Here is a 57,372-nt window from a genome sequence, read left to right on the forward strand (position 1 = left end):
TCGCGGGTGGTCAGGCTCTCCAGCCGTCCGGCGAGGGCGGTGTCGGGCGCGCGCTGCGCCGCGAACCGCTCGATCAGCCGCCGGGTGATCGACGGCGCCAGCAGCGCGCCGCCGTCGGCCACCGTGCGGACGGCGACGACGAGCTGCTCGGGCGGGAGGTCCTTGAGGACGAAGCCGCTCGCTCCTGCGCGCAGCGCCCGGTAGACGTACTCATCCGGCTCGAACGTCGTGAGGACGAGCACCCGCACCGCGTCGCCGAGCTCGGCGACGATGCGCGCCGTGGCCTCCAGGCCGTCCATCTCCGGCATGCGGATGTCCATCAGCACGACGTCGGGCCGGTGCCGGCGGGCGACGTCGATCGCCTGGACGCCGGTGCCGGCCTCCGCGACGACCTCGATGTCCGGCTGGTGGTTCAACACCATCGCGAACGCGCCACGCACGAGCGCCTGGTCGTCGACGACGGCCACCCGGATCGTCATGCCGCCCCGCCGTCGAGCGGCAGTCGGGCCCGGGCGGCGAACCCGCCGTCCGGACGCGGGCCGACGTCGAGGGAGCCGCCGAGCAGCTGCGCGCGCTCGCGCATGCCGAGGATGCCGTGCCCAGCGCCGGGCAGCGTCGTGGCTCCGCTGCCGTCGTCGCGCACCTCGACGACGAGCTCCCGTCCCTCGGTCGTGAGCCGGACGCCGGTGCGCGCGCCGGGACCCGCGTGCTTCACCACGTTCGTCAGGCACTCCTGCACGATGCGGTACGCCGACAGCTCCACCCGCGCGGGCAGCCCGCAGGTCACGCCGTCGATGTCCAGGTCGACGTCCATGCCCGCCTCGCGCATCCGCGCCACCAGCGCGGGGAGGTCGGCCAGACCCGGTTGCGGCTCGGTGTCCCCCGATCCGGTCGAGGGACGCAGCACGCCGAGCAGGTGACGCAGCTCGTCCAGCGCCTGCCGGCCGGCCTCCTCGACCGCGCCCATCGCACGCGCCGCCGCCTCGGGGTCGGCTGACGCGACGGTCTTCGCCGCCCCGGCCTGGACGGTCATCAGGCTCACCCGGTGCGCGACGACGTCGTGCAGCTCGCGCGCGATCCGGGACCGCTCCTCGGCCACGATGCGACGCTCCCGCTCCCTCAGCTCGCGCTCCTGCAGCACGGCGCGCTCAGAGCGCAGCCGCACCCGACGTCCGACGTACCAGACCGCGAAGAAGATGACGACGCCGAACCCGACCCCGCTCCACGGGACGTCGCCGGTGACCCCGTCGAGCACGAGCACGACGAGCGCGACGTCCACCCCGACGTGTCCCCACCGCTCGACCGACCCGTAGCGCCCGAGGGCGTACAGGGCGAAGAGGGCATGGCCGCCGAGGTCGGCGTGGCCGCTGCCGAGGGTCAGCGCCCACGCGGCGAGGACGACGGCGAGGACGACGACAGGTGCGTGGCGGCGCCAGTACAGCGCGCCGCTGCCGACGGCGAACAGCAGCACGACCCAGGGCGGGACGTCGCCGAGGTCGCGCAGCACCCACGAGTCGTCCGGCCCGGTCGTGAAGAACAGCGTGAGCACGAACAGCACCGCGGCCAGGACGGCGTCGGCCGCCCGCGGCCAGCGCGTGAACGGGCCGGGTCGCATGCGCTGAACGTAGGCGCGCCCGGCGCTGCTGTCGCCGGTCGGGAGACGGGCACCGGTCTCCTCCTCCAGGGGGAGACGGCGCCGCTCCGAGCCCGTCCCGCGCCGGGCGACGGCAGCGCGGCTCGCGCGGACAGTCCGAGGTGACCGCCTCCTCCCGACTCCCTGGAGCGACCATGAACGGCTGGATCCGACGGATCGGCACCGCGAGCGCCCGCCGCCCGAAGCGGACGATCTGCGCCTGGGCCCTGCTCGCTGCGCTCGTCGTCGCGCTCTCGAGCACGCTCGGCGGCGCCTACCTCGACGACTTGACCGTGCGTGGCAGCGACAGCGCCGCCGCCACCGAGCTGCTCGAGCAGGGCTTCCCCGAGGCGGCCGTCGGCTCCGCCGTCGCGGTGTTCGCCGCACCCGAGGGCGAGCTCCTCACCGCCTACCGGGACGACGTCGAGGCGACGCTCGTCCAGCTGCGCGCGGTGGAGCGCGTCACCGCGGTGACCGAGCCCTTCGCGAGCGACGCAGTCTCGCCCGACGGGCGGATCGGCTTCGCCGACATCGTCCTGGACGCGCCGTCCGGAGAGCTCGGGCCGGAGCCGGCCGAGGCGCTCGCCGCGGCCCTCGCCCCAGCGCGCGACGCCGGGCTCACCGCTGAGGTCGGCGGTGAGGTGGTGTTCCTCAACACCGAGCCGGAGCCGTCGGGCGCCGAGGCGGTCGGCGTCCTCGTCGCGCTGGTCGTCCTCGTCGTCGCGTTCGGCACGGTGGTGGCCGCGCTCGTGCCGATCGCGTTGGCGCTGGTCGCGGTGGCCGCCGGGCTCAGCGGCATCACCTTGCTCGCCGGAGCGATGGACGTCTCCACATCGGGGCCCGTGATCGCCGCGATGGTCGGGCTCGGCGTCGGCATCGACTACGCGCTGTTCCTGGTGTCCCGCTACCGCGAGAACCGGATCGCCGGCCAGGACAACGCGACGGCCCTGTCCGCCGCGATGGGCACCTCCGGCACCGCGGTGTTCTTCGCCGGCGTCACCGTGGTCCTCGCCATGGCAGCCCTCGTGCTGACCGGCATGGGCGTGCTCGCGTCGATCGGCCTCGCGACATCGCTCGTCGTGCTGTTCGCCGTGGCGACGGCGCTCACTCTGCTCCCCGCGCTGCTGTCGCTGCTCGGCGACCGCATCGACGCCGGTCGGGTGGTCGGACGGCGGCGTCCCGCGCGTTCCGTCGAGGCGACCGTCTGGTGGCGGCTGTCCCACCGCATCTCCGCGCGGCCCTGGCCGTACCTGGTCGTGGCGGCGACGCTGCTCCTGACGCTGGCCGCGCCCGCGCTGTCGATGAAGACCGGGTTCCCCGACGCCGGCGACGCGCCGGTGGGCACCACGCACCGGCAGGCGCACGACCTGCTCGCCGAGGGCTTCGGGCCCGGCATGAACGCGCCGCTGCTCGTCGTCGCCGACCTCTCGGGCTCCGGCCCGGGCGTGGACGACGTCCCGCTGCTCGCCGAGCGCATTGCGGCCGACCCCGGCATCGGCTCGGTCGCCGAGGCTCGGCTCTCCACGGACGGCGACACCGCCGTGCTGACGGCGCTGCCGACCACCGCGCCGGCCGACCCGGCCACAGCGCAGACGCTGGAGCGGATCCGGTCCGGCGCGCCCGACGGCGTGCACGTGACCGGCCCGGCCGCCCTCGCGATCGACCTGGACACCTCGCTCAGCTCGACCCTGCCGCTGCTCCTGGGGTCGGTCCTGGTCGCGTCCTTCCTGCTGCTGGTCGTGGTGTTCCGGTCGGTCACGGTCGCCCTCAAGGCCGTGGTCATGAACCTGCTGTCGATCGGCGCGGCCTACGGCGTCGTGGTCGCGGTCTTCCAGTGGGGCTGGCTCGGCGGCCTGATCGGGCTCGAGGGCACCTACCTCATCGCCTCACCGCTGCCGGCCATCTTCTTCGCCGTGCTGTTCGGCCTGTCGATGGACTACGAGGTCTTCCTCGTCTCGCGCATCCGCGAGGCCTACGACGCCACCGGGGACAACGTCGAGGCGGTCGCGCGCGGGCTGGCGTCCAGCGCCCGCGTCATCACCTGCGGGGCGCTGATCATGACGGCGGTGTTCCTGTCGTTCGTCGCGACCCCGGAACCCTTCGTCAAGATGATCGGCCTGGGGCTGGCCGTCGCCATCGCGCTCGACGCGACGCTGGTGCGCATGGTGCTCGTGCCGGCGACGATGGCGCTGCTGGGCAAGGCCAACTGGTGGTTGCCGGGGTGGCTCGACCGGCTGCTCCCCGTGGTGCGGGTGGAGGGCGAGGTCGAGGCGACTCCCGCGCGCGTGGTCCAGCGCGGTGTCGACGATCATGTGCACCTGGCCACCGACCAGTCCCGGCCGACCTCGACGCACGCGTGACCGATTCGAGGTGCGACCCAGCGGAGTGAGGACGGCCGGCGGGCCGTGAGTTCGCGCAGGCCCGCGTGACCGACCCACCGACGACCCAGTCCTGGGGATCTGGCGAGGGGCTCGCTGCCTCCATGGCCCATAAGCTCCCGGCATGGCTTCCAACCGCAAGCCACTCGACGACCTGCGTGAGACCGTCGGTCGGCTGGGAGATCAACTCCCGCGGTCCGGTAGGCGGGGCGTGGACGACCTGGTGAGCGACCTCTTCGGCGGCCGCCCCGTACCCGCTCGGCCGCTGGTGGCGATCCAGGCGGAGCTCGATGGGCTCATCGGGCTCGACGTGGTGAAGGAGCAGGTGCGGGCGCTCGTCGCCTTCCTGCAGGTGCAGGCGCGCCGCAAGGTGCACGGCCTGCCCGAGGCGGCGACGTCCCAGCACCTGGTCTTCCTCGGGAACCCGGGTACGGGCAAGACCACGGTGGCGCGGCTCCTGGCCGAGACGTATCGGGCGGTCGGCTTGCTGCAGAAGGGCCACCTGGTGGAGGTCGATCGGGCTGCCCTGGTCGGGCAGTACGTCGGAGCGACCGCGATCAAGACCGACCGCGTGGTCCGCCGGGCACTCGACGGTGTCCTCTTCATCGACGAGGCATACTCGCTGGCCCCGGAGGGCGACGGCCGGCTGGACTTCGGGCCGGAGGCGGTCGAGGTGCTGCTCAAGCGCATGGAGGACCACCGCCATCGCCTGGTGGTGATCGTGGCCGGCTATCCCCGGCTCATGGAGTCGTTCCTGCGCTCGAACCCCGGCCTCCGCTCGCGGTTCGCTCGCGAGATCGAGTTCCCCGACTACTCGACGGAGGAACTCGAAGCGATCTTCATCAGCATCGTGGCCCAGCACGAGTACCTGCTGGAGCCCGGTGCTGAGGTGACGCTCCGCCGCACCCTCGCTGGCCTGAGTTCCGATGAGGAGTCCGGCAACGCGCGCTTCGCACGCACGCTGTTCGAGCAGGCGCTCAACCGCCAGGCGCTGCGGCTGACGCGGGACGAGGGCCGGAGCGTGGACGCGCTCGACCGTGCCGACGTGTCGACGCTCACCGCGAGCGACATCGCCGAGGCTGTCCGCACGCTGGGCGAGTAGCCGACGTGTGGAGCCGAACTCTCCGGTGACGACGCTGGCTCGGTGGGCGACACCTCGGCGGTCCCGCCGGTGGCGGCCCGGCTTGCCGGTCGGTGTGCCCCGATGAGGGTTCAGCGCTGGTCGCGGCGCAGCGGGTGGTCGTCGGGGACCTCGACCACGGCGATCCGGACGCCGTCGGGGTCCTCGATCCACATCTCGACCAGTCCCCAGGGTTCTGCTCGAGGCGGTCGCGTGATCGTGACACCGGCGTCCGCCAGCCGCCCGTGTTCCCGGGCGACGTCCCGTACCTGCAACCAGAGGCCCAGCCCCACGGGTGGCTGCTCGGCATGACCGGAGACCTCCAGCAGGCCGTTGCCCAGGAAGTAGACGACGCCGCGATGCTCCGGTGGGCCGAACTCCCGGTAGACGGCCAGGCCGAGGACGTCGCCGTAGAACGCGTGTGACCGCGTCGGCTCGGTCGGTCGCAGCAGGATGCGGCTGCTCAACACCTCCATCGCAACATCCTCCGTCAGGCGTGCGGTCGCTCCGCGGAAGGCCGCGCCGCGGGCCAGCTCACGCATCGGACGAGCAGCCCCGCGGGGTGACGAGCTGACCGGCAGTGCAGCCAGGTCACCGGCGAGCGGCGATGACCTCCCGGCCGCGGTCGGAGGCGGGGAACCGATCGATCATCGCGCGCAGCTGCTCGGCGTCGACGTCGGCGCCGAAGGGCTCGGTTCGCGGCTCGAGGCGCACGCCGTGCGCGAGAGGGCCGGCGACGACCGCGTCGAAACCCAGGTCGGAGACGATCCGAGCAACGGTGTCGAGGTCGGCGATCTCGTCCCCGGCAATCGCGATCGCTTTCCGGCCGGGATCGCCGACGCGGCGGGTCTCGCCTTCCAAGTCGTGGTAACCCATGTGGTTGAACGCCTTCACCACCCGGGACTCCGGCAGGAAGACCTGCACGATCTCGCTGGTGGAGGTGCGCGGATCGGTGAGGTCGTCGCGGACGCCATCGACCTCCCACCAGTAGTTCATCGCGTCGATGACCAGTTTCCCGGCCAGTGCATCGACCGGCAGAGTGCGGTACTTGCCCAGCGGCAGGGCCAGGACGACGACATCCGCCTTGAGTGCGGCATCAGCCGCGGTCGTCGTGGTCGCCCCCGGGGCGAGCACCTCCACGGTCAACGCGATCTTCGCTGGGTCGCCCGAGCCGGCGACCAGCACGTCGTACCCGTTCGCGATCGCGAGACGGGCCAGCACGGTGCCCACCTTGCCGGCGCCGAGGATGCCCAGCGTGGTCATGCCTGCACCTCCGGCGTGGCGGCCGATACGCCGTCGCCAGCGGCGAGGAGCTCGCGCACCCGGGGGAGGAGATGGGTGCCGTAGAGCTGCGTGGTCATGGATGAGCCCTCCTGTCGCCATGAAGTTGAGCGTTCACCTGCTTGCAACGGCTCGACGCTCCCGGTGTTCCAGCCGGCCAAGGCCGGGTGACCGCGCCGGGCCCATCAGGAGTCCGCGAACCGCCGCGCAGGCCCGACGTCGGCTCGTCGAGCAGGTGGAGGGGGTCAGTAGTCCCCGCGAGGGTTCAGGTGGCGACGATGACCGTGCCGCCGTGCGTCACTTGAGCACTCGGTGCTCGAAGCCTTCGCCGTCCTGCCAGATCACGTCGAGACCCAGGTCCATCGACGCGGCGCATGAGAGATCATCTCGGGACGGTTCACCGGGCAGCAGCACGGCCACCCGGTCGACGAGAGTCCGGTCGGCGGCGAGGTTCATGAGGTAGCGGTACCGGTGCACCTGCCCGATTGCCGGGAACAGTCCGTTGACGGTGGCCTTTGCCTCGATGATCAGGCGGCGACGCTCGTCGTAGACGTCCGCGAAGAGGCCGGAGTCCCCGTCCCTCCTGATCGGGTGCTCGAGCCTCGGCTTGTAGCCGAGCGTCGCGACGTAGGCGTCGACGAGGTGGGCCTCGAGCTTCCTCTCGTCGGCGAGCGCCTGCGCGACCGTGGTGGTCGGGTCCGCGAGCCGTGTGGCCGCGAGCGCCAGCTCGCCGCGGGCGCGCCAGCACTTCATGGCGTACAGCTCGAGCTCGCGCCCCTTGAGCCGCTCGTGCATCGCCCGGTAGACATCGGCGTGCCGGTACTCGCCGCGGAGCGCTTTGAAGGTCTGATGGATCGTCCGGTGCCCGCCGTCGGCCTTGGTCGGCCGGCCGAGGGTGAGCACGGCCTCGGCGACCTCGGCGAGCGGCGCCCCCTGCGGGTCGGTCGGTAGAGGCCGCCGGTACCTCTCCGTCGCGAGGTCGTGCGCGAGCGCCCCGGTCGACTCGAGGTCGATCACTGCCCGCAGGACGGGCTCGATGGTGAGCGACGGCGAGATGCCGAGGGTCTTCGCGAGGTGCTCCCGGGTGTCCTCCCAGGTGGCGGTGCCTGCGGTGCCGAGCTGCTGCTCGATGTAGCGGGTCGCACGGCCCACCCGGTGCTCGAGGGTCGGGCCGAGCGGGGACGTCACGGTGCGACCGCCCCGACGGCCTCCAGCAGCGACGGGACCGTGCGGGCGACCTGGGCCTCGGTCGTGACCTGCACGATGTCGGGGCGCGGTGCGGGCCGAGCAGGGGCGCGGGCGGTGAGCGTGGCGCACGGTGGCGCGGCAGGCGACGTCATGACCGCGACCGTGCCATGCACCAGGCGCTACGCGCAGGGCAGGAGCTTCGGGACTGCCCGTCCGCCTGGCGGTCCAGGACGAAGCCGTGACGGGCCCACAGTCAGCGTCGTTCATGCATGCCGCGGACCTGACCTGCGGCGATGCCGTCACGTCGGAGCATCTGGTGAACACGATCTCGGTCCGGGGCCACTGTCTCTCGATCAGGGATCACCCCGCAGGCCGGTGACCTGTGACCATGCGGTGGGCGGGTGGGGCCGGAACCCGCGACCCTCGTAGCCGGGAGGGATTGTTGCCGGGCGGGGGCGGGCCACGCTGTCCGCATGCGTGTCCTCCTGGTGGCGTCGCCGATGATCGGGCACGTCCTTCCCCATGTGCCTGTGGCGCTGGCGCTGCAGGCCGCTGGACATGGCGGGCTCCTGGCCACCGCCGCCGATGGCGTCGGGGCCGCTCGGAGGGCCGGGGTGCCCGCCCATGACGTCGCACCCGGGCTCAGCATGAGCCCGGTCATGATCCGCTCGCTTCTCCGGCATCCCGTCCGGATCGGCCGGATGGTCCGGGGCGACGAGGGGACGGACGGGGTCGGGTTGCTGTTCGCCGCGGTCAGCAAGGCCATGACGCCCGGCACCGTGCAGCTCGCCGAGGAGTGGCAGCCGCATCTGGTCCTGCACGAAGGACTGGCCGCCGCCGGCGCGATCGTCGCAGGCCGGCGAGAGGTGCCGGGTGTCCTGGTCGACGCCCTGTTGTTCGATGCCCGTGACCTCTTCCATGCCGTCGCGAGGAGCCTGGGCAGGACCCCGCTGAGTCACGCCGACGACGCCCTCCCCGAACCTGTCGACGCATTGGTCGCCGTTCCCGCGAGCCTCCACGAGCGTGCCCGGATCGGGCGGCCGATGAGGTACGTGGTCGCTGCTGGACACGGGGACGTACCGGAGCAGTTCACGCGACGTGGCACCCGGCCGATCCTGCTGGTGTCACGCTCGACGGTCGATGACCCGCGACCGGATCGGCTGATGACCCGGGTGGTCGATGCCGCGAGGGACGCGGACCTCGACGTCGTCCTGGTCCGGCCCGATCGGGCGGTCGCCCGCCGGACTCTGCCGCCGAACGTGACGACGACGGACTGGCTGCCCTTCGCAGACGTCCTCCCTCACGTCGCTGGCGTCGTCCACCACGGTGGCGCGGGCACCCTGATGAGCGCGCTGGCCGCTGGGGTGCCCCAGATCGTCGTCCCGGGCGCCGGAGACCGTACGAAGCACTCCCGCCTCGTCGCAGCACGGGGTGCGGGCCTGGCCGTGCCGCTCGACGAGCTGACGTCCGCCACGCTGGAGCGGCTCGCGACGGACCCGGAGCTGCGGGCGACGGCCGGCGAGGGGGCCGCCGAGATCGCCACCATGCCTGATCCGTCGGAGGTCGTCGGTGACCTGGAGGCTCTGGTGCGGTGATGGCGCATGGGTCCACTGGGCGGCATGTGCCCGGACCGTGCGGCACCGTGTCGACCGGTGCAGGATGATCGGCGGCAGGGCGGTTGCTGCTGCGCCGGACCCCGCCGGGGGTGCACGATGCCGCCGGGACACGCTCCGCGGCGGCGCGCGGCGGCCCCGGTCGGCGATGAGGGGGCGGGGTGAACCTCGAGAAGGTCGTGTTCGGGTTCTTCGTCGTGCTCGCCGCCACCCTGAACTTCGGGTTCTTCCTCGGCGACATCGACGACCCGACGATGCACAACCGGTACGAGCTGTTCGCCGCGGTCGTCGTCAACCTCATCGCGACCGTGCTCAAGTTCGGCGACCGCACGCAGCTCGGCGCGGTGCACCTGGCCACGAGTCTCGTCGCCGACCTCCAGCTCATCGCCGCCGCCCTCGTGCTCGGCTACGCGGCCTACGTCTCCACCGCCGGTCTCACCGCCGCCACGACGGCGAGCATCGTGTCGCTGTCCGGTGGCGCGTTGTTGGCGAACCTGGTCTCGGTCGTGCTGCTGGTCGTGGAGACGGCGTCGTTCCACCGCGGGTGATCGGAGGGCGTTGTGGGCAACCCCCTGCTGCTGATGTGGTGGCGCCTGCTCGCGTGGGACGACGACGGCCGGCGGGCCGGCGGACCCCCGCCGCCTGAGGTCGCCGTACCGCACGCCGAGGCGTCGGCCCCGGTGTTCCTCGTGCTGCGGCGGATGCGCGCCCCTTTGATCGTGCTCATCGTCGTGTTCGCGGTGAGCGTGCTGGGGCTGACGCTGGTCCCCGGCGAGGACGCGGCCGGCCGGCCGTGGCGGATGGGCTTCTTCGACGCCTTCTACTTCATGAGCTACACCGCGACGACGATCGGCTTCGGCGAGATCCCGTACCCGTTCACCCCCGCCCAGCGGATGTGGGCGATGGTGTCGATCTACCTGAGCGTGATCGGCTGGGCGTACGCCATCGGGTCGCTGCTGGCCCTGCTGCAGGACCGCGCCTTCCGCGCCGCCCTGGCCCTCCAGCACGTCACCCGCAAGGTCGGCCGGTTGGGGGAGCCGTTCCTGCTGCTGGCGGGCTACGGGCGCGCCGGGGAGCTGCTCGGGCACGCGCTCGACGGGCTCGGTCGCCGTTTCGTGGTGCTCGACCGGGCCAACGAGCGGATCGACGACCTGGAACTGGACTCCTTCCACGCCGACATCCCCGCCCTGGTCGGTGACGCCCGGGACCCCGGCCACCTCGCCGTCATGGGTCTGGGCTCCCCGTCGTGCGAGGCGGTCGTGGCCCTCACCGACGATGACGAGGCCAACCTCGCCGTGGTCATGGCCGCGGCCCTGCTCCGTCCTGAGCTGCCGGTCATCGCCCGGGCCACGACCGTGGCGATGGCCGAGCGGATGCAGGCCTTCGGCTCCCCCTCCGTGGTCAACCCCTTCGACCGCTACGGCGACCACCTGTGCCTGGCCGCGCGCGCACCGGCCACCTATCGACTGCTGACCTGGCTCGAGCGCGGGCCGGGCGCGGAGTTGCCCGCCCTCAGCCACCCACCGCGGGAGGGCCGCTGGGTGGTCTGCGGGTACGGCCGGCTCGGCCGGTCGCTGGCCGCGGACCTGCGCGCGGAGGGCCTCGCGGTGACCGTCGTCGACCCGGGATCGGGCGGGGCCGATGAGGACGCCGGTGACGACCTCGTGGTGGGGGACGGCGTCGACCCGGACGTGCTGGCCCGCGCGGGAGTGGCGACCGCGGTGGGGTTCGTCGCGGGTACGGACAACGACATCACCAACCTCTCCCTCGTGGCCGCCGCCCGCCGGGCCAACCCCGGCCTGTTCGTCGGCGCCCGGCAGAACCGGCCGGCCAACGCCCCGCTGTTCGCGGCGATGGAGATCGACACCCTGCTCGTCCCCGCCGAGGTGGTCGCCCGGGATGTGTACGCCCAGCTGGCCACGCCCCTGCTGTGGCGTTTCATCCAGGAGATGCCCCGGCAGGGCGACGCCTGGGCGGCGGAGCTGGTGGAGCGCCTCACCGCGTTGTGCGGCCGGCACCTGGAGGGGCTGTGGACGCTCCCGCTGACCCCTCGGGCGGCACCGGCGCTCGGGAGCTGGCTCGCCGGCGGTGACGCGCGCCTGGGCGACCTGCTGCGCAACCCCGACGACCGCGACCGGCAGCTGCACGCACTGGTGCTGTTGGTTGTGCGCGAGGGGCAGGCGACGCCGACCCCCGGTGCGGACTTCCTGCTGGCCCCGGGGGACGAGCTGCTGCTGACCGGGTGGGCCGCTGCCCGCCGCGCGCTCGCGACCACGCTGACGGTGGATTCCGTCCGGGAGTACGTGGTCTCCGGGAACTTGGTGCCGGCTGGCTGGGTGTGGCGCCGGCTGAGCCGGGACACCCGCGCGCCGGAGCCGGTCGCCGGGCGCCGGCCGGGCTGAGCTCGCCGGTGAAGGTGGTCTCGGAGCGCCTGGGCCACGCCAGCGCCACCATCGCGCTCAGCGTCCACCAGCACGTGCGCCCGGGCGTGGGCAGCGAGGCAGCCGACCGATTCACTGCGCTGCCCGAGGGCTGACCCGAGGCGCGAAGTACCACGCGGGAATCACATGGTCCTCCCGATTCCTGACACGGCAACGCCCCGGGGCTCCTGAACTGCAGAAGCGCCGGGGCGAAAGAGTGTCCGAGGGGCGACACGGTACTTCCGCACACGCCTTGGAGACGTCGGCTGACGTCCGGTCCTCGCCAGGCGGGACCGACAGTCGTAGGCGTCAGCCGGTGCGAGATGCGCAAGACCCGTACGAGCACTTCGTCGTCGCGGATGGAGTAGACGACGCGGTACTGACGTCTGCGGGCGGGCCAGTGATCGGCGATGCGCCCACGTCTCACGTCCTGGTGCGTCACGTTCTGCACACGCTTCGCCCGCCGATGCCGAGGGGCGGGCAGCCAGTGCCTACTGTGACTCGCGTAACCGGCCGACCGCCTCGGTCGGCCCACGACGTCCGGGCGGCACGGGCACGCCCGGCCGCCCCGGGGGACGCGCGGTCGCCTCGTCGGGGCCGACGTGGTCGTCGTGCTCGACAAGGGAGAGACATGCGCACCAAGCTCCACACCGTTGCCGCGGCCGGCGCCGCGGTCGTCGTCCTCGCCTCCTGCTCCTCCGGCGGCGACGGCGGGGACTCCACCGCCTCCGGGGGGCTGACCGGCGAGGGCAGCGGCGAATCGTGCACCATCGAGGGCGAGGTGCCCATCGGGGCGGTGCTCAGCCTCACCGGCGCAGCGGCCAGCTACGGCGAGTCCCAGCAGCGCGGCCTGGAGCTGGCCGCCGCGGAGCTCGCCGAGCAGGACGGCGTCACCTACGACCTCACGATCGAGGACGACCAGACCGACCCCCGGCAGGCCATCACTCTCTTCGACCAGTTCGTCTCCGACGACTCGAGTCTGATCATCGGGCCGACGCTGTCCAACGCCGCCGTCCAGGCCGACCCGATCGCCCAGGACGCCGGCGTCCCGGTGCTGGGCATCTCCAACACCGCCGCGGGCGTCACCGAGATCGGTGACTACATCTTCCGCGACTCCCTCACCGAGCAAGCGGTCATCCCGCAGACGATCGCCCAGGCGACCGAACAGTTCGGGCTGGAGGACGTCGTCGTCATGTACAGCAACGACGACGCGTTCACCGAGTCCGGGTACGAGGCGTTCACCGCCGCCCTCGAGGACGAGGGCGTGAACGTCAGCGAGACGATCACCTTCTCCAAGTCGGACACCGACTTCCGCGCCCTGCTGACCCAGGCCCAGGAGAGCGACCCGGATGCGCTGGTCGTCTCGGGGCTGATCGAGGCCGCGGTACCGCTGGTGACCCAGGCCCGTGAGCTCGGGATCGATGTGCCGATCATCGGCGGCAACGGGTTCAACAACCCACAGCTGATGGCCGACGCCGGCGAGGCAGCCGAGGGCGTCGTCGTCGGCGCCGCCTGGAACTCCTCGTCCGACAACCCCGAGAACCAGGCGTTCCTCGAGGCCTACGAGGCCGAGTACGGCGCGCAGCCCGACCAGTTCGCCGCTCAGGCCTACACCGGGCTCAAGCTGGTCGACCACGCCGTCCGCGCCAACTGCTCCGCGGAGCGGGACGACATCCAGGAGGCGCTGGGGCAGATCGAGGACCTGCCCACCGTCCTCGGTGAGTTCTCCATCGACGAGAACCGGGACGCCAACCACCCGGCTGTCGTGCAGGTGGTCCAGAACGGCGAGTTCACCGTTCTCGAATGACCCGGCGCGTGGCGCCGGTCGGCTGACCGGCCGGCGCCGCGCTGCGACCCCGCCGGGGCCCCGGTCCTCGGACCGGGGCCCCGGGCGCGCGTGTCGGCTACCGTGCCCGGGCACCCACGACGAGAACAGGCAACGCTGTGCAGCAGCTCCTCAACGGCATCTTCATCGGCTCGATCTACGCGTTGTTCGCCATCGGCTTCACGCTGGTCTTCGGCATCCTCGACCGGCTGAACCTGGCGCACCCCGCGGTCTTCGCCGCTTCCGCCTTCGTCGGCATCGAACTGGTCGAGCGGGGTGGGCTGTCCCTCTGGGCCGCCCTGCCGATCGTGTTCGTCTTCGGTGCCGTGTTGGGCCTGGTCATCGAGCGCGTGGCGTTCCGGCCGCTCAAAGGCCGGGCCGACGCGCACTTCGCCGGGCTGATCTCCTCCATCGCGCTCGCCGGCATGTTGGTCGCGCTGCTGCAGTGGCGCTACGGCCCGGACACCCGCCGCTTCCCGCCGGGCTCTTTCCCCGACACCCGGTTCGAGTTCGCCGGTGCCCAGGTGACCCTCGTGCAGGTGGTGATCCTCGCGATCTCCCTCGCCCTCATGGTGGGCCTCACGTACATGGTCACCCGGACGCGGCTGGGTCGGGGGATGCGCGCGGTCGCGGAGAACCCGACGGCGGCGCGGGTGCTCGGCGTGGACGTCGACCGGGTCACCGCGGTCACCTTCGCGATCTCCTCGGCGCTCGGCGCGGTCGCCGGCGTGCTGTTCGCCATCAACGTGAACACCGCCCAGCTGGGCATGGGCTCGGCGATCGAGCTCAAGGGCCTGGCCGTCATCATCGTCGGCGGCATGGGCTCGCTGCCCGGCGCGCTCATCGGCGGGCTGCTGCTGGGCCTGGCCGAGGTGTTCGCCGTCCAGTACATCGGCTCGTCCTGGAGAGACGTCATCGCCTTCGGCCTGCTGTTCGTGATCCTGCTGCTGCGCCCGCAGGGGCTGCTCGGCGCGCGGAAGGTCCGGGAGGTCTGATGCTTGACCAGTACGCCACCACCCTGACCTTCATCGCGCTGGGCGCGATCTTCGCCTACTCCTTCTACGCCGTCCTCATCGCCGGGCAGCTCAGCCTCGGCCAGGCCGGCTTTGCCTCGCTGGCGGCGTTCTCCGGGGCCTCCCTGGCACCCAGCGGGGCCGACGTCGGCGAGATCCCTGCGCTGCTGATCGCCGTGGTGATCGGCATGTCGGTCGGCGCGCTCGCCGCCGTCGTCCTCGGCCTGCCGACCATGCACCTGCGCGGGGTCTTCCTGGCGATCGCCACCCTCGGGTTCGCCGAGGCGGTGCGGGTGGTGCTGCTCAACCAGGAGTGGACCGGTGGTGCCCAGGGCCTCGGGGTGCCCCGCATCCTCACCGTCGGCATGGCCTGGACGGCGCTCGCGCTGGTGGCCTACTGGTTCTGGCGGATGGGCCGTTCCCGGTACGGCCGTGCCCTGGAGGCCATCCGCGAGGACGAACTGGCCGCCCGCTCCATGGGCATCGACGTGGGTCGCCACCGGCTCGCCGCCTTCGTCACGGCAGGGGCGGTCGCCGGGCTGTACGGCGTCCTCTACGCCTACTACGTCCGGCTCATCGCCCCCGGCGACTTCGACTTCATCGCGGCCGTCGAAGGGCTGGTCACCGCGGTGGTCGGTGGTTCCACGATGTTCCTGGGGCCGCTGCTGGGCAGCGGGTTCCAGACGATGGTCCCGGAGATCCAGCGGGCGGTCGGGGTGGAGGCCGGCTGGATCCGGCCGTTCCTCGCCGGCCTGCTGCTGCTGGTCGTCATCCTGTTCCTGCCCGGTGGTCTGGCGAGCCTCATCCCGCGCCGGACGCGCTTGCCGTCCGAGGACGACGACGCCGCCGGCTTGGCCGGTCGTCGTCACCCGGCGGCCGGCGAACCGGTGGTCACCCTCGCCGGGCTGGGCAAGGAGTACGGCGGGGTGCACGCCGTCCGTGGCGTGGATCTGGAGATCCGGGCCGGGGAGGTGGTCGGCCTGATCGGCCCCAACGGGGCCGGCAAGACGACCCTGGTCAACATGATCAGCGGCTTGGTCCCGCCCAGCACCGGCAGCGCGACGGTGCTCGGGACGGCGATCGGCAGCACGCCGGTGCACCGGATCGCGGCGGCGGGGGTGAGCCGCACGTTCCAGCACTCGAAGCTGTTCAACCGGCTGTCGGCGCTGGAGAACGTGCTGGTCGGCGCCCACCTCGTCAGCCGGCCGACCTTCCTGCGGCGGCTGCTCTGGCTGCCGTCGGCGCGCCGGGACGAGCGGACGGCGCTGCGGCAGGCGGCCCGCTGCCTGGAGCGGGTCGGGCTGACCTCGCTCGCCGCCACCCGCGCCGAGGCCCTGTCCTACGGCGACCAGCGCAGGCTGGAGATCGCCCGCGCGCTGGCCTCCGACCCGTCCCTGCTGATCCTGGACGAGCCGGCCGCCGGGATGAACCACGTCGAGGCTGCCCGGCTGTCGCAGCTGATCAGGTCCCTGGCGCAGGACGGGCTGACCATCCTGTTCATCGAGCACAACGTCGGCATGGTCCTGCAGACCTGCAGCCGGGTCGTCGTCCTCAACTTCGGCGAGGTCATCGCCAGCGGTGCGCCGGAGGCGATCGCTGCCGACCCCGCGGTCATCGAGGCCTATCTGGGCTCGGCCGACGACGACGTGGACGGCGGCCTGCTCGCCGAGGGAAGCCGCGCGGACGGGGCCCCGGCCGAGGATGCGCCACCGGATGCGGTCATGAACCTGCGGACCGGTGACGCCGGCACCCTGGACACACCGGACACCGGCCCGAGGGAGGCGACATGAGCGACCCCATCCTCACCGTGGAGGGCCTGCGGGTGACCTACGGACGGGTGGAGGCGGTCCGGGACGTCTCGTTCCGGGCGCAGCAGGGCTCGCTGGTGACGCTGGTCGGGGCGAACGGGGCGGGCAAGTCCTCGGTCATCAACGCCGTTTCCGGCATGCTGCGGCCGGCGGGCGGGCGGATCACCTTCGAAGGTCAGGACATCACCCGGACGCCGGCCCACAAACTGGTGGGCCGCGGGCTGGTGCAGGTGCCGGAGGGGCGTCAGATCCTCGCCACGCTCACCGTCGAGGAGAACCTCCAGATGGGAACCTGGCACTCAGGGACCGGCGGGGCGCGCTCCGTCGACGCCATGTACGACCGGTTCCCGGTGCTGGCCGACCGGCGGGCGCTGCCGGCCGGTGCCCTGTCCGGTGGCGAACAGCAGATGCTGGCCATCGCCCGCGCCCTGATCGCCGGGCCGAAGGTCATGCTCATGGACGAGCCGTCGATGGGGCTGGCGCCCAAGATCGTCGCCGAGGTTTTCCGTGTCATCGAGGAGATCCGTGCCTCGGGGACCACGGTGGTGCTCGTGGAACAGAATGCCCGCCGGGCGCTCCGCGCCGCCGACCACGGGTACGTGCTGCAGAGCGGGGAGGTCGTGCACTCTGGCCCGGCCGGTGAGCTGCTCGCCGACGAGCGCATCGTGCAGGCGTACCTGGGGGTCGAGAGCGGCGGTTGACGGCCGGCGGCCCGTCGTCCCAGCACGTGCAGCCGCTGTGCTGCGACGCCGCTCGCACGCTGGCGCGGGCGGCGAGGGCCTGCCGCCGGGATCGGTGGAGAACGTCCGATGATCCGAGGAATGCAGGCTGCCCCCGCTCGACCGCCGGCCCCACCCCGCCCATGACCAGCCCGGTCGGCCCGCGCCGTCGCCCCGGTGGCGCGAGCTGCGCCCGATGCTCCCGCCCGTCCCCACCCTGCCGACGACCACCACGAGGCTCGCGCAGGCCGCCGACATCGGCGATCTGCGGCTGCTCGCCCGTCGGCGCGCGCCCCGGATGGTCTTCGACTACGTCGATGTCGCTACCGAGAGCGAGCGCTCATTCCGGGCGTCCGTCGAGGCATTCCACCGGGTCACCTTCCGACCGCGCGTCCTCCGCGACGTCGGCACCGTGTTCACCAGCACGGACGTGCTCGGGCGCAGCATCGCTCTCCCGCTCGTGCTGGGCCCGATGGGCTTCACCCGGATGACGCACCGCGCCGGCGAGTCGGCCGTTGCCTCGCGCCGCTGCAGCGGCCGGAATCCCCTACACGCTGTCGACGATGGGGACCACGACCGCCACCGACGTCCGCTGCGGGCCCGGGCTGCCGTCGCCCCGCCACGCTCTCGGCAGGCCCCTTCAGGAAGCGGCGCTCGCGGCGGCCCAGGCCGAGCGGACCTCAGGGCAGAGGCACGCCGACTGCTCGGGTCACGGTGGTGATGCGATCGTCGATGCCGGTAGCCGCTGGAAGCGTCGCTCCAGCGGCCACCGCGGCTCGCCACTCTCTCTCACGTGCGTCGACTGCCTGCGTCGCCACCAGCACGTCCGCGGCCCGGGTGCGGGGGATCACGATGACGCCACTGGCGTCTGCACGGACGACGTCACCGGGCTGCACTAGAACCCCGCCGCACTGTATCGGCACGTTGATCGACCCAGGTCCCTCATTGGAGCCGGTGGCCGGGTGAGCGTTGCGTCCGAAGACCGGCAGCCCGACCGCGTCGATGCCGTCGATGTCACGGACGGCTCCGTCGACGATGACGCCGCGACAGCCCAGGGAAGCGAGCGCGGAGGCGACGATGTCACCGATGACCGCGGCGTCCTCACGGCCGCCACCATCAATGACGAGAACGTCACCCTCCCGGACCAGATCCGGAGCCTTGAGCACGAACAGGATGTCGCCCGGCTTGGTCCACACGGTGACAGCCGTGCCGCAGACCTCCGGGCCGCCGGCGAGCCGCCGAATCGGAGGAGCCACCACACCAACCGGACCGCCGGAATCGGCGATCTGGGTCGTGGGACATCGGGACAGTTCCGCGACGAGTTCCCGGTCGGCGCGCTCGACGCTCGTCTCGATGGTCCATTGACGGGGATGGGACTTGCTCATCGGATGCCCTTCCTTCTCGGCGGTCACCGGCCGGCGGTCGTGAGCCGCTGCATGGCTCAGTGCGGGGAGATCATCGTGCGTACTCGCGGCGGGCCGCGGAAAGGAGCAGCGGGGCGAAGACGCCGATGGCGATGATGATCAGGATGCCGAGCGACAGTGGTCGGTCGACGAAGACGGTCCAGTCGCCGTCGGCGATCAGCAGCGCGCGGCGGAGGTTGAGCTCCAGCAGCGGTAGGAGCACGGCGGCCAGGATGGCCGGGGTCAAGGGGAAGCCGTTCTCCTGCATGAGGTAGCCGATCAGGCCGATCGCGACCAGCAGCATCAGGGAGAAGAAACTGAACGTCAGGGCGTAGGCGCCGAGCATGACGAAGGCGATCACCCCGCCGTAGAGGAGCGGCGGCGGGACCTTCAGCAGGTTGATGAACAGCCGCACCATCGGCAGGTTCAAGACCAGCAGCATGGCGTTGCCAACGAGCATCGACGCGACGATGGTCCACACCAGCGGGCCGTCGTTCTGGAAGAGCTGCGGGCCGGGCTGGAGCCCGTACATCTGGAACACGACGAGCAGCAGGGCCGTCGTGGCAGAGCCGGGGATGGCGAGGGCCAGCATGGGGACCATCGCACCGCCCACTCCCGCGTTGTTCGCGGTCTCCGGGCCCGCGACGCCCTCGATCGCCCCCCTGCCGAACAGGGCCCGGCGTGCGCCCTTGGCGATGCGGCGCTCCAACGAGTAGGAGGCGAAGGACCCCAAGGTCGGCCCGAGACCGGGCATCACCCCGGCGACAAAGCCGACCACGGAGCCCCGGGCGTAGGGCCCGAGGGACCGACGCAGGTCCTCCTTGTTCATCCACGCCCGCTGCACCTTGATCGCGGCGGCTGTGGTGCGCTCACCCCGCGACAGGTGGCGCAGTGCCTCGGGGACAGCGAACAGCGCCATGGCCAGCAGAGCGATGTCGACGCCGTCGGAGAGCTCGATGGAGCCGAAGGTCCACCGCGGCACGGACTCCTGTGCGTCCAAACCGATGGTGCCGATGCACATGCCGACCAGCACCGCGATCAAGGCCTTGATCTTCGACCCGGTCATCAGGGACGTGGTCAGCGCCAGCGCGCCGGCCAGCAGCACCGCGTACTCCGCGGCTCCGATCGAGGTGGACAGGTCCACGAGGACCGGGGACAGGAAGACCAACCCCAACACGGCGAGCGAGCCGCCGATGAAGGAGCCCACCGCGGCGGTGGCCAGGGCGGGCCCGGCCTGTCCGTTCTTGGCCATCTGGTGACCGTCGAGGGCGGTGACCGCCGAGGCCACCTCGCCGGGGGTGCGGATGAGGATCGAGGTGATCGACCCGCCGTACATGGCCCCGTAGTACACGCCGCTGAGCAGGATCAGCCCAGAGGTGGCCTCGAGGCCGAAGGAGAGCGGGATCAGCAGGGCGATGGCGGTGATCGGCCCGAGCCCGGGCAGCACTCCTACGATGGTGCCGATCAGCACCCCGAGGAAGACGAACACCAGGTTCGTCGGGGTCAGTGCTCCGGCGAGCCCGGTGAGCAGTCCCTCTAGTGCCTCCATACCAGTCCTCCCGGTTCAACCCAGTACGCCGGCCGGCAACTGCACGTTCAGCAGCTCGGTGAACGCGTAGTAGACGACCACGGCGAAGATCACCGCGAAGACCAGGTTGCGTCTCCACCGCGGCCGGTCGATGACCGTGACCATGACGCTCAGGTACAGCGCGGTGGCGAGCATGTAGCCCAGCGGGATGAAGACGAGTGCGTAGCCGATGAAGAGCGCAACCACCACGGCGAGCCGTCGCCAGGACACTGGTGGCTCGCCGGGGAAGGCGAGCGCCTCGATCCCACCGGGCTCGCCGTCGGGCGTCGTGCCGGCGTGCTCGGCCGGCGCGTGCCGGTGCCGCATCCCGGTCAGGGCCAGCGCGAGACCGGAGAGGACCAGCAGGACACTCAGCGCCGTCGGCAGCGTGGCGGCACCCACCTCGGGGACCCTCCCGCTGGCCTGCTCGATGCCCCGGGCGCTGAGCAGCAAGAGCCCCCCAGCCCCGGCGACGACCAGGCCGGCGATCACGTCGGCCCTTCCTGAGCGCCGCACCGGGGCTGGGGTGTCCGTCCGTGGAGACGGACTCACTGCTGGCCGATCTTCTCGAAGGCCGCCGTCACCTGCTCGTTCGTCTCCTCGAGGTAGGTGTCCAGCTCGTCTCCCACCATGAAGGTGGTGACCCACTGGTTCTGCTCAGCTGCCTCGTCCCAGGACTGTGACTCGACGGCCTGCTGGAGGGCGTCCTGCCAGTACGTCACCGCGTCCTCGGGCATGTCGGGCGGGCCGTAGATGCCGCGCCAGTTGGAGATCGTCACGTCGTAGCCCTCCTCCACCGCGGTCGGCACGTCGGGCAGGCCGTCGAGCCGGTCGTCGCCGACGACGGCCAGGGCCCGCAGCTCACCGGACTCGATCAGCGGCAGGAACTCGCTGGCGCCACCGATGGCCACCTTGATGTCCCCGGACAGCAGTGCCGCGCTCTGCTCGCCGCCCCCGTCGTAGGCCACGAACTGGATCTGTGAGGCGTCGCCACCGGCAGCGTCGACCAGCAGGGCGAATGGCAACTGGTCGTCGGATGCTGCGCCGACCGGGACCGCGCCCGGGTCCGCGACGACCGCCTCCAGGACAGACTCCAGGTCCTGGTACGGCGAGTCGGCAGCGGTCACCACGACGTAGTACTCCGACAGCAGCCGAGCGATCATGGTGACGTCGTCGACGTTGAAGTCCGACTGTCCACGGGCGTTGTTCGTCATCATCACCAGTGAGGTGACCGACACCTGGTCCTCGGCTCCGGCGTGCCGCTCGACCATCTGCTCGGTCCAGACCGCCGAGGCCCCGCCCGGGTGGTTCTCGATCGGCATGGCGACGTCGACGATCTCCTCCTTCTTGAGGACGTCGACGAGCGTGCGCATGGTGAGGTCGAAACCGCTTCCCGGGTCGGCCCCGACACTCATGGTGACCGGGCCGCTCGGGTACTCCTCCGAACTCCCGGACTCCGACCCGGCATCGCCGGAACATCCGGCCGCAGACACGCCGACGACGACGGCCATGGCCAGCAAGGGCATTCTCTTCATGAGTTGCTTCCTTCAGCGAGGGGAGGGACAGCTGACGTACGTCTGCGAGGGCGGGCCCGGGGCCGGGTGGATCTGCTCAGCCGTCCCCTCCGCTCCGCTGGTGCCGGCGCACCACGTGGGTGTTCCGCACCCCCTCGACGCGGGTCCTGGGCAACCCCGTCACGTCCCCGCCGGTTGCGGCAGCACTTGCTGGGCGGGCGGGTCGTGCAGCACCCAAGACGGGTCGGCCTTGCCGAACGAGGACTCCAGCGGGTGGCCAACGGCTGCCCGGACCGGCCCGCGCGCGATTCGGATGAGTGCGTCGAGGTCGACGCCGGTGTCGACCCCCAGCAGGGACAGCAGGTGCACCAGTTCCTCGGTGGCGATGTTGCCGGTGGCGCCCGGGGCATAGGGGCAGCCGCCGAGGCCGCCGATCGAGGAGTCGTAGTGGGTGACGCCTGCTGCGAGGCCCGCTAGCACGTTGGCCATTCCCAGGCCGCGGGTGTTGTGCAGGTGCAAGGTGATCGTGGTCTGCGGGAACGCGTCCGCCAGGCGGCGGCACATGTCGTAGACGTAGGCCGGGTCGGCCAACCCGGCCGTGTCGGCGAGGGTGACGTGCCCGACCCCGGCGTCGGCGTAGAGCCCGGTCACCCAAGCGACCCGATCGAAACCGGTGCGACCCTCGAACGGGCATCCCAGGGATGTCGCCATCGCACCGACCAGCCGGACGTCGTTTGCCAGGCCCAGCTCGATGGCGGGACGGAGGAGTTCGAACGCCGCCTCGGTGGGGCGGTTGGCGTTGGCGATGCTGTGCGCATCGGTCGACGACAGCATCAGCTCCCAGACGTCGGCGTCGCACTCCATGGCTCGCTGGGCGCCTTTGAGGTTCGGGACGAGCACCGAGTACTCCACGCCGGGGACCTTGGTGCACCCGGCCATCACGTCCGCGGCGTCGGAGAGCTGCGGTACCGCGTCCGGTCGCACGAAGGAGGTCAGTTGCAGCGCCGGGATCCCGGTTGCGGCCAGCGCGTCGATGATGTTGATCTTGTCGGCGGTCCCGATCACAGCGGGCTCGAGCTGAAAGCCGTCCCGTGGGCCCACCTCCTGGATGCGCACGCTGGCGGGAAGGTCGAAGGGCAGGCCGCCCATCCCGGCGGCGTAGCCCTGGGCGGTCTCGAGCGTCGTCATCAGATGATCCCCTCCTCGCGGAGACCGGTGATCTCCTCCGGTGTCATCCCGAGTCCGGTGAGGACGTCGTCGGTGTGCTCACCCAGGGCCGGGCCGGCGTTGCGGACGGCGCCCGGGTTCCTGCTGAACTTGGGCACCACTCCGGGCAGGGTCACGGTTCCCAGCTGCGGGTGGGCCACTTCCACGAGCATCTCTCGGGCGGCGTAGTGCTCGTCGGCGAAGATGTCCTCTGCGCTGTACACCACGGAGTGCGGCACGCTGAAGTCGTCGAGCCGGGTCTCGAGCTCACTGCGGGTGCGTTGGCCTGCCCAGTCCGCCAACATCTGGTTCATCTCCTCGCGCCGCTCGAGCCGAGCCCGATTGGTGCAGTACCGGGGGTCGGTCAGCAGATCCTCGCGGTCCATGGCGGCAGCGAGCCGGGCGAACGTGCGCTCCGTGCTGGTCACGATGACCATCCACTGCCCGTCCTTGGACTCGTAGATCCCGGCTGGCGATGAGGCGGCCAGCTCATTCCCGGTCCGCTGCCGCACCGTGCCCAGCACCGCGTACTCGGCCACCACCACCTCGAGCATGCGGAAGATCGACTCGTACAGCGCGACGTCGACCTCCTCCACGGGCCCGCCGGTGACCTTCAGCTGGTAGATGGCAGCCAGGGCTCCCATCGCGGCGTACATCCCGGTGAGGTAGTCCACCAGGGAGACCGAGGGCAGCACGGGGGGTCGGTCGGGGAAGCCGCTGATGTGGGCGTACCCGCTGTACGCCGTTGCGGGCGTGCCGAATCCCGCCTTGCCCTTGTTCGGGCCCGTCTGCCCGTACCCGCTGACCCGGACGATGATCAGATCGGGGTTGGCCTCCCGGAGCCGCTCGGCACCCAGTCCCCACCGGTCAAGGGTGCCCGGCCGGAAGTTCTCGATCAGCACGTCCTGGTCGGCCAGCAGCCGCAGAAGCACCTCCTGCCCCTGTGGAGACTGCAGATCGAGTGTCATGCTGCGCTTGTTGCGGGCCGACGCCGCCCAGGTCAGCGACGTCTCGCCCTTGAAGGGGCCGAGCGCACGCAGTGGGTCGCCCACTCCGGGCATCTCGACCTTCAGTACGTCGGCGCCCATGTCCCCGAGCAGGGCGGCGGCGAAGGGGCCGGCGAAGACCGTGGCGATGTCGAGGACACGAAGGCCGGACAGCGGACCACTCATGCGATCGACTCCTGTGGGGTCGGCGAGCTGGCGTCGCAGCCCAGCTCGGCGGAGATGACGGTGGCTGCGGTGCGTGCCCGTTCGATGACGACCGAGCGGTGCGCCTGGTCGGCCAGTCGAGTGGCGGTGCCGGACACCACGAGCGCGGCGATGACGTCGTCGTGGCGGTCGCGGATCGGTACGGACACCGCGGAAGACTCCGGATCGCGCTCGCGGGCGCTGAACTCCCAGCCCTGCGCACGGACGAGGCGCAGGAGATGGCGGTAGGTGTCCGGATCCCAGGATGTGCCGGGGTGGTCGGCGGCGCTGCGCGCAGCGAGCGCCAGAGCGGTGGACTCGTCGAGCCAGGCAAGCAGCACCCGACTGCTGGCGCCGAGGTGGGTGGGCAGGGGAACCCCGATCTGGCCCGCTGTCCGGACCGTGCGAAGGCCGACGACCATCTCCACGGGGACACGAGTGTGGCCGACGAGAACCTGCAGCTCGACCGTCTCGCCGGTCGCGTCGCGCAGCTCCTTCATCAGCGGCAGGGCGATGCCTCGCACCTCGACACCGTCGGAGGCCCGCGCGCCGAGCTGCAGCAGTCGGGAGCCGAGCCGAAAGCCGCGGCCCTCGGTACCCAGCAGCCGGTGCTCGGCCATCGCCCCCATGAGCCGGTACGCGGTGGGCGCGCTGATCCCGATCCGGGCAGCTACCTGCGGCGGCTCCAGGCGGTCGGTCCCGTCCCCGAAGGCGTCGAGGATCGCCATCACCTTGTCGAGAACACCGACACTGGACATGGGCTCTCCAACATGTGGACGGGCGGTTCATTTGTTGGACCGCAACGTACACGACTGCTGTGATGCAGCCCACGTTACCGTCCAGTAACTTGGGGTCCTCAGTCGCTAGTTGCACGTCCATTCCGATCGTCAGCTCGGCGTGCACCCGGCGGACCCGTAGGTGCCCCCCGAGGCAGGTGCACCTCCCGGGTTCAAGGCCGAGCTGGTCCGCAACAAGGGCCCATGGAAGAGCATCGACTGATCCCACCCGCCGAGCACGAGGAGGACTTCTACCGGCACAACACCGCGGCGACTACCGTCGTCGCGTCAGTTCCGAGCCTCCACTGAACCCGGGGCGGGACACCGGCACGAGGACCACGGCCAGCGGGTTGTGCGATGAAGTCCTTCAGGCATCCAGCGGACGTGCCGACACCAGAAGCAGCAGAACCCCCACCGGCCTGATGACCGTGGGGGTTCAACTCGGTGTCCGAGGGGCGACACAGTACTTCCGCACACGCCTGCGCCGGCCACGACCTGGCGGTCAGCGGTAGGCGTCGGCGCGGTGCGAGATGCGCACGACCCGGACCAGGATCTCGTGGTCGTGGATGGAGTAGATGACGCGGTACTGGCCTCGTCGTGCGGACCAGTAGCCATCGAGTTCGGAGCGCAGCGGCGTGCCGACGCGGTGGGGATCCGTGGCGAGCGGTCCGTAGAGGAAGTCGACGACCGCTACTGCGACCGGCTCGGGGAGGTCGAGTTCGATGGCCCGCTTGGCGGCTGCCGACAGGACGACGGTGTATGTCTGGGGCCCGGTCACCGGCGGCGGGCTGCCAGTGCGGCCCGCACCTGGGCCTCGTCGTAGACCTCGCCGCCGGCCATCTCGTTCTCGGCCTGCCGGATGTCGGCTCTGGCCTCGGGATCCGAGAGGATCTCCAGCGTCTCCATCAGGGACTCGTAGTCCTCGACAGCGAGAAGTACGGCGACCGGGCTGCCGTTCTTGGTGATCGTCACTCGTTCATGGGTGCCGGACACCTCGTCGATGACCTGGCTGAAATGAGCCTTGACCGCGGCGAGCGACTGCGTCGTCATGACCATTATTGTGGTCATCATTCCCGGTGTCGTTCGAGGTGTGCCGCCGAGATCGGTGTGGGCCGGCCAGTGCCCGGCGACCGCGCACGCGCTACGGCAGGCCGTGAGCGCAGCCGCAGGCGCGCGGCAGGTGACGTGGCTGCGCGAGGGCGGGCTCAGGACCGAGTGTCGCGGAGATCAGCCTCCTCCTCGCCATCGCGCGCGGCGACTGGACCCGGCAACGACGCCCCGTCCGCTGACGGCACTCTCCGAGGACCGGGCCGAAATCGTCCGCGCGTGGAAGCCCGAGACTCCTGCAGGAAAGCGCGGTACCACAGACAGATCGGTGTGCAGCAACCGGTGTGAGGGGCGACTTGCCACATGCGCACACGGCTTCGGTCATGAGGGCGGCCATCTGTCTCGGTCCGGGACTGCGCCGCGGCGCAGATCGGGGTGGTTCGCAGATCAGTCGGTCACGCCGGCCGCGGCGGCGTCATCGGTCTTGCGCACGCCGACCTGCCAGTCCTGGAAGAGCAGCTGGTGCTCATCGCGGATGAGCGGGAGGAAGGCCCGGATCGCTGGCCCCGCCGACATCCCGAACTCGTCGGGGAAGAGCGTGTGCTCGTAGTCGTCGAACACGATGACGCCACCGGGCCTCAGCAGTTGCCAGCACATCGCGGCGTCCTGGAGGACGTCGAGGACCAGGTGCGACCCGTCCACGTAGATGAAGTCGAATGATCTCTCGGCGAGGAACGGCAGGACCTGGTGCGACCGACCTCGTAGCTTCAGGACCTTGTGGTGACCAGCTGCGAGACCGATGTTGTGGTCGAAGTTCCGTTCCTGGCCCTCGTACTGCTCGAACGGGTCGACGCACACGAGCCGGCTGCCTTCTCCCGTGAGCAGGTTCTGGATCAGCCAGGACGCCGAGCGGCCCTCGTAGGAGCCGACTTCGACCGCTTGCAGGCCCGGCCTTCCGGCCAGGTGCCCGAAGTGCTGCATCCAGTGGTCCTCGTGGTGGGAGAACCAGTCCTGGGTGTAGCGACCGGCGCCGTCCAGCAGGCGCGGCTGCAAGGAGGCGGCGACCAGGCGGCGGAGTTCTGTCTTCGTGGTCGTGGACATGGCGCGCTGTCCGATCACGCGTTCCAACAGGCCGCGGATCTGCTCCCGGCCATAGGCGAAGCCGGCTTCGGAGATCCTGTCGGCGCGGTACCGGTCCTGCAGGGCCGCCAACTCCCCGACAGCCGCATCCCGGATCGCCGGCACCTCTGTGTCGTCGACGGCCTGCAGCCGCAGGCGCCTGAACCACTCGAGATACTGGGCCTGGAACGGCTCACTCAGCACTGCCATCCGTTGCCGTATCTCGGCCACCCGGTCTGGGGCGGTGGTGGGCGGTGGGGCTCCCGTGCTCATCCCCGACGGTGACGGACGGTCGGCGAGCGTCATCCTCGGTCATCTCCTCGACGGTCCGCGACTGGGAGACCATTGACCATAGGCCCCGAGGGCCCCGGCGGTGTGCGTCTCGGTGACCCGGAGCCGGACGGGGAGGCACTCGCTGTGGGGGACTGCCCAGACTCCCGGGCAGACCCGCCCGGGGTGGCGGCTGGTGTTGGCCCGAACGGCCGCTGGCTCCGGGATCTGGGCCGAGACCCTGGCGCGGGCGAGGAGCTCACGACCCAACGGCGCGGACCGGAGGCCACCGCCACCTCCGGCCAGTGCCGGGGCGGCTCAGGTTGAGGGGGCCAGCGGCTCCCGGCACTCGACCTCGGCGATGAAGTCACGGAGGACGGGGTAGACCTCTGCCTCCCAACGGGAGCCACTGAACACCCCGTAGTGGCCGACCCCAGGCTGCAGGTGCTGGTGCTTGCGGTGGTCCGGGAGCCCGGTGCAGAGGCCGTGCGCGGCCAGGGTCTGGCCGGGCGAGCAGATGTCGTCCCGGGCACCTTCGATGGTGAGCAGGTCGGTGCTGGTGATGGCCCCCGGATCGACCGGGACGTCCCGCCAGGTGAGCCGCCCGGTGGCCAGCCGGTTCTCCTGGAAGATGCGGCCGACCGTCTCGAGGTAGAACTCCGCAGGGACGTCCATCACCGCGCCGTACTCGTCGTAGAAGGCGCGGGTCGTGGCCGCCCGTTCGTCTTCGCCGGTCACCAGGTCGAGGTAGAGCCGGAGGTGGGCCCCCAGGTGCCGCTTGGGGTTCATCGACATGAACGCCGTCAGTTGGACGACGCCCGGGTACACGCGGCGGCCGGCGCCGGCGTACCGCGCCGGCACGGTGTCGATGAGTCTGCGTTCGAAGGAGGCCAGCGGCTTGGTCGCGGCCATCGTGTTGATCCGGTTGGGGTTCACCCGGGTGTCGACCGGTCCGGCCATCAGCGTCAGGCTGCTCGGCTGGGCCACGTCGCCCTCGGCGGCGAGCAGTGCGACAGCCGCCAGGACGGGGACGGCGGGCTGGCACACCGCGACGACGTGGGTGTCCGGACCGAGGTGACGGAGCGCCTGCATGACGTGCTCGATGTACTCGTCGAGCCCGAACGTGCCGTCCGCGACGGGGATGTCCCGGGCGTTGTGCCAGTCCAGGACGTGCACGTCATGGTCACCCAGCAGGGTCTGGATGGTGGGCCGGATCAGCGTCGTGAAGTGTCCCGACATCGGCCCGACGACGAGCACGCGTGGCTGCCCGGTCACCGACGGCTTCTGGAAGTGGATGAGCGTGGCGAACGGCGTCTGGAGCGTCGGGTGCTCTGTCACGACGGCCATCTCGGTGCCTACCGGGACGGCGTCGATCCCGAACGGCGGACGGTCGTGGGTGGGGCGGGCATGGGCGAGGATGTCGCAGGCTGCCCGGGCGTGACGGACGCCCAACCCGGCGAGCGGGGCCGGCACCGCGTTCAGCGCCCGTGCGGTCCGCTCCGACGCGGTCACCAGCGGAGAGGCGATGCGGCGCTGGAGGTCGTAGGCGGTGTAGAGCATGCGGTCCTGTCCTCACGACGAAGTGGGCGCGGGGTGACGCACCTCACGTACCGGTCACTGTATCCGTAGCCCGGAGGCAGGTCGCGTCGACTCGTCCGTCTCGCGTTGACGGCCTTGCCAGGCCGGGGCCATGCTCGCCCGTGCCCGGAGCTGCGCAGGTGGAGCCATGGGGGCTCCAGCTCCGAGGAGTCGCGGGTGCGCCGCGACCGAGGGGGACGCGATGACAGCGACACAGGAGAGCGGCACCAGGACGGGCGACAAGCTCCTGGGCAAGGTGGCCTTCGTGACCGGCGGGACCCGCGGGATCGGCGCGGCCATCTGCCGCAGTCTGGCCGCCCAGGGCGCCGACGTCGCCGCCGGCTACAGCGGCAACCAGGAGGCGGCGGAGAAGTTCGCCCAGGGCTTCGGCGACACCTTCCCCGACCGGCAGGTCACCATGCACCGCGGTGACATCGGCTCCGCGGACGACTGCCGCCGGTGTGTCGCCGAGGTGGTCGAGCAGCACGGCCGGCTGGACATCCTGGTCAACAACGCCGGCATCACCGTCGACCGGACCGTGGCGAAGATGGTCGACGACGACTGGCGACGGGTGATCGACGTCAACCTGTCCGGGGCCTTCTACCTGTCCCAGGCCGCGCTGGCGCACATGCTCGAGCGGGGGAGCGGGCGGATCGTGATGATCTCCTCGGTGATCGGCGAGACGGGTGGGATCGGGCAGGTCAACTACGCCTCGGCCAAGTCGGGGCTGTTCGGGCTCACGAAGACCCTCGCCCGGGAGGCGGCGATGCAGCTGCAGCGCGCCGGTCACACCGACGGCATCGGCATCACCGTCAACGCCGTGACGCCGGGGTACACCGCGACCGAGATGCTCGACGCCGTTCCGGAGAAGGTGGTCGCCGGTCTCCGGGCGAAGATCCCGCTGGGTCGGCTCGGACAGCCGGAGGAGGTCGCCCGCGTCGTGCACTTCCTGGCCGCCGACGCCTCGTCCTACATCACCGGCCAGGTGTGGGGGGTCAACGGCGGGCTCGACATGTGAGCCCGTTTCAGCGGTGCGACCTCGGCCCTGCGCCGATGACCTGACCGATCCGTCGACGGGGGAGGGGTGTGCGGGTGTTCCACCGCATCGCAGTGGTCAACCGGGGCGAGCCCGCTCTGCGGCTCATCCGGGCCGTGCGCGAGATCAACGCCGAGCACGGCACCGCGATCCGCGTGATCGCGCTGCACACCGAGGCCGAGCGCCGGGCCTCCTTCGTCCGCGCTGCCGACGAGGCCGTCGTCCTCCGCGAGACCGGTGGGGGGACCCCTTACCTGGACCACGGAGAACTCGGCCGGGCGCTGCAGGCGAGCCGAGCTGACGCCGCGTGGGTCGGCTGGGGCTTCGTCGCGGAGGACCCCGCGTTCGCCGAGCTGTGCGCCGACCTCGACGTGACCTTCATCGGGCCGCCACCGGGGGCCATGCGGCTGCTGGGCGCCAAGATCGAGGCCAAGGTCCTCGCCGAGCAGACCGGCGTCCCCGTCGCGCCGTGGAGCGGCGGCCCGGTCGAGACCGTCGAGGACGGTCACCGGCACGCCGCCGTCATCGGCTACCCGCTCATCGTCAAGGCCAGGAGCGGCGGTGGCGGGCGGGGGATCCGGGTGGTCCGCACCGAGGGTGAGCTGGCGGAGGCCCTCACCCGCACGCAGGCCGAGGCGGCGCGGACCTTCGGGGACCCGATCGTGTTCATGGAGCGACTGGTGGAGGGCGGCCGGCACGTCGAGGTGCAGGTGATCGCCGACCAGCACGGGGCGGTGTGGGCACCCGGGGTACGGGACTGCTCGGTGCAGCGGCGCAACCAGAAGGTGCTGGAGGAGTCCAGCTCGCCGGTCCTGAGCCGCGAGCAGGACACCGCGTTGCGGGAGTCGTCGATCGCGCTGGTCCGGGCCGCGGGCTACGTCGGTGCCGGCACGGTCGAGTTCCTGTACCAGCCCACCGAGCAGCTGTTCACCTTCCTCGAGGTCAACACCCGGCTGCAGGTCGAGCACCCGGTGACCGAGGTGACGACCGGGCTCGACCTCGTGAAGCTCCAGCTGCACGTCGCCGCCGGCGGCCGGCTCGTCGGGGACCCGCCAGCGGAGTCCGGGCACGCCGTCGAGGTGCGGCTCAACGCCGAGGACGCCGAGCAGGGGTTCGCCCCGGCACCCGGCCGGGTCGAGCTGATGCGGCTGCCCACCGGCCCGGGCGTCCGCGTGGACACCGGCATCGGCGTCGGGGACGTCGTCCCGCCGCTCTACGACTCGATGGTCGCCAAGGTCATCGCCTGGGGGCGGGACCGCCCCGAGGCGCTCGCGCGCCTGCGGTGCGCGCTGCGCGAGACGACCGTCGTGCTGCGGGGCGGCACCACCACGAAGTCCTTCCTGCTCGACCTGCTGGACCGGCCGGAGGTCGTGGCGGGCACCGCCGACACCGGCTGGTTGGACCGCACGGGCAGCGAGCAGGCGGAGACCACGCTCAACGGCTTCGTCGCCCTCCTCCAGGTGGCCGTCGACGTCTCCGACTCCGAGGAGGCCCGGGAACGCGCGGCCTTCCTGGCGTCCGCCCGGGGCGGACGACCGCGCGCGCCGCACGAGGTGGGGCGCACGGTCGAGCTCGGCCACCGGGGGCAGGTCTACCGGCTGACCGCCGCCAAGGTCAGCCGCGACCGTCACCGCGTCGAGCTCGACGGCCGGTCCGTCGACGTGGACGTCGACCGGCTGAGCCCGCTGGAGAGCCGTCTCACGGTCGACGGTCGGCGCTTCTCCGTCGTCGCGGTGACGGCCGCCGGCTCGCACCTGGTCGAGGTCGACGGCGTGTCCCACCGGGTCACCCGCGACGCCGGCGGCCTGGTGCGCGCGCCCGCCCCGTCGGTCGTCGTCGCCCTCCGGGTCCAGGCCGGACAGGAGGTCGAGGCCGGCCAGACGGTCGCCGTGCTGGAGAGCATGAAGATGGAGACCGCCGTGCGGGCGCCGTTCGCCGGCCGGGTCCGCCAGGTGCTGGTCGGGCCGAACGTGCAGGTCGATGCCGGCGTCGCGCTGCTCGACCTGGAACGGACCGGTGGGGACGTCGAGGAGGCCTCGGGCGAGCGGATCGTGCTCCCGCGCCCCGCAGACGCGCAGCCCGACCCGTGCGAGACGGCGGCGCCGCTGCTGGCCGAGCTGGAGGCGCTGATCACCGGTTGGGACGTCAGCGCCGACCACGCCCGGGCGTTGGTCGCCGAGTACTGCACGGGCCGCAGCGAGCTGCCGGTGGACGACCCGGAACTGCTGCGCGGCGAGCTCGCCGTGCTCACCACGTTCGCCGACCTCTGCGAGCTGGCCCGCAACCGTCCGGCGAGCGAGGAGGAGGAAGCCGACCAACAGGTGCACAGCCCGCGGGAGTACTTCCACGCCTACCTGCACTCCCTGGACGTCGAGCGGGAGGCGCTGCCGGAGAGCTTCCGCGCTCGGCTCTCCCGGGCGCTGCTGCACTACGACGTCCGCGACCTCGAACCGGGCCCGGCGCTGGAGGAGGCGGTGCACCGCATCTTCCTCGCCCAGCAGCGCATCGCCGACCAGCTCCCCGCGGTCCAGGCGCTGCTGGAGCGCTGGCTCGACGCCGGCAGCCCTCTTCCCGGGCCGTCGCGGGCGGAGGTGGGGGAGGTGCTCGACCGGCTCGTCACCGCGACCCAGTTGCGCTACCCGACCGTCGGTGACCTGGCCCGCGCCGTGCGCTTCCGCTGGTTCGAGGAGCCGGTGCTGCAGCGGGCCCGACAGGAGGTGCTCGACGAGGCCGACCGGCTGCTGACCGAGCTCGACGAGGCCGGCGCGCGCGGCGACACCGGCGCCGGCATGGCCCGGATCGAGACGCTGGTGGCGAGCCCCGAGCCCCTGATCCGGCTGCTGGGCCAGCGTGCCGGACGGCCGACGACGGAGCCCGATCCCGTGCTGGAGGTGCTGACCCGCCGCTACTACCGCAGCCGCGACCTGCAGCACGTGCGGACCTCCCTGCTCGGCGGTCACTCGTGCGTCTCGGCGGACTACGAGCTGAACGGGTCCCGGCTGCACCTGGTGGCCGTGATGGCCGAGCGGGAGGCCCTCCCCGCCGCACTGTCCGCGCTCGCGCGGGCGGCCGAGGACGTCGCCGACCCCCCGCACCTGCTGGTGGACCTCTACCTGTCCTGGCCGGACCGCCCGGCGGACGTCGACACGATGGCGGCGGAACTGCGCGACCTGCTGGACGCCGTGGCGCCGCTGCGGACGGCCCGCCGGGTGACGGTGACGGTCTCCACCCCCGACGGTGACGTGGAGACCGTGACCTTCCGGCCGGCGCCGGACGGCCCAGGAGCGGACGGCGCAGAAGCGGACGGCCGGGACGCGGGCGGGCTCGTGGAGGACCGGATCATCCGTGGACTCCACCCGCTGACCGCGCAGCGACTCAACCTGTGGCGCCTGAAGAACTTCGACGGTGTGCGCCTGCCGTCGGCCGAGGACACGTACCTGTTCCACATCGGCGCGAAGGAGAACCCGAACGACGAACGGTTCATCGCGATGGCGGAGGTCCGCGACCTGACCCCCGTCCGGGACGACGCGGGCGAGGTCGTCGCGTACCCGACGGTCGAGCGGCAGCTCACGGCCTGTCTCGACGGGCTGCGCCGGGCGCAGTCCCAGCGCAGGTCGCGCCGTCCCCTGGACCACAACCGGGTGTTCCTCTACGCCTGGCCGTCCATCGAGGTCCCGCTGGCGGAACTCGCGAGCCTCGCCCGGGCGTCGGCGCCGCTCACCGCGGGAGCGGGGCTGGAGGAGATCATCCTGCTGGCCCGGCTGCAGGAGGAGGGTTCCGCGACGCCCCGCGAGGTGGCGCTGCGCTTCGCCTACGCACCCGGCACCGGCGTGAGCATGCGGGTCACCGACCGGCCGACCGAGCCGATGCGGCCGCTGGACGACTACACCCAGAAGGTGCTGCGCTCGCGCGCCCGCGGCACCGTGTACCCCTACGAGCTCGCGCCGCTGCTCGCCGGTCCGGGCGGCACCTTCGTCGAGCACGACCTGGACGACGCCGGCCGGCTGGTGCCGGTCGAGCGCCCACCCGGCCGCAACCGCGCCGGCATCGTGGTCGGCGTGGTGACCACGCCGACCACGCGGCACCCCGAGGGCATGACCCGGGTGGTGCTCTTCGGCGACCCCACGAAGGCCCTGGGCACCGTCGCCGTCCCCGAGTGCGCCCTCGTCGTCGCCGCGATCGACCTCGCCGAGGAGCGCGGCATCCCGGTCGAGTGGTTCGCGCTGTCGTCCGGGGCCAAGATCTCGATGGACAGCGGCACGGAGAACATGGACGGGGTGGCGCGGGCGCTGCGCCGGTTGATCACGTTCACCCAGGCCGGCGGCGAGGTCAACGTCGTCGTGGCCGGCATCAACGTGGGTGCGCAGCCGTACTGGAACGCCGAGGCCACGATGCTGCTGCACACCAAGGGCATCCTGGTCATGACCCCGGACAGCGCGATGGTGCTCACCGGCAAGCACTCCCTGGACTACTCCGGGGGCGTGTCGGCCGAGGACAACTTCGGGATCGGCGGCTACGACCGGGTGATGGGACCCAACGGTCAGGCGCAGTACTGGGCGCCGAACCTGACCGCGGCCGTCGAGCTGCTCTTCCAGCACTACGAGTACGCCTACGTCACCCCCGGCGAGCGCTGGGCCCGACGTTCCGACAGCGGCGACCCGGTCGACCGTGACGTGCGCTCGTTCCCGCACCAGCACCCGTCCAGCGAGTTCACCACGGTCGGTGACATCTTCTCGGCCGAGACCAACCCGGACCGGAAGAAGGCCTTCGACATCCGGACGGTCATGCGGGCCGTCACCGACCAGGACCACCCGGTGCTCGAGCGCTGGGCGGGCATGGCGGAGGCCGACACCACCGTCGTCCAGGACGCGCATCTCGGCGGCCACCCCGTCACGGTCCTGGGGATCGAGTCGCGGCCGATCCCGCGGCGCGGCAGCTTCCCGGCGGACGGCCCCGACCAGTGGACCGCCGGCACGCTGTTCCCGAAGTCGTCGAAGAAGGCCGCGCGGGCGATCAACGCGTGCAGCGGCAACCGGCCACTGGTGGTGCTGGCGAACCTGTCGGGCTTCGACGGCTCGCCGGAGTCGTTGCGCAACGTGCAGCTGGAGAACGGGGCCGAGATCGGCCGGGCGATCGTCAACTTCGACGGCCCGATCGTCTTCTGCGTCGTCTCCCGGTACCACGGCGGCGCCTTCGTGGTCTTCTCCGGCGCCCTGAACGACAACATGGAGGTGCTGGCCGTCGAGGGCTCCTACGCCTCGGTCCTGGGCGGGGCGCCCGCGGCCGCGGTCGTGTTCACCGGCGAGGTCGACAAGCGCACCGCCGCCGATCCCCGGGTGCGCGACCTGGAGGCCTCGGTGGCCGCGGCCGACGGGGTGGAGCAGGCCCGGCTCCGGGTGGAGCTCGCCACCCTCCGCAGCACGGTCCGTTCGGAGAAGCTGGGCGAGGTCGGGGCCGAGTTCGAGGCGGTGCACGACATCGAGCGGGCCCGCCGGATGGGTTCCGTGCACGCCATCATCCCCGCTGCCGAGCTGCGCCCCCGCCTCATCGACGCCGTGAAGCGAGGGATGCAGCGCGCTACGCAGGACCCGTCGCACGCACTCCAGGAGGAGTCGACATGAACGCGTTCGCCCTCAACAAGCACGGTCGTCTGGTACTGCCCACGAACATCTTCCCGCAGCTGGACTTCTCCACCATGGAGTCCCTGGAGCAGCTCGACAGCGTCATCCGCCGGGACTTCGAGACCAAGGCCCCCAGCGGCACCGACATCCTGGACAAGGTCCGGGTCGGCGGCTACGAGAGCCGGTACGCCCTGATGCGCGACCTCGCGCTGAACCTGTTCTGGGCCAACCGCTTCGCGATGACCATGTACGACAAGCGGCCGACGCGCTGGGCCGACGTGCCGCGGACCCGGACCGACGTTTTCCTGCCCGTGTTGGAGCCGTGGGAGGGCGGCGACACCAAGATCGCCGCCGTCCAGGCGGCCTACCCGACGTTGCCGGCCCAGTGGGACGAGCCCGTCGAGGACCGGATCTTCGGCATCCTGTTCGACGTCTTCGGCAACCGCAGGAACCACGCGACCACGCTGCCGGCCGTCAAGCCCACGGTCGCCCAGTTCCTGGAGACGCCGGCCAACCTCACCTTCCGGCTGCCGGACTACGACCCGGACTACCCGGTCTACGACTACACCGACATCCTCGACTGCGACGAGGAGGTGCCCGAGCTCGAGGCGCTGCTGCGGTGGGCGATGGTGCTGCACAACCAGTACCCGTGGGACCGGTCGCAGGTGGAGCTGGTCGAGGCCGGCCAGCTGGCCGACGACGACTACGTGGTGACCTTCCACCCGCGCGACGCCGAGGTGCGGGCCTTCCTGCGGCGCCTGGACGCCGGCGTCCGGAGCCGTCCCGCGGCGCCGGCGCGGGAGAGCCGGCCACCGGTGCGCCCGTTCCGGGAGATCGACGTTCGCCGGCAGTTCGCCGTGCTGCCCCGCCTGGAGTCGCTGGCCGCCGTGCACGGCGACCAGGTGTGCAGCAACGAGGACCTGATCCGCAACTCCGCCTACAACTGGTCGCCGATGGGCGCCGACGAGATCGGCGCCAAGACCGGCATCCGGCAGCGCGAGTACAGCTCGCTGAGCCTGGAGGAGCTCGCCCTGCAGGCTGCGCAGGCGGCGCTGGCGAAGGCGGGGCGGGAGCCGGAGGAGATCGGCGGCGTCCTGGTGTGCACCTGCACGAGTTCCCGGCTGATCCCCTCGCTGGCCACGTACATCTGCGGTCAGCTCGGGATCCACCAGACCCACGCCGCCTACGACCTCGTCGCCGCCTGCGCCGGGATGCCGTATGGCCTGGCCGAGGCGACCCGGCTGCTGCAGGAGGTCGACCGGCCGGTCCTCGTGGTGTGCGTCGAGAAGTTCTCGGACAAGATCGGCAACGTCCGCACCTCCCGGATGATCTTCGGGGACGGCGCGGCGGCGATGGTCGTGGGGCCGGCGCCGGACGGCGCGGCGCCCGACTTCCACTACCTGCAGACCTACGCCAGCGGCCCGGCCAGCGAGGTCAACTCGATCATCTGGCCCAACCCGGTGTTCGACAACAACATCACCGTCTTCGGCCCGCACGTGAAGGCGCTGGCGGGCCGCTACCTCGCGCAGATGATCGAGGAGATCACGGCCCTGCCCGACCCCGACGGCCGGGCGGGTTCCCTGCTCGAGAGCATCGACCTGATCGTCCCGCACCAGGCCAACAAGACCATGGTGCTGCAGCTGGCCGAGCAGGCCGGGCTCACGCCCGATCAGCTCTACTTCAACATCGAGGAGGTCGGCAACACCTCGTCCGCGAGCATCCCGCTGGCCATCCACGACGCGGTGCGGGACGGCGTGATCACCGCACCGGTGCGCATCTTCGCGCCGGGCTTCGGCGCCGGAGCCGTGGCCGGCTACACCGTCCTGACGCTGGACCCCGCGGTCGTCGCCGTACAGGAGGGGGCCGCCCCGGACCTCGATCGCGCCGAGCCGGCCCTCCCGGCGTCGGACGGGGCCTCGCCGGCCTCGGAGGACATGCGGGTGGCCTTCGGGTGACGGCGCGCGCCGGCGGTCCACGCCTGTGAGCAGGCCCGCGTGAGCAGGCCGCCATGAGCACCCGCGAGGTGCGTGGCGCGGACGGGACCGCCCTCCGCGCCTGGTGCAACGACGGCACGGGCATCCCGGTGCTGCTGTGCAACGGGCTGGGCGCTCCGCCCGCGGCCTGGCCGCGGATCGTCGCCCCGGACAGCGGTTACCGGGTGGTCAGCTGGTCCCAGCGCGGCCTCGGCGGTTCGGAGCGCCCGGCCGACCGGAGCCGGGTGCGGATCGAGGACCACGCCGACGACGCACGCGCCGTGCTCGACGCCTACGGGATGCGCTCGGCGATGGTGGTGGGCTGGTCGCTCGGGGTCAACGTGGCGTTCGAACTGGCTCTGGAGGACCCGGCCCGGGTGAGCGCCGTGCTCGCCGTCGCCGGCGTCCCCGGGGGCAGCTACGCCGCCCTGTTCGGCACCTACGGCGTGCCCCGACGGCTGCGGTCGCCGATGGGCCGGTTGGGCAGCCGGCTGTTGCCGGTCATGGGGCCCCTGCTGCCGCTGGTGTCGGCCAGCTTGCCGCCCTGGCAGGAGCTGCTGTCTTTGGCGGCGCTGCGCGGACCCGCGCAGGAGGCGGCCCACCCGGGCCTGTTGCGCGCGGTGCTGCGCGAGTTCGCCGGGAACGACTGGTCCTGGTTCCGGTACCTCGCGGACGCCACCGCCCAGCACGCGCCACTCGACGTCACCCGGGTGGCCTGCCCGGTCACCTTCGTGGCGGGCCGCTACGACTCCCTGGTCGACGTTGCCGACGTGCACAGGGCAGCTCGGTCGGTGCCCGGGGCCCGGCTCCGTGAGATGGCCGGCACGCACTTCCTGCCGTTGCAGTACCCGGAGGTGATGGCCGAGGAGCTTCGGCGGCTGTCCGGCCGTACCCCCCGCCGTGGCTGACCATCGAGGGATGATGCGGTCCGGGGCGCACCAGCTGGCCTCGCGCGCCGCGAGGCCACCGGGAACTGTGGGCAGCGTCATTGTCAGGGCTGCCCGCGCCGCGGCCGACCAAGAGCTGGCCAGGTGTCGTGACCGGACAGGTTGTTCACGCGGGGGACTGCCCCGGTTCAGTTGACCGTTGCCTGTGAGGCGACTACGGGCTCCCGAGAAGCAAGATCAGCCAGCCGGCCTACGTGGTCCTTCAGGCATCGAGTTGACGTGCCGACAGCAGGAACGGAAGAACCCCCACAGGCCTGATGACCATGGGGGTTCAACTCGGTGTCTGAGGGGGGACTCTGTCACCCCTTCCCACCCAGGTTCCCACCGATGTGGGACGGCGTCCCAGGGGGCGTGGGACGCACTTCGGCCGGAGGGGGCCGGACGGAACGGCGCTGGACATTGGACCCTCCTGCGTTGCGGGCTACCGGGGACGCCGGGCGGCGCCCCCGGATTGCTCGAGACTTGGCTCTCAGGGGCTGCTTCGCTTCAGGACGGGACGCCCGTGCTCTCTCCGGAGCAGGTCGACCAGCCTGTCCGCGTCATCGTTGAGCAGGTCCATATTGCCCCGCGCGTCCTCCTGAGAGCCGATGTGGTGCAGGAGGATCCGATGTCGGGCACGCTGTCCAGGAGCTGCTCGGCGGCGGTGCTGACGTCCTCGCTGCAGGTCAGCTGCAGCTCCTTGAGCAGGTACCGCAGTCGTCGGTAGGCCCGCAGGTGCCGGGGCGCGAGGCCGGCCAGTTGCAGCCAAGCGGCGGGGCTGAGTCGGTCGGGCGCTGGGTTGTCCGGCAAGGGCAGGCCCGGCTCGGCCCACCAGTGCTCCACGGTGTCCTCGGTGTTGGCGGGGAGTAACGAGGCGATCTGTTCGTGCAGCGGTTCTAGCTCTCGCAGCTCCCGCAGCAGGGAGCGTGTGGCCTCCAGCTGCAGCCGCGCGGTGATGTCAGGGGCCGTCGTCATGGCAGGTGCCTCCCGTGGACGGCGAGGCGCTCGGCGACGGCCGGCAAGTTGATGGGTCGAAAGCCGCGTGGTGACGAGGAGCGTTCAGAGGTCCGAAGAGGCGTTCCACGGCCTGGCACAGCTCCGTGAACTGCGGGTGCAGGTAGTGCCGTGTGGCTCCGGGCTCGATGTGGCCAGCAAACGTCGCGAGCACCTGGGGGCTGGACACGCTGCGCAGCCAGTCGAGCGTGGTGTGCCGCAGCGAGTGCGGGCCACAGTCGTCCTTGAGCCTCGCCCGCGGGGTGCCTCCCCGGCAGTCCGGTAGCTGTCCGAAGCACTGCTGACCGAAGAGACTGAGCAAGTCACATTGCATTCGCCGTAGAGCCGCTAGCGGAAGGGTCGGCGGTCTGCCACGCGCCGGGCGACACGCCGATTCGCCATATTGCCGCGCCTGCCCCCCTTGACGCATCTCCTCGGCCCCGCCACAGTTCCCTCCACGCTACGGGGGGACAGGCCATGGGAACCGCTCTTGTGATCGTTTACTGGGGCGGTTTCTTCATTACTTGGTTCGCCCTGTATCGACGCGTCGGGTTTCCTGACATTGCACCCGACTGGCGCGAGTTTATCCTGGCGCATCCCACCGGCTTTGGGGGCTGGGCGTTGGCCACGACTGCCAAAGTGCTGTTCTGGCCCATCACGCTCGCCGCCTGGATTGCTACTGGGCGGCCCGCGTCTCGATGGAGGGCAGTGGATCAGATTGACGGTCATGAGACGCGTCGCATCCTCCGCGTTTGACGAACAAGACAGGAGTCGCGGGTCCCGCCCCACGGGAGTGTAGGTAGGAGCCACGATCGATGCATCGGTTCCCAGAGGCAAGGACCTGGCATGGGGCTCTTTAGCCGTCGCAACGCTCGGATCTCGGCATCCACCGCGAGGGGGCCTCGGCCCGTCGCGTCTGGTAGACGCCTTTCTTCTGCGCTCGGGTTGCAAGACAGTGTCTCGGCATTGGATTCGGCCGCCCGACTGCTCAACGCACCCCCGTACGAGCACATGCCGGCGCTCGCGCCTGCTGGCTACACGTGGCTTGGCGATGGCGCCGAGCCAGACCGTGTCGTGACCTTCTCGGATGGCGACGGAAGTCCAATAATAGCCACGTTCTGGGAGCGCGGCGACGCGACTGAGGCGGGTTTGTTCCCGCTCGGGAGTGGTGATGACCGGCTTCAGCGGTTGCCCATCATTGGGCATTGGAAGCAGCAGGATCGGTCGCTTTCATCTACCGGGGTACTGCCTGACGGTCTGCTCCGGTACGACGTCCCTGAGTTGCCAGCAGATTACGTTGCCGACATCCTCATGACAGGTTCTTACCCAATATCGAATCATAATCAACGGATCATGCTTACTCAGGTGGCGATCATGTTCAAGCTGAAGGCTTACCAGCTCATCTCGTCACAGGATCAGCTGCTGGGCAGTCGCTTCATCGAGGAGCACGACGGGGCCTCGCCTCAGCAGGTTCTTGAGGATCTAGGATCCTGGGACCATGACGTCGTGCCCTATATACAGGACATTCCCGGCCGCATAAAGGGACTACTTCTGGAAAACACCGCGGAGGGCAACGCTTGGAAAGATCTCGAGCGCTACTGATTCCGCAGGCGGAGGTGGCATTTCCACGCGGCAGGGCGTAATGGGCTCGTACATCCTAGGTGAGCTGAGTCCAATACAGCGCACGCGTCGCTTGACCGACCAAACTCGCCCCCCAGACTCCCGCTAATCGGAACTCTTTAGATTGCCGCCCACAATGGATCGTTCATAGGAGGACGTCATGGCGTGTGCATGCACGAAGGCCGGCAAGTCTAAATGCGCCTGGTGTAAGGAGGCTGAGGCCCACAGGATCCCCACCTCTCGCCACAACTGCCAGTACGGACGGTGTTCCTGAGGCCCCCCGTTTGATCGACTTGGCCGATGACCGGCCAGCCACCGGAACAGGAAGCGCTCGCGGGGGATTCCCTTTTCGGTCCCGCATGCGTCACTCGCCGGACCGCGTAGCGCCGAACTCAAGCAGGCAGCGGTCCGGCTCCGCGCCGGCTGTCCCGCTGCTCCTTCACGGCGGACGTTGCTAACGCAGCACCAGCTGGTCCACCAAGGGACACGGACCGATCGCTCTTCCATGCTTTGCAGTTGCTGTCCAGCTCCGATCGCTTTGAGCGACTGGTTTGGACCTCCCTGCGACGCTGACAGCGGGGCCGAAGCAAGCCAATCGATCAGTGGTCGCGCTCATCGAGCTGGCCGCGCAAGCTCCCAAGCGTCTGCCCGGTCTGCACTTTCCAAAAGCGCCAGCCGTTGACGTTGCTGCCAGTGATCGCAACTGCCGCGGCGGTCGGACTGGGGTAGTCCCTTCCGCTCAGGGACAGGTGTCCATCGGCTGTGACGGTGGCCCGGTACTCCGTGCCCTTGTAGCGGACGGTGAGGACGTCACCGACGGACAACGCTGAGGCTTGCAGAAGAGTCAACAGATCTACTGTGCCTCGGTCTGCAGGAAGCGCCTCGGGACGCTCAGCGTCTGTCCGCTGGTCGGGATTTGCGGATGACGCCAAGGAGGTAGCCGCCTCCGGCGCAAAGTCGTGTTGGGCGCTGGGGCCTCGCAGGGAAGTCATGGGCACAAGTTCGCCGCTTCCCGATAGCAGCCCCCAGAACTCCCAGCCGTTGACGCTGTGTCCCGTAATCGCCTTGCCCGCCGAGGACAGCGACGCGTGCGGTTGGCCGTGAACGGTCAGGGTTCCGTCGGCCATGACCGTGGCGCTGCCCTCGTACGACGACGTCGTCGGATGGAGGACGCTGCCATCACTGATCAGTCCCGCCTGCAAGAGGTCCGTCAGGTTGGCCTCGTGTCGTGCCCGCGGCGTTGCTGGCTTGGGGTCCAGCTGTGGTGCCTGCTGATCCGGGGTGTCCGGGTCGAGACCCAACGCCCGGAGCACGCCGAGGACGGGGCCGATGATGGCCTCCAGTTGTTGGCGCTGCCAGGGGGCGAGCGTCTCGTCACTCGGTCGATTGCCATTCCCCGGGGCGATCCGGGCCGCCGAGTTCAGCACGTCGTAGAGACGTCCCTCCAGCCAGCCGACCTCTGCGCTGTTGAAGCCCTGGTACGGCCTGCGGATGAGTAGCGCGCGCCGCCATTCCTCCCGCACCCGAACGTGCTGCCTTATCCGGGTAGTGAGTCCACCTGGTGCCTTGCCCACGTAGACCCCGGTCCGGCCGCTGGCGTCAGTTGGGTCCAGCAAGACGTAGGTCCCTGGCACGCTCCAGGACTCGTCCAGGCCGCCGAGGCTCTCGCGAGTGATCACGGCGAAGTCGAGGTTCGCGCCGGGCAGGTCGATCAGCAGTGGCTCGCCGCTGATGGAAGGCACGAACCACGTTGCCCCTGTACCGCGCTGCCGAGGATCCGTCGTGTTCACGCCCGGCAGTCTGCCTGCGCCCACGCCACGACGGCCTCGACACCCCCGGCAGACATGCCCCTGCGTGGGTAGTGGCTCGTCCATCCGCGAGATAGCCGGCGCAGTTTGAGACTCTTGCGGCCGGGCTTCTCGCCCGGTCAGAGGACTGCGCTTGCTTGCGTTGGTAGCCCGACAACTAGTGCCGCGTCAGGCAACGTTCGCCCTGAAGGGCGGCCTCAGAGACACTCCCACGTCGCCTCGGCCGCCGACACCGGACCCTGTCGGTCGCCTGCCTCCGGTTCTGCGGGATTCGAGGGTGGTGGCAGGTACACCAGGCGGTGCGCACACCGGCCGCAGCCGCATACCCGCTTTCGCGCGCCACTCATCGTCCGACCTCGACGACACCAGGAGCGTTCACCGGCGGCACGGCCACGGGCCTCGGTCCGTCCACTAGGCGCAGGATCATCGGCGGTCCACCACCCGGACCGTCTGCTGCGGGCAGGTCGACGATTACCCGACTGCCGGCCGGCACCTGCAGGACCAGGCAGCGCTCCCCGTCGGAGTGTCGATCGGAGGGTGGACCCGACGGCGCCACGGCGGTCGTGGCGCCGCCGGCGTGGGTTGGAGTCGGCTCGCCGGTGCCCGCTGCCGGTCGCCGAACCGGCCGTTGTCGCCGCGTGAAACCAGCCCGGTCAGGGGGAAGCCCGGGATACCGGCGGGGACGCCCGGGGCGGGATCCCCCACGACGGCGCCTGCCTCCTCGAGCCGGGCAGGCTCGTCAGCCCCGCGAGTGACAGCGTCTAGCGAGATGGGGGACGTGGCGTCCCCGCAGTGGTCCCAACTTCCCTGGGACGGGAACTGGGACAGGGTGTCCGAGGGGCGACATGCCACATACGCACACGGCTTCCGTCCTGGGACTGAGAGGTCGGTGACCGCGTCGGCCGGTACTGACCCCGACGCGCCGACCAGTAGCTCCTGGAGCTGTATGTGAAGGGCTTGCCTACCCGGTACGGATCCTCGGCGAGCGGGCCGTACAGGAAGTCGGCTACGGCGAAGGCAAGGAACTCGGGGAGGTCCCGTTCGATCGCGCGTTGGGCGCGAGGCGGGGAGAACGACCTTGGACCGGGTCTGGCTCACGCGTGACGATCGGCCAGCGCCGCGCGCACCTGCTCCTCACTGAACGCCTGGCCGCCGGCCATCCGCTGCTCGGCCTCGCGGATCTCGGCAACGGCCGACCTGTCGGAGAGGATCTGGAGGGTCTCCATCAGCAACTCGTAGTCATCGACGGCCATGAATGATGGCGACCGGACTTCCGTTTCCGGTGACAACTACTCGCTCGTGGGTTGCCGCCACCTCGTCGAGGACCTTGCTGAACTGCGCCTTCACCGCGGCGAGAGACTGCGTCGTCATGACTCGAACTACGGTCAGGAAGACACGTGGGGGAAACGGCGGCGCCGAACATCTCGACACCCATGCCTGCGCGTCGGAAGCTCCAGCTCGCGCGCTCTGTCATCGCCGTGACGCGCGCGCCGGCGGCCACGGGAAAGCTCTACGACTCCTCGATCCGGTCCTCGAGTTCTACTCCGAGGATCTCGGCCCATTCGTCGTCGGCCTGACTGGGGCGGTCAGCATGCTGGTGTCAGGCGGCTGGACCCCGGCGGTTCCCCGGAGATCACTCCGGGGATCGAAGCTACCGTGCAGCTAGCCGAGCGTCTTGAGATCGTGTCGCCGAGGCGCTGACCCCGGGGGGATGCCGATGCTGACGTTCAACGACCTGCTGTCCCTCGAGGGTGTCGACCCGGCGAAGGTCCGCCTGGTCCGACACCAGGACAACCGGGTGAAGGCCGGCCGGCTCTACGAGGCCTGGCGCAACGACAGATCAACGTTCGAGCGGTACCAGAGCGTCCAGCAGCGCAGCCTGTTCGACGTGGGCGACCTGCTCGCCAGCTTCATCGTGACCGAGGCCCGCAAGACCGTGTTCGTCGGCCTCTACGAGGTCGCCGGCAGCAACACTTGCCCGGCCGGCAACGTGGACGCTCTGACCGGCGTCGACGTGTCCGGCTACCAGAGCTACGACCTGCGGCTGCTCGAGCAACTCGGCGGCTACACCGACAAGATCGTCATCGACTGGGGGGCCGGCACTCGGAGCTGGGTCCAGCGAGCCGCCAATCAGCCGAAGCCGGTCCTCGAAATTGCCGAGCAGTACGAACCCCGTTTCCCCGGCTTCCGCGAGTTCGTCCGACCGGTCGACGACATCCCCGCCCTCCCGCACGGCTGGCAGCAGGTTCTGCGCGCCGTGAAGGGCGTCTACCTGCTGGTCGACGTCGAGTCCGGACAGCAGTACGTCGGCTCGGCGAAGGGTGCCTACAGCCTGCTCGGCCGCTGGCTGGAGTACGCCAACGGCGGTGACGGCGGCGACGTCCGGCTCAAGGCCGTCGCCCGCCACGGCCGCCGGCACTACCAGGTGTCAGTGCTCGAGGTCGTCGACGGCAACACCCCCGACGACACGATCGAGCAGATCGAGTCGTACTGGAAGTCCAAGCTGCTCACCCGGCGGTTCGGTCTCAACGCCAACTAGTCAGCAGCGAGGTGCACCCCTGTGCGCCGGGAAGCACTTCAGCGGTCGAAGCCGGTGTCCGGGACTGCCCCCGGTTCGGTTCACCGTAGACCCATGCGGAAATAGCCGGGCGGCTGAGGATGTCGACCAGCTGGCCGGCTCCGGTCCTTCAGGGATCGAGCCAACGTGCCGACGTCAGAAGCAGGAGAACCCCCACCGGCCTGATGACCGCGGGGGTTCAACTCGGTGTCCGAGGGGGACACCCTACATACGCACACGCCTCCGGCTCTGAGACGCAGGCCCTGACCTGTCACCTGTTCGTGCAGCACTGCCCTGCCCGCCGACGACGCCGACGGACTCCGCCTGCGCTGACCCGCATCGCCTGAGGCGCTGGTTAGCCGTGAGACCAATGTGGCGGCTTCCTAGCCGAGCGTGCGGTGGACCGCCCGTATGCGGTGGAGACTCCGCTCCGTGACCCGGAGGGGGAGAGCATGGCCAGCTCGACGCACGGCCCGCAACAGTGGCAACAGCCACCGGTGCACCAGATCAGCTCGTGGCAGGACGCCGAGATCAACGCCGCCAGCTGGATGCGCCACTGGGGCCATTCGGACGCCGCGGTGACCAACGGCGGTGCCGACGGGGGGATCGACGTGCGGTCTGAGCGCGCACTGGCTCAGGTCAAGTACTTGGCCGCGGCGGTCGGCCGGCCGGACCTGCAGCGCTTGGGCGGGGTGGGGCTCGGGGAACCGGGCAAGCAGCTGTTCTTCTTCAGCGGCACGGACTACACGGCGACGGCGTTGGAGTACGCGGACGCCACGGGGATGGCGTTGTTCACGTACCGACTGGATGGGTCGATGGCGCCGGCGAGTTCAGCGGCCCGCCACGTCATGCGGGTGTCGCCTCATCCACAGTCTGTTGCACGTGCGGCTCCGGCAGGAACGGCAGCTCCGGCGCGCATACCCCTGCCGGTCCGGGAACCGTTGGGCTGGAAGGAGCGCTGGAAGGCAGGCGGCTGGTACCTGGGGGTGCCCATCCTCAGCGCTGGCGTGTTCGCCGCCGTGCCGTTCTGGCACGCTCAGGCGCGGCTGAACCGCCCCGAGTTGAGGTCTTTGGCGGTCGCCTATTCCGTCGCCGGAGTTGCGATCATGGCGGTACACGGGGTCACACCCAAGGACGCCCAGGGCGATCCGGTCGGTGCTCTCGGCGGCATCCTGCAGACGATCGCTGTGCTGTTTGCGTTGGTCGTGGTCATCGCTGCCTGCGTCAAGCTCACCCAGGTTCGCCGGGAGATCTTCCAGCGACCCGGCTGGGAGAGCCCCGTAGTCGACCTGCACGCGGACCAGGTGACGCAGGCACGGGCTCGTCGGGCCCAGGCTCGGTCACTGTGGGTGAACGACCCTGCGGCGGCACGCGAGCTGGGGATTGGCCGCCCCGACCTCGGCCGGGGCTATGACGACGGCGGCCTCGTCGACCTGAACACCGCACCGGCGGTGGTCATCGCATCGGTGTGCGGGGTGGATCCGGTGCTCGCCGACGCGATCGTTGCCGCGCGTACCCGCCGGAGCGGTGTCTTCTATGGCCTTGGGGAAGTGCTCATCGACGTCGCGGTTCCGTCGTCAGTGGAGGGCGAGCTTCGCGAGCGCACCGTCCTCTGAGATCCGCCGGGCTCTGGCATTCCCGGGTGCTTCCAGCTGTTGGCTGACCGAGAGCCTGGCCTCAGGGGCAGCAGCGCAGACGGTGTTCCTTCGCGTTCGACGGAACGGAACGGGACTGCCCCCCAGGTGCAGTTGACCGTTGCCCTGAAAGCACCCGAGAAGCAAGGCCAACCGGGCCGGCGGAGGCGGTCCTGCGCGCATCGAGCGAACGTGCCGATACCAGGGAGAGAAGAATCCTACCGCCAGTGAGGCTGTGGGGGCTCAACTTGGTGCCCGATGAGGGACAGGATAGATGCGCCCACGATTCGATTCGCCTCAAGAGGGTGCCGCGCCGTCGCCCACTAATGGCCCCACGTGGGAATGCCAAGATCGCATGAAGCTTCGGGAGGAAACGCTGTGACCGACGTGCCATCAGATGACGCCTTCAAGGCATGTGACGATGACGCAGCCGCCAAGGAAGTCGTCGAGAGTCAGCGCGACGAGCTGCGCGAGTTCGTCAAGACGCTCAGCCCAGACGACATCCGGTCTGGCAACTGGTTCACCAAGCTGCTCACGCACTCGCTTGATGCCTATACCCAGAAGGTCAACTGGGCGTACTTCGAGGACAAGTACGCCGGCGTCCCGGCGGACGTCATCGTCGACCAGCGCGTCAAGATGGCCGCGAGGTATGCCGCGATCGAGGGTGGACTCTCCGCCAGCGCTTACACCGCCGCCATCGCCGCGACGCTGGGAAGCGTCGGGGGAGCGAGTCCTCTAACTGTCCCGGCCGCGCTCGCCACGGGCATGGTCGACGTCGCGTTCGTGACCCAGCTCCAGCTTCGCCTGGCCTATGACATCGCGGTCCTCTACCGAGTGCCTCTGAACACCTCCGACCCTGAAGACCTCTGGAAGCTCATTCGGGTAGCGCTCACCATCCGCAGCGGCGAAGCCGTTCAGGAGGGAGTCCTCAAGGTGGTGCCGGCACTGGTGCGGCAGGTGATCAAGAAGTACTACAAGGGACCAGTTCTTGCCGCTGGCAGGGGGCTTCCCTTCGTCGGCAGGCACCTGCTCCAGCGCAACGTCATCAAGATAGGGATTCCCCTTGTCGGCGTCCCGCTCGCTGTAGTCGTGAACCGCTACACGACTCTCATAGCTGGTCGGCACGCGCAATCCGTTTTCCGTAACGAAGCTCGGGTGATCGAAGTTGCCGATAGGTTGAGTCAGCGCAGCGACCACCCCCATCTGATGCTGTGGATCGCCTGGCTCGTTGTCATGTCGGACAACAAGATCTCCGACGATGAGGCGCTGTTGATGCGCCACCTAGTGAGACTGACTCGCCAGCATCATCAGGTCATGGACGAGCAGCTCGCGAGGCTCGTCGAAGTCGACCCGGCCGACGTCTGGGCACGCGTCGAAACCGAAACTGGAGACCTCAGCGACGTCCTTGAGGCCGCGACCCGCGTGGCCGAGATCGACCACCCGAGAAACTCGCAAGAGCAGGCCGTCATCGACGAGCTACGACGGCGATGCTCGCCTGTCTGAGGACTCCGAGATCCCGAAGTCTCGAACGCCTGGAAGATCGATGCCTCGCTCTTGCGGGCCAGGACGATTAGGCCAAGACGGAACTCCGCCGGGAACGGCGTGGGAGCCATGCCGATCCCCCCCAGCGGGGCCAAGGTCTAACAGGCGAGAAGTCAAACGAACCGGGGGAAGGCCCAGACACGCGCCTACCGCGGCCTGGGCGATCAATCCGGCGAGTCAACTGAATTCGGGCGGTCCGGCCGCCTCGCGGTGTCGCTGGGGTTGGGCGGTCTCAAGCGACCGGAGGGGCCCGAAAAACCTCGGCTCAGGCAGATCAGACTCAAATGGTCGGTGGCCCGACCTATTGTCCCTGCCGATGACTCACACCTTGAACGAGCGGCGGCGTGCGGCCGCTTGGAAGATCCACACGGACGTATTGCCCGTCAATGCCAAGATCCCGGCGCCCTACGTCGGAAAGGACGGCGGGGCGCTCGGTACCGCGTTGCCCTTCTGCCTTCCCAGCAAGTTCGCCGACCACAACTTGCTGCCCGCGGTCCGCGAGGCGGCGCTGGCCCTGTTCGCGGAGCTGGAAGTCCCGTGGCATGCCGGGATCGCCGGGGGGCCTGGTAACCACCTGCTCTCCTCCCAGGTGCAGTGCGTCAATGCCTTGATGCCAATGGTGAACGACCCGTCTCGTGTCGCTGTGGCCTTCGGGGCGGTGGTGGACGTCGGCGAGGTGTTGGAGACAGAGCCCGGGAGGTTCCTGACGTTCGAGTACATCGGACCCGAGGACTTCTTCGGTGAGGCGCCTGGAAGGGAGCGGATCCGCGGCGCGCACTGCACCAGCGTCGATGCGGCGTTCCTGCACTGTGCAGCTGATGGCGCCGGTGAGCTGGTGCTGGTCGAGTGGAAGTACACCGAGTCCTACCGTGTCCGGAAAGCGGATTCGCCGCGGGACGAAGTTCGCCGTGCTCGCTACGCCGCTGCGGTCAACGACCCGACGGGGCCAGTGCGTGGCGATCTGCTCGCCTTCGAGCACCTGCTGGACGAGCCGTTCTACCAGCTCACCCGACAGCAGCTCCTGGCCCACGCGCTGGAGCAGTCAGGCGTCGCCGACCGGGTGAGGGTCGTCCTCGTCCTCCCGCCGGCGAACGATGCCTACCAGCAGTCGCTGGCCCGCCCGGAGCATCGCGACTTGGGTGCCACCGTCTCCGAGGTGTGGCATCGACTGCTCCGCTCACCGGACCGATTCGCGACGCTCGATTCAGCGGTCTTCTTGGATCCTGGTGTCACCAGCGTGGAGTACCGGCTGCGCTACGCACCCGACGTCGTGTGGAACCAGACCAGCCTGCTTGAGCTTCTCCAGGTCGACGACGCGGATGCCGTCGGCGACGTGCTGGACTGGCCTTGGGACGTCGAACTGCACGAGGGCGGTGTCGACCTTCGCCAGGGCATGTCCGGCACTGGGCTCGCCTACCCGTTCCGGCTTCAGGAACTGATGGCCCTGGCTGCTGAACTAGAGGCCGAGTCCGAGGCCGAGCCCGACTCCCCCCACTTCGAGGACGTCGTCGAAGGCAAGGGTCAGGTGAGGATCGACCACGCTGGCCTGCTCGAAGCGCTCGCCGTGTGGGGAGCCCGAGACGTGGACGACAGTCCCGACTACGTGAACTCGGTCTCCGGCGTCGTGATCCGGTGTGTCTACGAGGGACGCCGCACGGTTGCAGTCGGCAGCGATGCGACGACCGAGCAGTGCATCGGTGCGGTCCTCGACCTCCTCGACGTGCACCTGCACGAGGGCAGCACATACCGGGGCGCGCCGGTCGATGGGGACAGGGTGTCCGTCGTCCTGGGCGAGCGGTCCAACAGCGAGGCGCTGGACGCGATCGGCACCCTGCTCCACGCCATGCGCGGTGGGCCGTCGATCGAGGTGCTGGTGACCGGCGCGGGGGAGAAGCCACTGCCCCTACCTCTTGCCGCGGCCGACTTCAGTGGCAGCGCCAAAGCGCAGCAGTACCTGGAGCTGATGGAAGCCCTGGCGCCCCAGCCACCGGCACTTCTCACCACCGTTCGACAAGGCGTCGGCAGGGAAGAGCTCAGGGCCTATCCGATGCTGACGGCCAACCCCTGGTGGTCCCTACGACTGGAAGGCCTGGAGGTCGGCCGGTTCCGGGACAACTACGGCTGGCTCGACGTGGGCGCGGTCGGGAAGACCGGCAAGATCGGAAAGGCCCGCAGCGCCTGGGTCGAGGCCGTCGCCGATCCGACCCGTGTCCACGTCACCGAGGACTCATCGTCGATCGCGGCCGCCATCGAGGCCCTGACAGCGTTCGCCGGCGTCTGGCTCGGGCCGGTCGGAGCAGCGCGGCAGGAGCCGGACAAGCAGAACGAGCACGCCTTGGAGTCCCGCATCCTGCGAGGTGACTGTCTGGTCACGGTGAACGGCAGGCGGCTCGAGCTGCTGCAGAGGGACCCGGTCGTCAACTGGGGCAGCCAGTTCCCGACCCGCTGGGGTCACACGAAGGGGAACGCAGCCCGGTACCTCGACGCGCTCCTGAGAGACGGCGACGTCCCGTGGGCTGTCGAGATGAAGGTCCGGGGGTCCGGCGGCGTCGGCGGCTACTACCGGCACGCCGTCGCCCAGGCCGTGCTCTACCGACACTTCATCCGCAGCGCCGAGGCGTTGCAGCCTTGGTTCGCCGCCCACGGCCTGGACCAGGGAGCCTGTCGCACCGCCGTCGTCGTTCCCGATCTTGACAGGCAGCCGACCTGGCGTCACCGCCTTCGGGCAGTGTGCCGCCTCGTGGACGTCGAACTCGTCGAGGTGTCCCACCACTACGCAGCTCTTAGGTGACTGCAGCTGGGCCTACCCGTAGCCGAGCAGACGCTCTGCTTGGACTCCAGTGGCAGGCTTCCTTACGGGGCCCGCAGATCCGGCGCGGAGGCTGGTTTGTCCACTCGGTCGGTGCCGCCCATGCTGTGCACTCGGTCGGAGTATGGAGCAGCCAAGGCCGCATCCGGGCTGGCGTCGTCGGCGGGCAGTGACGAGGGGGAGCCATGCGGGTGCAGTGCGTCTTCGAGACTCGGGCGACGCCTGATCAGGTCTTCCGCGCCTTCACCGACTTCACCCCCCGTCGACTCGAGACCTGGCGGGACACCCTCAAACCGGAGAACTACAGCCTCCACTCGAGCGGTGCCTCGTGGGCTGTCGTTCGGGAGGGCAGTCTGCGGATGGGCGTCGTCCTTCCATACGAGTGGCCCGAGCCGTACACCGTGCGTTGGACGATCCTGGAGAGCAACTTCTGCGCCTGCGCCCACGGCACTGGGGTCCTCACCGTTCAGGCGGCCGCCGACGGTGGTGCGCAGGTGGACATCGTGATCGAAGAGCGCGGGGGGAAGGGAGTCCTCGGCCCGTTCGTCCTCGGCCTCAAGAGTCTCGTCGGACCAGCGGTACTGCGCGCGGCCTCGAAGCACACACTCGATCGCATCGCGGACGAGCATCGGCCCTTCGGCCGAGACCAGATGGCGAGCCCCGTACCAGGCCGTGCCCTCGGTGAGTGGCACGTTGGGGACTGCCGCCGGCTCAGTTGACTTTCGCCTGTGCGGGACGACCAAGGGGTGTCTGAGCATCAAGGCCAGCCGACCGAGGTGGTCCTTCAGGCATCGGGCGAAGTGTCGAGACAGACACCGAAGAACCCACAACGGCCTGACGGCGCTGGGGGTTGAACTCGGTGTCCGAGGGCCGACACGCTACACAAACACACGGCCCCCTGGCTGGTCATCGAAACCCGACTGTCGGCCAGTAAGCAGACCGCCTCGCCATACGTAGTCCACCTCAGCCATGTCGATCACCCCCGTTGGGGACGCGCCCCTAAGGCCACAGGACATACCGTGCCGCCGTACCGCCGCACGGCGGCCGCGGCGAAGTCCCACTGAGCCGAGCTATGCGAGAGATGGGAGACACAGTCATGGGCCTGATCCGCAAAATGATGTCGGTGTCCTCTATGGGTGTAGTCGACTTCCGGTCAGATAAGGAACGGACCGCCTCGTACACGAAGGCTGCGATGAAGGAGGCAAAGAAGCAGACTGAGCTCCAGCGGCAACAGGCTGCTCAGCAGGCCCAGCACCTATACCTGGCGCAGCGGGACGCTGCACACCCGGCGCATCAGACCGCCGTCGAGCAAGGCGAGTTCAGCGTCATACTCGTGGCTGGCGGCGTGAGGACTATCCAGGTGATCAAGGAGGTCCGCGCCCTCACCTCGCTCGGGCTAGGAGAGGCCAAAGACCTGGTCGAGGCCGCGCCCGTGGCTGTCCTGGAGAAGGTCACTAAGGACACCGCGGAGAAGGCCAGGGTCGTACTCGAGCGCGCGGGTGCTGCTGTCACGGTCAGCGCCGCGCCCATACCCCCAGTCGAGGCGGGCACGGTCCACCCGAGCGCAATGGACGAATTGGGCAAGCTCGCCGAGCTCCGAGCCGCCGGCGTCGTGTCCCAGCAGGAGTTCGATGACGCGAAGGCTCGGCTTCTCGGCTCTCTCTAGCCAGGTTCGGTCTACTGGCCGGGCCGGTTGGTCAAGCGCGTGATCGGTGGGCGGTTGCCGATCGCGGGATGGGGGCGCTGGTTGTACTCGTTCAGCCAGGCCGCAGGGGCGAACTGTTCGCAGTCGACTGCCGACGTTGCAGGCCGTCGTGTAAGTGGGTAGTTGCGTGCGAGGGGTGACCGCGGGACGAGTCGTGCCGAGAACGTCGGCGTCTGCCGAATAGATCGAGTCGGCCGAGGGCCGTTCGCCTCACGGACGGCCGGTGTCAGGTCGAGCGGACGCCGTCGGCTCGGTCAGCAGTTCGCTGGTGCGGATCATCTCGTCCAACAGTTCCGTGACTGTCGCGCGGATGGCAGCGACCTCGTCGGCCATGTTTGCGAGACCGCGGTCGGCGGGGCCGTGGCCGTGTGCGACCTCTACGGCGAGGCCATCGATCTGCGCGGTGATTGCGGCCACGCGTTCGAGGTCGGTGAGATTCCGCAGTTCGTCGGAGAGCCGGGCGGCCTGATGGCGATAGCGAATCAGCGCATCGGCGCGTCGTCCGAGCTGACGAGCGGCTCGCTCCCAGGTGAGGCGTTGGCGCTCCCGGAGCTGGGCGGCGGAGCCAACAGGCCGTGAACCGAGCGACATACGGGCCCGGTGGATGCGCAATGCCATGCCGATGATCTGGTCGACCTCGGCCTGACCGTCGAAGGTAGCCCGGCTGCTCGCCAGGTACGGCGAGTGCCAGGAAGGTTCGCGCACTGTCTCCATCCATGCCCGGCTAGCCGCGCCGGCGACCCGAGCCCCCGTGGAATCAGTCCTGGCCAACAATTGCTCCGGAGGCGGCTGCGCCGGCACCACCGGCATGCCGGTCTGGTAGCCGGCCAGGAGCAGAAGGGCACCGAAGGGTCCCAGCACGCACACCGACACGACGCCGGCGACGTCCTCAGAGATGAGCCGGAACGGAGCTCCGAGGAGCGTGGCGAGGAAAAAGACGGCGACCCAGGTTCCCCACTTCTGACGGCTCGTCAGCTCACGCCAGACCAACCCGACCCGGAGCAGAACCTCTGCCATCCACGCGCGGCCTGGTGCGTGCCCGCCCGCGGGTGATGACCAACTGTCCATCGGTGAGGCAGCGCTGCGGCCAGAGAGGATCTCCACCGGCGTCCTGGTGCCCGATCATGCCGCGCTCCCGGCGTGCTTTTCGGCGGGCGGATGCTCGAGTTCCGATGAGGTTTGTCTGCTCTGCCTCGTCCGCGATGTCCTTATCGTCCGAACTGGCCTTGCGCAGACGCTGAGAGCCCTCCTGGGGGCCGAACATGGCTCCGACTACGCCATCGGCTGTCAGAGGCCACCTATAACGATCATGAGTTCTGTCGGCTTCCCAATGCTGGACATCCCTGCATCCGAGGAGCTCGCTGGGCCGGCCCCCATGAACGCCCCGATCGTGGGGCTCGGACGGGTCGAAGCGGGACCTGGCGTTGACCGACTTGATGAACTGAGACCGATGGATCGTCAGTCCCGAACGACCGCTATTCACGTGTCGGATCACCCATGCCTGCGTCTTTCCGTTCCACGAGCCGTTCATCATTGATCGCGTCGAACAGAGCGCGGCCCATCTCCAAAGCCTCCTCGCGGCTAGGCGGGCGACCTTCCGGTCCGGCGACGTAGTGCCTGGCACGCGGCATGTCGGACGCAACGTCGAGTCCCGGAGGCCAAATGGTCGGAGCGCTGCCCTTCAATGACTCGGCACCCTCTCGCGTCATCCGACAAACCCCCAGCTGCATGAGCCGCAGGGCTTCCTCCTCGCTGATGAGATGCTTGCCTGGTTCCCCCCAGTAGACCCAGTCGGCTGCGGAGGGAATGTCGGCGAGGCCAATTCCTGGCACGAACATGCGAGGTAGACCGTCATCAGCGACGGCGAGGACACCGTAAGGCTCCGGATCGTCTCGATCCTGGAGCGCCCAGTACCTAATCGTCATCCACCTCTCCGCGGTCACAAGTTAGAAATCTCCCCGCACAGTGTTGTGCGCTTTTCGGACTGGAACCGGGCCGGCCTGAGTGCGCCATGCATCTACAATTCGCCGCGCGCGTCCAACTCCAGCCAGCGGTCCCACTCGGGGTCGTAGGGCTCGCCGTTCTGGTCGGCCGTGCGCTTGTAGTAGGCGACCTGCTCGATCAGATCCTGGCCCGTCGGCAGCTGAGTTTCCTCAGGTCCCGTGTACGGATCGAGGGGCTTCCAGGTCATGCTCCACCTCCGACGGTCATTCAGGCGACGACTTGCAGCGCTTCCGGTGAGGCACCAAAGAGCGGCTTTGCCTTCGTTTTCCACATCAAGTCCCACCTCTGCGCCGCTCGTTCGTGGCCGCCCGACTGGCGTCACGCCGAGGACGGTAACGAGTGAGACCGGCCTCCGAGCCTCCAGCCGGAAGTCTCGGCGACCATCGATTCAAGGGCACAACCCGTTCAGGTGAAGCGCCGCGGCGCTCGCGCGCGTACCGGCCGCTGAGCCTCGGGTGAGCTCGGGGCGAGCTGTCAACTTTGCGAGCACCGGCCCGCGAAGCCAGCGGGCGCTTCGGCCTCGTCCGAACCTTTTGGCCGTCATCGGTGGGTGGCGCTCGCGGCCGGTACCTCGTTGGCCTGCGGCAGGTGCCTGGGACAACGGCAGATCGACGGAACGTCGGGAAGTGTGACTCGGTCGAAGGCGGAGGCCACGATCAACTCGTCAACGGCTCGGTGGAGGGCGTCAACGATGGTGTGGCCGCCCAGGCGGTCGGCGACCGCAGCCTCGACGGCCGTGTAGTACCAGAGCAGATCCAGCGAGGGCGCATTGAAGGTCGACCAGAACTGGGGTCCGTAGGTGCGCAGGTCCCGCGTGATGGACCCAGCGTTGTGGATCTTGTCGGCGGCAGTGACGACCAGCGCCTCGTCGGACTTGGCCTCGGCATTCCGCAAGCCGACAACGTAAGCGAGTTTGCGGTCCCGCCAGCAGGGCTTGCCGCGCTCGTCGTCATTGACCGTGTCGCTGCAGGCCTCGACCATTTGGCGCACCGACTCCCCGAACTGCTGACCGATAGCCTGCAAGACTTCTGGTCCCTGTCCTTCCGCGGCGTCTTCCACGGCGTCGTGCAGCAGCGCCGCAATAGCCTGGTCCTCGCTTGCGCCGTGCTCGAGCGCCAAGGAGGATACGCTCATCAGGTGGGAGAGGTAGGGGACTCGGGACCCCTTGCGGAAATGGAACCGGTGGCGCTCGAACGCAAACTGCATTGCGTCGTCGAACTTCTTCGTCAGGGCTCCTGCACCTAGGCGCTCCCGGGTGTTGAGGCTGAGGTGAATCGTCGTCATCGAGCTCCTTCGGTGCAGGGTCGCTGTCGCCTTATTCATACCGACCCCGTCTGACATTCCACCGGCTCGGCTGCGGATCGGGGAACGATCTCGGGCATCCCGCCCGGTCCGCCGAAATCAGAAGACGTGCACGGTGGAAAGCCCCGTCTCGCGAAGCAGCCGCTCGAGTTGATACGACCCCGCACCGCTCCACCGTGCCGCTAACTCCTCGATTACGCCTGCGGCCGGGTCTGCGCCCAGGATCTGGAGCAACTCCGGCAGCTTGTCGGCGGCAACGACCTGCACCCACTCGTACTCGCCGTCCGAGCTGACGGGCGCGGTGGCCGGGCCGTAGTCCTCTCCCTCGAGCACCAAGTCGCCCGACTCGTTGAGCTGCGCCCGCAGGTACCGCGAGTCGTCACCGTTGCGCTCTGACCGCAAGACCACCATCCGGTTCGTCACTCCCTTCGTGCCGATGCGGGTTTCGTGTCACGTAGCGATTCGCCTCCGATCGGCTCTCAAGGCCGCGGGATCGATGCCGAGCGTCCCGCCTCAACGGAGGAACCGCTGGCACTGCGGACAGGCCCACTGCGGGGTGGGGCCGCGCTCCATCAGACAGCCGGCGAGAACAACCTCCCCCCGCTCCGCCGCCGCGTAGGCCTCCCCGGACGGGAGGCCGTAGACGAGGGGAAGTCCCCGGGGTGCTTCCGGACAATCCGGGCAGTGTGGGGCGGCGCGACGGTTCATAACGACCACGCTATGGGCGATCGCCAGCAGAACCACGGCCTTTCGCCCGCTTGAGGGAGGCCAAGGGGGGCGTGGACCGAGCGACTGCCTGGCTCAGGAGCCAAACACGACCGCCGGTCAAGCCGTGGGCAGAGGACAGGTGACGAGCGCCGGCGGCGGCTCGACGGCCGGTCGTCGAGCCAGCCCGTGACCTCCTGGATGTGCCAGCGGAAGTCGGGTGCCAGGGCGCGCAGCTACCGACCCGGCGCTGCTCAACAACGAAGTCGCAGCCGAGCTCAGCAGGAGCGACCAATTCAGGCTCGACGCGGACATGTGTGACGTGGTCAATGCGCTGCTGACAGCGAAGGCAACGGCCGACCGACTTCTAGCGCAACCTGCCACCCCGCCTCACCTGCCACCCCGCCTCACCTGCCACCCCGCCTCACCTGCCACCCCGCCTCACCTGCCACCCCGCCTCACCTGCCAC

General features: G+C 70.1%; 48 protein-coding genes (1 of these 48 only partly in view). 22 read left to right on the plus strand and 26 right to left on the minus strand.

Annotation, left to right across the window (positions count from 1 at the left end):
* Both O2W20_RS09115 and O2W20_RS09120 read right to left on the minus strand, forming a co-directional pair.
* Positions 1-479 carry the 5' portion of a response regulator gene (locus O2W20_RS09115; protein ID WP_269172946.1) on the minus strand. It extends 184 nt beyond the left edge of the window, so 479 of the gene's 663 nt are visible here — the first part of the coding sequence; it begins with the start codon at positions 477-479; its stop codon lies beyond the left edge, outside the window.
* A complete protein-coding gene (locus O2W20_RS09120; protein WP_269172945.1) occupies positions 476-1,615 on the minus strand; it encodes a sensor histidine kinase in 1,140 nt (379 codons plus the stop codon). Before O2W20_RS09120 ends, O2W20_RS09115 begins: the two co-directional genes overlap by 4 nt.
* A gap of 173 nt (positions 1,616-1,788) precedes the next feature.
* On the opposite strand from O2W20_RS09120, the gene O2W20_RS09125 reads away from it, so the two are divergent.
* Positions 1,789-3,993 carry an MMPL family transporter gene (locus O2W20_RS09125; protein ID WP_269172944.1) on the plus strand — a complete coding sequence of 735 codons (2,205 nt, stop codon included), beginning with the start codon at positions 1,789-1,791 and terminating at the stop codon, positions 3,991-3,993.
* Between the two features lie 241 nt (positions 3,994-4,234).
* Positions 4,235-5,113, plus strand: coding sequence for an AAA family ATPase (locus O2W20_RS09130; RefSeq protein ID WP_269172943.1), 879 nt, complete (start codon positions 4,235-4,237; stop codon positions 5,111-5,113).
* Positions 5,114-5,223: 110 nt separating this feature from the next.
* Here the strand turns inward: O2W20_RS09130 and O2W20_RS09135 are convergent, their stop codons facing one another.
* The 4 genes from O2W20_RS09135 to O2W20_RS09150 form a co-directional block, all read right to left on the minus strand.
* On the minus strand, positions 5,224-5,607 hold the full coding sequence (locus tag O2W20_RS09135; RefSeq protein WP_269172942.1) for a VOC family protein: 384 nt from the start codon (positions 5,605-5,607) through the stop codon (positions 5,224-5,226).
* 115 nt (positions 5,608-5,722) lie between these two features.
* Positions 5,723-6,394, minus strand: coding sequence for an NADPH-dependent F420 reductase (locus O2W20_RS09140; RefSeq protein WP_269172941.1), 672 nt, complete (start codon positions 6,392-6,394; stop codon positions 5,723-5,725).
* Positions 6,395-6,709: 315 nt separating this feature from the next.
* Positions 6,710-7,600 carry a hypothetical protein gene (locus tag O2W20_RS09145; protein ID WP_269172940.1) on the minus strand — a complete coding sequence of 297 codons (891 nt, stop codon included), beginning with the start codon at positions 7,598-7,600 and terminating at the stop codon, positions 6,710-6,712.
* Complete coding sequence (locus O2W20_RS09150; protein ID WP_269172939.1) at positions 7,597-7,752, minus strand: hypothetical protein; 156 nt, start codon at positions 7,750-7,752, stop codon at positions 7,597-7,599. Before O2W20_RS09150 ends, O2W20_RS09145 begins: the two co-directional genes overlap by 4 nt.
* A gap of 321 nt (positions 7,753-8,073) precedes the next feature.
* Here O2W20_RS09150 and O2W20_RS09155 point away from each other — a divergent pair, with 321 nt between their 5' ends.
* The 9 genes from O2W20_RS09155 (at position 8,074) to O2W20_RS22770 (ending at position 17,719) form a co-directional block, all read left to right on the plus strand.
* Entirely contained in the window at positions 8,074-9,195 is a 1,122-nt protein-coding gene (locus tag O2W20_RS09155) for a nucleotide disphospho-sugar-binding domain-containing protein (RefSeq protein ID WP_269172938.1), read from the plus strand.
* 179 nt (positions 9,196-9,374) lie between these two features.
* Complete coding sequence (locus tag O2W20_RS09160; protein ID WP_269172937.1) at positions 9,375-9,761, plus strand: DUF6394 family protein; 387 nt, start codon at positions 9,375-9,377, stop codon at positions 9,759-9,761.
* 12 nt (positions 9,762-9,773) lie between these two features.
* On the plus strand, positions 9,774-11,615 hold the full coding sequence (locus O2W20_RS09165; protein WP_269172936.1) for a potassium channel family protein: 1,842 nt from the start codon (positions 9,774-9,776) through the stop codon (positions 11,613-11,615).
* A gap of 8 nt (positions 11,616-11,623) precedes the next feature.
* Positions 11,624-11,749, plus strand: a complete 126-nt coding sequence (locus O2W20_RS09170) for a hypothetical protein (RefSeq protein ID WP_269172935.1) — start codon at positions 11,624-11,626, stop codon at positions 11,747-11,749.
* A gap of 515 nt (positions 11,750-12,264) precedes the next feature.
* Positions 12,265-13,440, plus strand: coding sequence for an ABC transporter substrate-binding protein (locus O2W20_RS09175; protein WP_269172934.1), 1,176 nt, complete (start codon positions 12,265-12,267; stop codon positions 13,438-13,440).
* A 137-nt stretch (positions 13,441-13,577) separates the two neighbouring features.
* Positions 13,578-14,453 carry a branched-chain amino acid ABC transporter permease gene (locus O2W20_RS09180; RefSeq protein ID WP_269172933.1) on the plus strand — a complete coding sequence of 292 codons (876 nt, stop codon included), beginning with the start codon at positions 13,578-13,580 and terminating at the stop codon, positions 14,451-14,453.
* Positions 14,453-16,261, plus strand: a complete 1,809-nt coding sequence (locus O2W20_RS09185) for a branched-chain amino acid ABC transporter ATP-binding protein/permease (RefSeq protein WP_269172932.1) — start codon at positions 14,453-14,455, stop codon at positions 16,259-16,261. Before O2W20_RS09180 ends, O2W20_RS09185 begins: the two co-directional genes overlap by 1 nt.
* Positions 16,258-16,980 (plus strand): ABC transporter ATP-binding protein, encoded by a 723-nt coding sequence (locus O2W20_RS09190; protein ID WP_269172931.1) that lies wholly within the window; start codon positions 16,258-16,260, stop codon positions 16,978-16,980. Before O2W20_RS09185 ends, O2W20_RS09190 begins: the two co-directional genes overlap by 4 nt.
* Positions 16,981-17,194: 214 nt before the next feature.
* Complete coding sequence (locus tag O2W20_RS22770; RefSeq protein ID WP_442928947.1) at positions 17,195-17,719, plus strand: alpha-hydroxy-acid oxidizing protein; 525 nt, start codon at positions 17,195-17,197, stop codon at positions 17,717-17,719.
* On the opposite strand, the gene O2W20_RS09195 is transcribed toward O2W20_RS22770, so the two are convergent.
* From O2W20_RS09195 to phaZ, 11 genes are all read right to left on the minus strand, one after another.
* Complete coding sequence (locus O2W20_RS09195; protein ID WP_269172930.1) at positions 17,679-18,410, minus strand: RraA family protein; 732 nt, start codon at positions 18,408-18,410, stop codon at positions 17,679-17,681. The genes O2W20_RS22770 and O2W20_RS09195 overlap by 41 nt on opposite strands.
* Before the next feature lie 43 nt (positions 18,411-18,453).
* Positions 18,454-19,950: a tripartite tricarboxylate transporter permease gene (locus O2W20_RS09200; protein ID WP_269172929.1), complete on the minus strand. Its 1,497-nt coding sequence runs from the start codon at positions 19,948-19,950 to the stop codon at positions 18,454-18,456.
* Between the two features lie 15 nt (positions 19,951-19,965).
* Positions 19,966-20,460, minus strand: coding sequence for a tripartite tricarboxylate transporter TctB family protein (locus O2W20_RS09205; protein WP_269172928.1), 495 nt, complete (start codon positions 20,458-20,460; stop codon positions 19,966-19,968).
* Between the two features lie 56 nt (positions 20,461-20,516).
* Positions 20,517-21,503, minus strand: a complete 987-nt coding sequence (locus tag O2W20_RS09210) for a tripartite tricarboxylate transporter substrate binding protein (RefSeq protein WP_269172927.1) — start codon at positions 21,501-21,503, stop codon at positions 20,517-20,519.
* Positions 21,504-21,662: 159 nt separating this feature from the next.
* Positions 21,663-22,631 (minus strand): hydroxymethylglutaryl-CoA lyase, encoded by a 969-nt coding sequence (locus tag O2W20_RS09215; protein WP_269172926.1) that lies wholly within the window; start codon positions 22,629-22,631, stop codon positions 21,663-21,665.
* A gap of 38 nt (positions 22,632-22,669) precedes the next feature.
* Positions 22,670-23,860, minus strand: a complete 1,191-nt coding sequence (locus O2W20_RS09220; protein WP_269172925.1) for a CaiB/BaiF CoA transferase family protein — start codon at positions 23,858-23,860, stop codon at positions 22,670-22,672.
* On the minus strand, positions 23,857-24,636 hold the full coding sequence (locus O2W20_RS09225; RefSeq protein ID WP_331254105.1) for an IclR family transcriptional regulator: 780 nt from the start codon (positions 24,634-24,636) through the stop codon (positions 23,857-23,859). The genes O2W20_RS09220 and O2W20_RS09225 overlap by 4 nt, the downstream gene beginning before the upstream one ends.
* A 520-nt stretch (positions 24,637-25,156) precedes the next feature.
* On the minus strand, positions 25,157-25,432 hold the full coding sequence (locus O2W20_RS09230; RefSeq protein ID WP_269172924.1) for a type II toxin-antitoxin system RelE family toxin: 276 nt from the start codon (positions 25,430-25,432) through the stop codon (positions 25,157-25,159).
* Positions 25,429-25,704 (minus strand): type II toxin-antitoxin system Phd/YefM family antitoxin, encoded by a 276-nt coding sequence (locus O2W20_RS09235; protein ID WP_269172923.1) that lies wholly within the window; start codon positions 25,702-25,704, stop codon positions 25,429-25,431. The genes O2W20_RS09230 and O2W20_RS09235 overlap by 4 nt, the downstream gene beginning before the upstream one ends.
* 444 nt (positions 25,705-26,148) lie before the next feature.
* The gene (locus O2W20_RS09240; RefSeq protein WP_269185493.1) at positions 26,149-27,126 is read right to left on the minus strand and encodes a class I SAM-dependent methyltransferase; all 978 of its coding nucleotides are present in this window, start codon (positions 27,124-27,126) and stop codon (positions 26,149-26,151) included.
* Positions 27,127-27,408: 282 nt separating this feature from the next.
* Positions 27,409-28,650: a polyhydroxyalkanoate depolymerase gene (gene phaZ, locus O2W20_RS09245; RefSeq protein WP_269172921.1), complete on the minus strand. Its 1,242-nt coding sequence runs from the start codon at positions 28,648-28,650 to the stop codon at positions 27,409-27,411.
* Between the two features lie 220 nt (positions 28,651-28,870).
* On the opposite strand from phaZ, the gene fabG reads away from it, so the two are divergent.
* The 4 genes from fabG (at position 28,871) to O2W20_RS09265 (ending at position 38,206) form a co-directional block, all read left to right on the plus strand.
* Positions 28,871-29,686 carry a 3-oxoacyl-ACP reductase FabG gene (fabG, locus tag O2W20_RS09250; protein ID WP_269163098.1) on the plus strand — a complete coding sequence of 272 codons (816 nt, stop codon included), beginning with the start codon at positions 28,871-28,873 and terminating at the stop codon, positions 29,684-29,686.
* Positions 29,687-29,760: 74 nt separating this feature from the next.
* Complete coding sequence (locus O2W20_RS09255) at positions 29,761-35,325, plus strand: ATP-binding protein (protein ID WP_269172920.1); 5,565 nt, start codon at positions 29,761-29,763, stop codon at positions 35,323-35,325.
* Positions 35,322-37,280: a 3-oxoacyl-ACP synthase III family protein gene (locus tag O2W20_RS09260; RefSeq protein WP_269172919.1), complete on the plus strand. Its 1,959-nt coding sequence runs from the start codon at positions 35,322-35,324 to the stop codon at positions 37,278-37,280. The genes O2W20_RS09255 and O2W20_RS09260 overlap by 4 nt, the downstream gene beginning before the upstream one ends.
* 53 nt (positions 37,281-37,333) lie before the next feature.
* Positions 37,334-38,206 (plus strand): alpha/beta fold hydrolase, encoded by an 873-nt coding sequence (locus O2W20_RS09265; RefSeq protein ID WP_269172918.1) that lies wholly within the window; start codon positions 37,334-37,336, stop codon positions 38,204-38,206.
* 525 nt (positions 38,207-38,731) lie between these two features.
* Here the strand turns inward: O2W20_RS09265 and O2W20_RS09270 are convergent.
* Complete coding sequence (locus tag O2W20_RS09270; protein ID WP_269172917.1) at positions 38,732-39,199, minus strand: hypothetical protein; 468 nt, start codon at positions 39,197-39,199, stop codon at positions 38,732-38,734.
* A gap of 1,029 nt (positions 39,200-40,228) precedes the next feature.
* Here O2W20_RS09270 and O2W20_RS09275 point away from each other — a divergent pair.
* Entirely contained in the window at positions 40,229-40,819 is a 591-nt protein-coding gene (locus O2W20_RS09275) for a hypothetical protein (protein WP_269172916.1), read from the plus strand.
* 617 nt (positions 40,820-41,436) lie between these two features.
* On the opposite strand, the gene O2W20_RS09280 is transcribed toward O2W20_RS09275, so the two are convergent.
* From O2W20_RS09280 to O2W20_RS09290, 3 genes are all read right to left on the minus strand, one after another.
* Positions 41,437-42,627 carry a DUF2924 domain-containing protein gene (locus tag O2W20_RS09280; protein ID WP_269172915.1) on the minus strand — a complete coding sequence of 397 codons (1,191 nt, stop codon included), beginning with the start codon at positions 42,625-42,627 and terminating at the stop codon, positions 41,437-41,439.
* A 1,112-nt stretch (positions 42,628-43,739) separates the two neighbouring features.
* Complete coding sequence (locus tag O2W20_RS09285; protein ID WP_269172914.1) at positions 43,740-43,898, minus strand: hypothetical protein; 159 nt, start codon at positions 43,896-43,898, stop codon at positions 43,740-43,742.
* A complete protein-coding gene (locus O2W20_RS09290) occupies positions 43,885-44,016 on the minus strand; it encodes a type II toxin-antitoxin system Phd/YefM family antitoxin (RefSeq protein WP_269172913.1) in 132 nt (43 codons plus the stop codon). Before O2W20_RS09290 ends, O2W20_RS09285 begins: the two co-directional genes overlap by 14 nt.
* A 346-nt stretch (positions 44,017-44,362) precedes the next feature.
* Here O2W20_RS09290 and O2W20_RS09295 point away from each other — a divergent pair, with 346 nt between their 5' ends.
* The 6 genes from O2W20_RS09295 (at position 44,363) to O2W20_RS22675 (ending at position 52,853) form a co-directional block, all read left to right on the plus strand.
* Entirely contained in the window at positions 44,363-45,184 is an 822-nt protein-coding gene (locus O2W20_RS09295; protein WP_269185494.1) for a GIY-YIG nuclease family protein, read from the plus strand.
* Between the two features lie 470 nt (positions 45,185-45,654).
* A complete protein-coding gene (locus O2W20_RS09300; RefSeq protein ID WP_269172911.1) occupies positions 45,655-46,818 on the plus strand; it encodes a restriction endonuclease in 1,164 nt (387 codons plus the stop codon).
* 396 nt (positions 46,819-47,214) lie between these two features.
* Positions 47,215-48,339: a hypothetical protein gene (locus O2W20_RS09305; protein WP_269172910.1), complete on the plus strand. Its 1,125-nt coding sequence runs from the start codon at positions 47,215-47,217 to the stop codon at positions 48,337-48,339.
* 355 nt (positions 48,340-48,694) lie between these two features.
* Positions 48,695-51,169 carry a PGN_0703 family putative restriction endonuclease gene (locus O2W20_RS09310; RefSeq protein WP_269172909.1) on the plus strand — a complete coding sequence of 825 codons (2,475 nt, stop codon included), beginning with the start codon at positions 48,695-48,697 and terminating at the stop codon, positions 51,167-51,169.
* 209 nt (positions 51,170-51,378) lie between these two features.
* A complete protein-coding gene (locus O2W20_RS09315) occupies positions 51,379-51,906 on the plus strand; it encodes an SRPBCC family protein (RefSeq protein ID WP_269172908.1) in 528 nt (175 codons plus the stop codon).
* 377 nt (positions 51,907-52,283) lie between these two features.
* Positions 52,284-52,853, plus strand: coding sequence for a ribosomal protein L7/L12 (locus tag O2W20_RS22675; RefSeq protein ID WP_331254106.1), 570 nt, complete (start codon positions 52,284-52,286; stop codon positions 52,851-52,853).
* A gap of 249 nt (positions 52,854-53,102) precedes the next feature.
* On the opposite strand, the gene O2W20_RS09330 is transcribed toward O2W20_RS22675, so the two are convergent.
* The 5 genes from O2W20_RS09330 to O2W20_RS09350 all read right to left on the minus strand — a co-directional run bounded on the left by O2W20_RS09330 (position 53,103) and on the right by O2W20_RS09350 (position 56,609).
* Complete coding sequence (locus O2W20_RS09330) at positions 53,103-53,909, minus strand: hypothetical protein (protein WP_269172907.1); 807 nt, start codon at positions 53,907-53,909, stop codon at positions 53,103-53,105.
* 458 nt (positions 53,910-54,367) lie between these two features.
* A complete protein-coding gene (locus O2W20_RS09335) occupies positions 54,368-54,817 on the minus strand; it encodes a hypothetical protein (protein ID WP_269172906.1) in 450 nt (149 codons plus the stop codon).
* A gap of 92 nt (positions 54,818-54,909) precedes the next feature.
* Entirely contained in the window at positions 54,910-55,083 is a 174-nt protein-coding gene (locus O2W20_RS09340) for a hypothetical protein (RefSeq protein ID WP_269172905.1), read from the minus strand.
* 353 nt (positions 55,084-55,436) lie between these two features.
* Positions 55,437-56,180 (minus strand): HD domain-containing protein, encoded by a 744-nt coding sequence (locus O2W20_RS09345; RefSeq protein WP_269172904.1) that lies wholly within the window; start codon positions 56,178-56,180, stop codon positions 55,437-55,439.
* A gap of 117 nt (positions 56,181-56,297) precedes the next feature.
* On the minus strand, positions 56,298-56,609 hold the full coding sequence (locus O2W20_RS09350; RefSeq protein WP_269172903.1) for a hypothetical protein: 312 nt from the start codon (positions 56,607-56,609) through the stop codon (positions 56,298-56,300).
* Positions 56,610-57,372 lie beyond the last annotated feature (763 nt).

Source organism: Modestobacter sp. VKM Ac-2982 (assembly GCF_026967935.1).
Classification (GTDB): domain Bacteria; phylum Actinomycetota; class Actinomycetes; order Mycobacteriales; family Geodermatophilaceae; genus Modestobacter.

Bases quoted from the DNA above. Each gene is read 5' to 3' on its own strand.
- O2W20_RS09120 (WP_269172945.1), bottom strand. From the start codon at position 1,615: ATGCGACCCGGCCCGTTCACGCGCTGGCCGCGGGCGGCCGACGCCGTC.
- O2W20_RS09125 (WP_269172944.1), top strand. From the start codon at position 1,789: ATGAACGGCTGGATCCGACGGATCGGCACCGCGAGCGCCCGCCGCCCG.
- O2W20_RS09135 (WP_269172942.1), bottom strand. From the start codon at position 5,607: ATGGAGGTGTTGAGCAGCCGCATCCTGCTGCGACCGACCGAGCCGACG.
- O2W20_RS09140 (WP_269172941.1), bottom strand. From the start codon at position 6,394: ATGACCACGCTGGGCATCCTCGGCGCCGGCAAGGTGGGCACCGTGCTG.
- O2W20_RS09150 (WP_269172939.1), bottom strand. From the start codon at position 7,752: ATGACGTCGCCTGCCGCGCCACCGTGCGCCACGCTCACCGCCCGCGCC.
- O2W20_RS09155 (WP_269172938.1), top strand. From the start codon at position 8,074: ATGCGTGTCCTCCTGGTGGCGTCGCCGATGATCGGGCACGTCCTTCCC.
- O2W20_RS09175 (WP_269172934.1), top strand. From the start codon at position 12,265: ATGCGCACCAAGCTCCACACCGTTGCCGCGGCCGGCGCCGCGGTCGTC.
- O2W20_RS09185 (WP_269172932.1), top strand. From the start codon at position 14,453: ATGCTTGACCAGTACGCCACCACCCTGACCTTCATCGCGCTGGGCGCG.
- O2W20_RS09190 (WP_269172931.1), top strand. From the start codon at position 16,258: ATGAGCGACCCCATCCTCACCGTGGAGGGCCTGCGGGTGACCTACGGA.
- O2W20_RS22770 (WP_442928947.1), top strand. From the start codon at position 17,195: ATGCTCCCGCCCGTCCCCACCCTGCCGACGACCACCACGAGGCTCGCG.
- O2W20_RS09200 (WP_269172929.1), bottom strand. From the start codon at position 19,950: ATGGAGGCACTAGAGGGACTGCTCACCGGGCTCGCCGGAGCACTGACC.
- O2W20_RS09210 (WP_269172927.1), bottom strand. From the start codon at position 21,503: ATGAAGAGAATGCCCTTGCTGGCCATGGCCGTCGTCGTCGGCGTGTCT.
- O2W20_RS09215 (WP_269172926.1), bottom strand. From the start codon at position 22,631: ATGGGCGGCCTGCCCTTCGACCTTCCCGCCAGCGTGCGCATCCAGGAG.
- O2W20_RS09220 (WP_269172925.1), bottom strand. From the start codon at position 23,860: ATGAGTGGTCCGCTGTCCGGCCTTCGTGTCCTCGACATCGCCACGGTC.
- O2W20_RS09225 (WP_331254105.1), bottom strand. From the start codon at position 24,636: ATGTCCAGTGTCGGTGTTCTCGACAAGGTGATGGCGATCCTCGACGCC.
- O2W20_RS09235 (WP_269172923.1), bottom strand. From the start codon at position 25,704: ATGACGACGCAGTCGCTCGCCGCGGTCAAGGCTCATTTCAGCCAGGTC.
- O2W20_RS09240 (WP_269185493.1), bottom strand. From the start codon at position 27,126: ATGACGCTCGCCGACCGTCCGTCACCGTCGGGGATGAGCACGGGAGCC.
- phaZ (WP_269172921.1), bottom strand. From the start codon at position 28,650: ATGCTCTACACCGCCTACGACCTCCAGCGCCGCATCGCCTCTCCGCTG.
- fabG (WP_269163098.1), top strand. From the start codon at position 28,871: ATGACAGCGACACAGGAGAGCGGCACCAGGACGGGCGACAAGCTCCTG.
- O2W20_RS09260 (WP_269172919.1), top strand. From the start codon at position 35,322: ATGAACGCGTTCGCCCTCAACAAGCACGGTCGTCTGGTACTGCCCACG.
- O2W20_RS09265 (WP_269172918.1), top strand. From the start codon at position 37,334: ATGAGCACCCGCGAGGTGCGTGGCGCGGACGGGACCGCCCTCCGCGCC.
- O2W20_RS09270 (WP_269172917.1), bottom strand. From the start codon at position 39,199: ATGACGACGGCCCCTGACATCACCGCGCGGCTGCAGCTGGAGGCCACA.
- O2W20_RS09275 (WP_269172916.1), top strand. From the start codon at position 40,229: ATGCCGGCGCTCGCGCCTGCTGGCTACACGTGGCTTGGCGATGGCGCC.
- O2W20_RS09285 (WP_269172914.1), bottom strand. From the start codon at position 43,898: ATGGCCGTCGATGACTACGAGTTGCTGATGGAGACCCTCCAGATCCTC.
- O2W20_RS09290 (WP_269172913.1), bottom strand. From the start codon at position 44,016: ATGACGACGCAGTCTCTCGCCGCGGTGAAGGCGCAGTTCAGCAAGGTC.
- O2W20_RS09295 (WP_269185494.1), top strand. From the start codon at position 44,363: ATGCTGACGTTCAACGACCTGCTGTCCCTCGAGGGTGTCGACCCGGCG.
- O2W20_RS09300 (WP_269172911.1), top strand. From the start codon at position 45,655: ATGGCCAGCTCGACGCACGGCCCGCAACAGTGGCAACAGCCACCGGTG.
- O2W20_RS09310 (WP_269172909.1), top strand. From the start codon at position 48,695: ATGACTCACACCTTGAACGAGCGGCGGCGTGCGGCCGCTTGGAAGATC.
- O2W20_RS22675 (WP_331254106.1), top strand. From the start codon at position 52,284: ATGGGCCTGATCCGCAAAATGATGTCGGTGTCCTCTATGGGTGTAGTC.
- O2W20_RS09330 (WP_269172907.1), bottom strand. From the start codon at position 53,909: ATGGCAGAGGTTCTGCTCCGGGTCGGGTTGGTCTGGCGTGAGCTGACG.
- O2W20_RS09335 (WP_269172906.1), bottom strand. From the start codon at position 54,817: ATGACGATTAGGTACTGGGCGCTCCAGGATCGAGACGATCCGGAGCCT.
- O2W20_RS09340 (WP_269172905.1), bottom strand. From the start codon at position 55,083: ATGACCTGGAAGCCCCTCGATCCGTACACGGGACCTGAGGAAACTCAG.
- O2W20_RS09345 (WP_269172904.1), bottom strand. From the start codon at position 56,180: ATGACGACGATTCACCTCAGCCTCAACACCCGGGAGCGCCTAGGTGCA.
- O2W20_RS09350 (WP_269172903.1), bottom strand. From the start codon at position 56,609: ATGGTGGTCTTGCGGTCAGAGCGCAACGGTGACGACTCGCGGTACCTG.